Genomic DNA, 44,752 nt, shown 5'->3' on the forward strand with positions numbered 1-44,752 from the left:
CGGGCCTCGGCGTCCTTGCGGTCCTGCTCGGCGCGCTCGGCTGCCAGGCGCGCTGCCTCGGCTTGCTCACGCTCGATCCGGGCGGCTTCGTCGGCGGCAGCACGCTCGGCGGCTTCCCGGCGCAGCGTCTCCAGCTCCGCCGCCTCGGCCTCACGCTTCTGGGCCGCGACGAACATGTTGCGCAGCGCGTCCATGGTGGCGGCCCGGGCGCCCTCGGCCGCATCCCGGTCGTCGCCGAAGTCGTCGGGCAGGACGATGCCCTTGATCTGCGCCGCCTTGGCGATGATGTCGGCCGATGCCTCCAGCCCGGTCATGCCGTGGTTGGCCAGCTGCGTCAGGAGCCGCTTGTTCCGCTCCTGGCGGACGGCCTCGGCCTCCTCCCATGCCACCAGCGGGGCGCGGGCCTCATCGCGCAGCGCGTCGAGACGATCACGGATGTTCTTGCGAGATGCGTCGACCAGGTTGATCTGCCTGCGGGCATCCTCGTTCAGCGCCTTGCCGGCATCGTCCAGCATCGTCTTCGAGCGGCTCACCTTGTAGGCCAGCGACTTGATCGCCTCGCGGCCCTTGTTGGTGCTGGTGTCGGGGACGTGGGCGCGGACCTCCGCCTCGATGCGGGCGATCAGTGGGTCGATCCCGGTACCGTCCTTGAACAGCGCAGCGAGATCCGTTCCGGCAGGGAGCATCAGCCCCGTGCCGGGGGTGTTGTTCATGTCATTCATGGTAGGGTTTTCCTTACTCGGCGGCGAGTTTCAGGGCGGGGTTGTCTTCGAGACGGCGAACCGTCGGCCAATCCAGATCGCGGGCGATGCAGACGTCCTGCAACTCGCGTTCGAAGGCGTCGGTGACATCGGTGATGCCAGCGGGCAGGCCGTCGGCGGTGGTGATCTGCCAGACACCGACCGGCTCACCCGCATCGGTCGCGCAGGTGAACTGGTCGTACGCCTCGTCGCGGTTCGGGGTGATGTCCGGGCTCCCGATCCCGAGCGGGCCATAGTCGCGGGCCACCAGGTAGAGGACCGGGGGCAGGGGGGTGCGGTTCATTTCTTCACCTCGCCACGCTCTTTCAGCAGCTGCTGCAGCACGAGGTTCTGGGTCATCAGCTTGCCCAGCAGCTCGTTGGCGCACTTGTCCTTGCCGAGGAGGGTCATGCTGGACCGCCTTTCCGAGTGGCGATCATGGCATCGGCAAAGTCGTATGCCTGCCGAGCGGCCTCCTTTTCTGTAAGGTTGCTGTGATGGCCAGCGGCAACCCATTGCCCCGCGAACCAGTCGCGCAGGGTCATGCCCATGTCGCCAGGTTCCGCTCGATAGCTGTCATCGGCCAGCGAAGGGTTCGGAAAAGCCGATCCGCCATTGTCTCTTGCTCGGTCGGTCACTGTCCCATCTCCGCGATGCAGGCCGCGACCTCGCCGCCGTAGTACTGGGCGCATAGGGCAGGGCGATCGGCGGACGCGGCGAAGGCATCACTGGTCAGGAGCCAGATCATCCCGAAGATCGCCATGCAGACGGCCCAGATAGCAAAGGCGCTGGCCACGCCGCAGAAGAAGCAGCCGTCTCGATCATCCTCTTGGTAATTCGTCTGGTGCATGGGGGTTCTCCATCTCGGCGGACGGCTCGTGTGTCGCGTCCTGTGAAGATGAAGTTAAAGGGGACAAATATCCCTGTCAACGTTAAAGGGGATAAATATCCCGTAAATGTTGTGCCGCTGATTCGGGGGCGCTATCCTGCCTCTGTCAGCGCCAGGCCGTGGCGCATGAATAAGCCCGCCGAAGCGGGTGGGGGAAGGCAAGTGCAGGATCAGATATACGAGCCAGGGTGGCCAGGGAGAGAAGCAGAGCTCGCGGAGGCGCAATTGCGCTATCAGCGATCACTTCAGGCGTATCGAGTGAGCCTGGCTGCAGTTGCGTTCAGCCTCTTTTCTTTGGCCTTTGCATTATACGCAGATGGGTGGTTCGAGTGGCTTTTGTAGGACAAACAGTAGCCAGCCTTGGCCAGTGCGAGATCACTAGGACTGCAGAACCAGAAGTCCCGATCACAAGGGCCATGATCAATGGTGCCGCCGAGGCCGCTGATTTACATATCGACTTCATACGCACCTATGGCATGCCTGAAGAGGCGCTCGTCGATATTATACAAGCTGCGCTCGAAGCTGCTCCACGATGTCTCGATGAAGGTCCCGAGCAGCCTCATATGCAACTTCGGTGATAGCACACACTCGTGCCGTCTATTCTACCGTAACAGCATAGGCTGCCGGTACCTTTGCATGCTTGACGGGCTTGTTGCTGCTTGGCGGGACCCATTTTCCACGAACCTTGCGGCAGTACACGTTCCCAGATGCGTCCCGATAGAACACACCGTGAGCTAGGTAATCCCGAAAATCCGAAATCCGGGCTAGATCATGTATGAAGTTTTCAGCTGTCAGAGCATCAATTGTGCATCCCCGCTGCTCCGCCAGGTCCTCGATCATCGTCCAACGGTCTGACAATCGAGGCGCCCGTATCGCGGTGCGCCCCATGGCACTGTCAACGCCAGCGAGAGCATAGATGATGTGCCGCAGCGCCTCTTCTAGATGGCTATGCAGAACAATCATCTGACCAATGATAGCATAGATCTCTACCGGCAAATTACTGTTAGGCCGAATGTTGGCCCACTGCACATCATCAGGCATGACTAACCCCACATCTTGATAAGCAGACGCTTTCGCACAACATATTGCGCCGTTATGCTCGTTATGCGGTCCCTGACCTGCGAAATGCTAAACCTAGCGGGTAGACAGAACGGTGCGTGCTGCTCTATGTTCTCGTTATGTTCTTCTTGGTGGGTGATGACGGTAGAAGCTGAATTGAGTGTGAAAGAGGTGCTCCTAGAGTTGCAGGCAATCATCAAGATGCCCCACGGCTCCGACCGGCACGCCCGTTTGCAGCGTCTCGGAGGAGCTGGCGCTCTTCCGGTGATAGAGAGTTGTATGTCTCGACAACAGCAGCTCGGTCTTCTGCCATCTGATCATCTAGAAATTCGTTGAGGGTCATCCCAAAGAAGGAAGCAATCTTAAGGGCATCCTCAGCATTTGTGCTTTGAGACTTACCCTGGCGAACCTTCTTCAGCTGCTCGTAAGACACGCCGGTTTCATCGGCGACAGCCCTCAGGGAAGGCTTTCCCGCCCCTCCAGCACGCTCAAGCAAGGCGTCTCTGAACGTTTTCATCATCCCTAAGGGATAATCGTCACTCCAAGGTCGCGATAGGCGATAATTGTCCCTTGACATCATGGGGACAAATATCCCCTTATAAGCGCATGAGCACCAGTCAACTTATCAGCGAAGTCGAGGCGCACGCAGAGCGTTGCGGGCTGTCTCCGGCAACTATTATCAGCCGGGCCGTTTCGAACGGACGCCTCTACGGGCGCCTGAAGAATGGCAATGGTTGCACCTTGGATACCGCAGAGCGCATCCGGGCCTACATGGCCCGGAATCCGCCTGCGCGTCCCTCGGAGAGCGCGGCCTAACCCCTGCTGCGCCTCCGCACTCCCCACCATCCGCAACCCGCCCGACCAAGGCGCAGGTGAAACCGATGCCACGTCACACACTCCACTCAGAACCCCACCGGCTCCACCCATCATCTGATGCCACGGGCCCGACGGTCAAAAAAGGAAACGCGGTTTCCGGAGGAATTCATGTCTGAACGAGGGATAATCCGCGCCTTCATGGCCAACCTGATCGAGAAGGCCGGGGGCTTCGATGCCGCTGCCGCCATGATCGGCGCCCGCCTCGGGCACGACATCTCCAAGGGTTCGATCTCCAAGCGTCAGTCCGGCCAGCTGGATTGGCCGCTGATCGAGATCATGGCTTTGGAGGACGCCGTGGGCGAGCAGCCCGTGCGCCGCTGGCTCATGCAGTCGCTGCCCGAGGTGCAGGACGCAGCCTGCCTGATGCAGTCCGCCGGCGAGCTTGCGGCCGAAGGCGGCGAGGCCGTCATGGCCCTTACGCAGCTGGCCATGGGCAAGGGCTGCCGCGCCACCGCGCGCAAGCAGATCGCCGACGTCATCGACAGCGCCAAGCGCACCGCCGCGGTTCTCGTGCGCGAGGACCGGTGATGTCGGTTCCAGAGGCGCTTGGATCTGTAAAGGTTGAGGAGGGGATGGCAGTCATCCGTATCCCACTGTCCGAGGTGCATGGGCTCCGCGTTGCCCTGCAGCCCTGCCCTTGCGTGGGTCCGAAGTCGATTGCGACCGCTGATGTGCGACAGCGCCTGGCTGTGGCGCTTGGCCGGATCAGGGCATGAAGGTGGTCATCACCATCCCGGGCAAGCCATTTGCCAAGAAGCGGGCGAGGGGGTTCTACAACGCCCGCCTCGGCCGTGCCGTCACAGTCAACGACCCGGCCAATGCCCGGTTCGAGGACGTGGTGCGCCAGCATGGAATGGCGGCCTTTCCCCAGCCCCTGACAGGGCCGGTGCGCCTGACAATCACCGCGATCTTCGAGCCTGCGTCCAGCTGGTCGAAGAAGCGCCGCGCCGCGGCCATGGGCAACTGGCACGTCCAGAAGCCGGACGGGGACAACCTGCTGAAAGCGGTGAAGGACGGCCTGAACCGCGTCGCATGGACGGACGACTGTCAAGTGGCCGACGCCCGGGCCGTGAAGATGTGGGGCGAAGCCGCAGCGACCGTGGTCGAGATCGAATCCTTGCCGCTGACGGACAGCCAGCTGCGCGCCCTGATCGTGGGTGGGGGTGCCGAATGAGCCGCCCGGGCCCCACCAAGGAACAAACCCTTGCCGCCCTGGCGCGCGTGAGCCGCGGCGAGGTCTGGAACCATACCCCCCAGCCTGACCACTGGCGCAGCGTGGGCGACCTCGACGCCGAGCAGGTCTGGAAGAAATGTGAGGCAGCAGAATGAACGTCGTCACCGCCATCCGGCCGGACACCGGGCACCACTCTCTCGAAGCGGAACAGCAGCTCCTCGGGGCTCTGCTGATGAATGACCGCCTGACGCCGATCGTCATGAGGGCAGGGGGCGCGGAGCTGTTCTACCATCCGCTGCACGCCGAGATCTACGATCTGATCGAGACCCGCGCGAACCGAGGTGATCTGGTCAGCCCGCTGACCCTTAAGGCTGACCTGCAGGGCTCGCGCGACCTCGAGGAAGTAGGTGGCCCGGCATACCTGACGCGGATGCTCTCGAACGCCCTTTCCGGCCGCCGGGATGTGGTACAGGGCATCGCCGAGATGCTGGCAGAGCATGCCCGCAAGCGCGCCCTGACTGCAGCCATATCGGAAGCCCAGGTTGGACTGCTGCGCGGCGACACGCCGGCGCGCGATATAGCCCTGCAGCTAGAGCGGCAGATCGTGGCTGCAGAGTTCGCAAGCCAGGCAGATCGGCCCACCTCCATGCTGGCGGCGGTGACCGAGGCAATCGCTCAGTCTGTAGAAGCCTATCAGGGCAACAACGATGACCTCGTGCGCTTCGGCATCCCCGCGCTCGATGACATCATCCCGGGCCTTTATCCTGGCGAGCTGACCCTCCTCGGCGGGCGCCCGGCCATGGGCAAGTCCGCGGTGGCGCTGACGATGGCGCTGAACGCCGCACGGGCGGGGCATGGGGTCGCCATCGCCTCGCTGGAGATGACCCCTGCTGCCATGGCGCAGCGGGCGCTGTCGGAGGCTACGGCGCGCGACGGACGGGCGGTGCCCTATGTGAACATGCGCAGCGGCGACATGACCGAGGACGAAATGCGGGCCGTGGTCGAGCTCGGCCGATCAGTCGGCAATCTGCCCATCACCTTCCTGTCGCGGTCCTATTCGAACGTCGACGCCTTGGTCGGCGGCGTCCGCCAGATCGCCCGCGCCACCCCCAACCTGCGGCTGCTGATCGTGGACTATGCTCAGCTGCTTAAGGCCCAGGGCAAGGACCGCTACCAGCAGGTCACGAACATCAGCCTCGCACTCAAAGGCATGGCCATGTCGCTCAACATCCCGGTGCTGGCCCTGTCGCAGCTGTCCCGCTCGATCGAGAGCCGGGAGGACAAGCGCCCGGTCCTGTCCGACCTGCGCGAGAGCGGCCAGCTGGAGCAGGACGCCGACAGCGTGCTGTTCTGCTACCGGCCGGAATACTACCTCGCGCAGGAGGAGCCGGACCAGGACGACCAAGACGAGTATGCCGACTGGCTCCTCGATATGGAGGCCGCCCGCGGCAAGCTGGAAATAGGCGTCGCCAAGCAGCGCATGGGACAGACCGGCACTGCCCGTTGTCGTTGCGCCCTCTCCACCAACACCGTTTGGTCGGAGTAGGATCATGAGCATCAAGGTCATGTCATGGGTTTGGGATAACGGGCCGAAGGACCCCACCGAGCGTCTGACACTGCTGGCCCTCGCTGATTGGGCCGACGACGCAGGCAGCTGCTATCCGAGCATGGTTGGTATTGCGGAAAAGACGGGCGTCACCGAGCGCGGGGCGAGAGGCATCGTCCGCCGTCTGGAAGCATCGGGATGGATCACGATCAAGACCGGCGGCGGCCGAGGCGGCAAGAATGTTTACCGGATTATGATGCTGAAACCCGGAACATCAAACCCGGAACCAGAAACCGGGAATGAGACGAAAACCCGGAACGTCACGACACAAAACCCGGAACGTGACTGCACTAAACCCGGAACCGCCGTTCCGCCGAACCGTCAGGAACCGTCAGGGAACCGTCAACGACTGCGCGCGAGCGATGCCAACGTCGTCGATCAGGGGCAGGACAGCAGAAGGGAGGAGGTCCTCACCCTCATGGGATGCAGCGCCGCGGGCGTGACCCCTGAGGGCCGATGGACCGGCACGACCAACGACCTGCAGGAACTGCCGAAATGGGATGCTCTTGGCCTGAGCAGATCAGAGCAGGATGCGAAAATCCGGGAGATGCTCGCTAAGCAACGCAGCAAGTCTCCGGGCTTCATGCCGAACCGCTGGTCCTGGTTCACCGCAGGCATGAGCGATCTTGCCAATGCCAAGTCTGCGCGACCGGCAGCAGGCACGCCTAGTGCACCAGCCGAAACCCCAGAGCAGCGTCGTGCCAGGCGCCGCAAAATGATCGGAGGCTGACCTATGGCCACCCACCACCCCAACCCCACCAAGAGGAACCCGACAGTGAGCATCCATTTCTCAAGCATGACCGTCACCGAGATCACCGACCGCGCCCACAAGCTGATGCAGGAGGGGACCGCCCTCGCTCTGCTGGCAAACGCGCTGACCGAGTTTGAGGAGGCCACGGGCCGCAAGCTGTTCGTCAGTGAGGCCGACCAGGGAACGCAGTATGTGGGATCGCCGGCGCCGGTCGAGATCCGCTTGCAGCCTGACCACGGCCTGACGCTTCCAGAAGTTGTAGCCAAGGTCGATACTCCCGCCGAGACCGCACCGGTGCAGGAGCCGATAAAGAACGCAGCGCCAGCGATTGCTAAGCCTGTACCCCCGAAACCGACCCGCGCTCAAAACCCGATCAAGAAGCCCGCGGCACGGCCCTTCGCAGCTCCAGCCGCCGCCAAGCCGCAGACTGCCGATCGCCCCTGGGGTGCACTGAGCCTGCCCGAGCGGGCCATCGTGAAGCACCTGGAAAAGATGGCCCCGGCATTCACGCCGGCGGAGGACCTGACCATCGCGGAACTGCTGATCAGCGGCAACAAGATCGAGGCCGTCGCGCTGCAGCTGGAGGTCCAAGCCTCGATGGCGCTGGCTCGCTGGAAGGCGTTCCTGTGCGGCGAAGTGCTGGGCGAGAACGGCAAGCCCTCGATGGACGGCCAGCAGCGGCTTCTGGCGGCGCTGCGGTACCGGAAGGACCATGCCAATGCGTGAGGGATTTTCGGACGCTATAAAACGGGGGGCGGCGGCATGAGCGACGTAACTGGACCTATCTCCACGCTGCCTGGCAGCTTTCACAGCCTGCCTACTGGTGCAGTGTGTGACCTCCACCCCGACCGCCCGGCGGTCGCCCGCATTCAGGGTGAGACGGATTCGTTTGGGTCGGAAATGATCGACTGCTGTGCGGAGTGCATTCGCCAGCTGCGCGAAGAAGCGAAGCTGGCACGCGTTGGCCGCTGCGATTGGTGCTGCACCGATGCCGATGATCTTAGGGATCGTAGGGATTATGACGAGGGCATGCGCGGGCCAGTCTATCGGGTCTGCGGCGGCTGCGCTGGTCGCTCTGACGAACGTCTGGCAGCTGAACTTGATCAGTCGGGGTGGGCATGAGCCTGCACGACCCGATCAAGACCGGATCCCGCATCACCCGCGCCATGTCGATCACCGACGCTCTGGCGTGGGCTTTCCTCACCGAGAAGGCTGTGCTCGACTTCGACCAATACGGCGCCCACGAGTTCGACCGGCCGGGCGTCGACACGCTCTGGATCATGGCCGAGCGGCACAAGGTCGGTGTCACCGTCGACGGGGGAGGGACCAGCGATCCGCACCGGGACGCCCAAGTCATCGCTGCCGCAGTCGAGGCGCTGCCGGATCACGTCGGCGGCCGACGCATGGCCACGCAGATCGCCGAGCTGGCCCGCGCCCGCAGCGCGCCGGACTGGGGGCAGGGGGATCGCATCAGCATCACGCCCTGCGGTTGGGACTGGAGCGACGAGGAGGGGTGCTTCGTGGCCGGTGTGTCGCGCAATGGCAGCACCTGGGTGTGGCGCGACCGGCACCGGAACCGGCATGAGCGCAAGGGCGACGTCTGCGCCATCAGCTACTCCGGCACTGCCAGCATGGTCGCGGCCAAGCGACGGAACTACCTGGCATGGTGTGGGGCGTTGCTGGACCTCTGGGCCGTCCTGAGCAGGCCGGGGATGCTGGACACGGTCGAAATCACGGGAGCGCTGCCAGCGCTGGCGCCATGGCATGGTTCGTGATCTGTGCGAGCTCGCGGCAGTGTTCGCCGTACTGGTCATAATGCTGTCGTGGGCGGGGTTGTGAGCGATGGTGTCCAATAGCTCGGCGGATAAGCGGCGTTCTGCCTTCAGTGCGAAACCAATGGAACAGATCGGTTCACCTATTATTGTCTGCATACCGTGCAGGTACCATAGGAGTGGCAAGTTATGCCCCAGATGACGCTGACCAGAATGCCGTCAGGCGAACCCGTGGTGCTGACCTTCACAGAAGCAACCGAATTTAACATCGACAATGGCGCTGAAGGTGCGACGATCTTGGCGCTCTATCAGAACGGCTCCCAGCATATCGTCCATGTACGAGAGACTCGGCAGGAAATCCTCGATGCGCGCAGGGCAGCACTGGAAGACTAAACAGCAGCGATCAGGTACACTTGCATAACATTCATTCTGACTTACTTCGTTTGATCATAGCGCCGTTTCGCATCTGAGAGCTGAGCTAAGGCCGCTATCAGCTCACGCCGCAGTGAAAGCAACTGGAGTTGATTCTGCGCAATCGCCTTTTCGCACATCTCCACCTTCGCATGCGCTTCTGACAGCGCTGAAGCGAGCCTCTTACGGCGGGCATGGTCTAGGTTCACTGTCAAGTTGGCCAAACTTGGCAGCCTGAACTGGCATGTTCATACCATCCCTCCTGGCTAAACCGCAAACACTCCTGCCGCGTTCGTATTTGCGCGGCTACCGCGGATCATGACGCTGCCAAAATTCGCGGCGAACCTTGACGACGTGTCCCTGCTATGTTCTCCCGATAGAACTCTGAAAAGAACAGGACGAGTAAATGACGAGCAACCTATCGCTGGCGAACATCGATTCTAAAATCAGGTTTGCTCGAAAAATATCAGAAATTGACAGTTTTCGGCCCTATGGATCGAATGAAGACATAGTAAGCAACTATGCTTATCTTGGGCATTTCCTTGTTCTCTGTAATCAGCTTGGCGCAGTGAACTATGCTTTATTCAGACGATGCTTTCATGCTGATAAGCTGGAAGCTGAAAGAGAGTATTTCTCCAGCTTTTCTGAAGCAGAGCAGAGGCAAAAAGCAAGAAGCGCAATCCTGCTAAAAATTAGCGAGAACCCTGAATTGACGTCGGGAATTACTGAGGAAGTTAATTCCGTGTACGATTCAATAGATGATTTCTTTGTGGGCTTGGCTGCCAAAAAGTTTAAAAACGCAGAGCACATTCGGAGTATACAGTTCTGCGAAAGCGTATTTGGAATGCCTTGCTCTGAAAACTATGAGAAAAACATTGCGGAACTGCCGATAAAAACGGCTTCAATGTATGTCCTTCTGCAGCGGATTTCGAACATCCATGACACGATCTCCTCCCATTATGGTTGGGAAGAAAAGGTCGAGAGCGGCTTCACTTAGTGTAAGGCCTTGGGGGCTTCTCTAGCGCCCCCTTGAGGCAAACGCATCAGCGCCGTCGGATTATTCGACCCAACACGCGGACCGGTGCACTCACGCGCCATGACGTGCTTGACAGAAACTCCTGGCGCTGCGCGGCTATCTGGCCGCGCAATGCCTCAATCTCGTTCCTGGACTGCTCCTGCTGCAGGCGCGCGGCCTCGGTTGCCGCGTTGCGCTCCTGTTCCAGCTGCTCGGCACGTTTCGACATTGCCAAAGTGTCGCGACGGATCGCAGCCAAGGTGGCGTCACGGTCGATCAGGCGGTCGGTGAGCATGTCCAACTCTTGCAGCTGTCGGGCCTGCTGGGCCTCGGCCTCCGCTTGGGCTTTGCGAACAGCATCGCGGTCACGTAAGGCCTCGTCGCGAGCCTGGCTGGCAGCGTCGCGATCTTGCAAGGCTTTATCTCGGGTTTGGCTGGCGGCGTCGCGTTCGCGTAAAGCCTCATCGCGTGCCTTGGTGATCTGAGTAAGGTTTTCGTCCAGCATGGCCTTATCCTTGCTTGCTTGGGTCAAGCGCGCCTCGAGCGCAGCCTTTTCCGTTTTAAGCGCCTCTTCCCGCGCACGCGTTGGCGCCAGCTGTGCAGAGCGGCTTCTCAGAGCTTCCATTGCCCCTGCAAACAGCTCCTCGGCCTGATCGAAGGCTGTAGTGATACCATCTAGCCGAGGGTAATCCTCAACCTGCTCACCTTGAGCGACCCACCGCTCCAGGATCTCCAACGTCTGGCGGACTAGCTCTGGCACACGAGCATCCTCCAGTGCAGCCCGTGCACCGCTATCATGATGGCGAAGAGTACGGTTAACTCGTCCTGCCCCAGCTTCGACCGGCCGTGGCCAAGGAAAACCGAAAGCCGTCTCAGCAGCTTCGGCGACTGCAGCGGGATCGTGCAGTAGCGTTTCGTAGGAGGTGAAGTGCCGCGTGTGCCCGCGGCTATGACGCTCAGCCTGTAATACCTGCGATGCCCAAGCCAGCAGCGACAAACCGGGATCAATTCCATCGCGTCGTTGCAGTGATGCTGCGATCTCAGAGGGACTGCGATGGGTGTGTAGATAGACGCTATGGTAACCTACTGCTTGGAGAACTTGCTGCCAGAATGGCAGCAGCATGCTGATGCGAGGGTCTTTTAGATAGATCAGCGAGCTGTCACCATATTCGGCCTTGATCACGTTGCATGCCTTGTCATGGAACTCGGCGAGGCGAGGCGAAAGGTGAACGTCGGAGCGCAGCGGGCGCCAATCATCCCACCGTGAGCCTAAGGCAGTAAGGATCGAATCATTCAGTCTAAAGACCGGCAGTGACTCGAAATAGCCTGCGGCATTCGCGTCCGTCCCCGGCATCGGCGTCGCCGGCCCGCGGCAGCCCAGCCCGTCCAGCATCCCTGCAAGCGAGGAGGTCCCCGAACGGTGCATTCCTAGGACGATGACCGCCACCCGTCCGGGGCGGTCCATGATCGGTGCGTCGTTCATCATCTTACCTGCCGGATGAGAGTCTGCGGGTTCTGAGCCTGCAAGACCTGTAGCTGCTGCTGTTTCTCCAGCATACGCTGACGTATGATTGCATGATGAATGGGACGTGCAACAGCAAGAGCACCTGCGCGGGTAGCAATCGCCTGCTCTAATTGCCCCACTTGATCAGCTCCTGTCCAAACGCTGGATGGATTAAGGCGATACACCCCCATCACCTTGTCGATAAATCCGATCTTTCCAATTCTGTCGAGATAGAAGGCTAAGGCAATCTCGCTTAAGCGCGGATGATAAATTGATGATGGTAGGCCCAGCAGCATGCTACGCTGGAACATCATAGATGAGAAATTAACGATAAGGTTAAGATGCTGGTTTAGCGTGAAATGTTCGCCGGTCAGTAGTGACGGCAGGTCGTCCTGACGTTTGAGTACACGGCGACTGTTTTTGGCCATGTCAAACAGCTCGATTCGAGAAAAAACCGCACCCGCATCGGGCTGGTTGGCTAGGAAATCAGCCTGGCGCGCGTTCTTCTCCGGGTCGGTCCAATAGTCATCACCTTCTAGGATGGCGATGTAGTTACCCGCTGCCTCTTTGAAGCAATGTTGATAGTTGGCCGAAACGCCTAGGTTGCCGCCAGTGCTGATGTTGCGAATAAGTGTTGGATATCGCGCAGCATAGCGCGCCATGATCCGCGCCGTCCCGTCCGAGGATCCATCATCAGCCAACAGGATCTCATGAGTGAAGTCGCCGCGCTGTTCTAGCGCGCTCTCGATGGCCTCAACGATAAATTCCTGATGATTGTAGCTAAGAATTGCTGTGGACACTGTAGGGCGCGGTGAGTGCTTGCTATGTACTGCGACCTTAGCCCGCAGAAAGGATTCACGGACCGAAATGCGGTCAGTACTTTGTCCCATTTCGTCGTCGCTGTAGTCCAAAAATACGCGTGGTAAGAATACCGGATCCTGATGTGCGGTTAGTCGGATTATCAAATCCCAGTCCACCAGACGACGTAGATCTGGATCAAAACCACCAAACCGCTGGATCAGCGATTTCCGATGTGCAAAGACGCCAAGGTCAATGTAATTGCCTCTAAGTATATCACTTCGGACGAAGCTATTTCCTACTACAAGACCAGTGCTGCGATTGATGATCTGACCAAAGAAGCAATCCTTCGCAGGGTGCTCGACAATTGCATTTGCGATTACAGTTAAAAAGTTGGGCCGCAGCTGATTGTCGCTGTCTAAATAGGTGATCCAGTCGTGACGCGCATGGGCAATACCAACGTTGCGCGCCCCGCATACGCCAGTTGCCTCTGCCAAACGTACATATCGGATCGTGCCGTCCTCTATCTGATTGCCAAAATCGCGATCGATAATTTCGGCCGTGTCATCATCCGACCCGTCATCAACAATGATTAGCTCAAAGTTTCGATGGGTCTGGCGCAGTGCCGAGCCAATGGCCTCCGAGATGCACCAGCCACGGTTACGCGTCGGCATAATCATTGAAAAGCCGATGCGTCCAGTATCCTGGAACCGAGCAATAGTGAAATCGGCTAGAGCGGTCTTATGAACTTTAGGGGCGTTCTGGAACAGCCACTCTAGTGTGAGATCTGAACCTTCTGCATTACTTTCAGAATGGCGCAGCGCTTTGGCCTTAATTAAAGGCAGCCCCAACTGCATCGCAGTGATCGGATGTTCGGCAATGTTACGATAGGTTGGGTCGAGGGGATGTACGCCCTCTAACCGATTTTCGACCATCGCACCCCAACTGTATCCTGCCCCGGCCAGTATCTTCGTCAGCCCAATCTCGTATTTTTTTATAACCTCGTGAACATTAGGCTGCTTTGTGATGCTGCCTATAAACTCGCGGAAAGTTGGCGACTGGAAGACATGCCAACTAAGCACCACGAAGTAGCTTTGCAGATGCGGATGGATTTCTTGGCTGTCCGTAGCACCCCAAAAATCCAGATGTCGCCCATCCATGTGTGTGAACATGGGTGCGAAACTACCTACTGGTCCGAAGCAGCTATCGTTGCATAGGATCAAGTCGTCTGCATCATCCAACCAGCCTGCATCACGGGCCCAAGCCTCGCCGCGTTTGTAGGAGCCGAAGTCGTATTCGCCATGTCTTCCGGTGATCACATGGTCGGCCAGTCCCAACAGACAGGCGCGCTGATCGGGGGCGAGGTCGTTATCGCAGACCACTACGATACGCTCGACCAGTGGACGTAGGCCTTCAAGATACGGCTGTACCTGAGGGGGCAGCACCCCGTCTGCGCTGTAGCTTGCGAAAACCGCGACCCGACGGCGCATTGTCACTTTGCTACTGCGTTGGCGACGGCGGCGTGCAGCCTCCAGATCGGTTAGGGTATCTGTAATAGGAATGCGCTCGCGTGACAGACTAGCCGGAAAGCCGGGTACAGGCTGTGGCAGGGACGCGCTGTCGCGCTGATCGGTAAGCAGCACGATACCTCCGTCGATAGCAACCAACATACCGAACATACGTTCAAGTACATGGGCGGGCGTTCCGTCATCGGCATAGGAGCCAGGCTGCCAGTCGATCTGCAGCGCTTTGAGCCGCAGCAGAATGCTAGTGCGGATCCAGAAGCAAGTGCCTGCGACAAAGCCCCAGTCTTGGCTTCGAAAGTCAAATCCCTGCAGCAACGATCCCGCCAGTTCATCAATTCCGCCAGCATTCCGCCATAGATAAGCTGGGCCATAGAGGAACAGCTGCCGCGCGCCTGCCAACATTACCTGCGGATCGTCGCGAAAGCCCGCGATTATCATGTCCACTTGCCGGCGCGATCCAAGCACGCCACCTAGCAGCGTGCGCCGCCAGGCCTCTGGCATTTTGAGGCCTTTCTTGGAATGGATCTTACAAACAAAGTCGTAGTGGTCCAAGTCTACTTGGTCCATCAACTGCATCAGCGCGCCGACATCTTGGCCCACATTACGCACCGCGACCAGATGCGCTCCGACAAAGCAATCGGCGATACGCTTACGATCCTCGAACGGGAGACTATCAGCAAAAGTCACGAACCGGTCAGCCCCTGCCGGAAAATTCTCGCAGGCCGCGGATAGATCTTCCATCGTGTCCAGATGCCAAACATGGACAATCAACGCGAACGCACCGGAAGCGCTGTCGGTGGGTGTAGGCAAAGTCAGGTCTGGAGTATCTTCAGGCACCGGTCAGGGCTCCTCTAGGCGGCGGTCAAAAAAGGGCGACCGCGTGTCGTCCATTGTGCAGAGCGGTAAGAAAGCCCAATCTGGCCTTACTGAACGTCATGCATACTGCCCCATATCACCGCCGTACATGATACCACCAGTAGTTGCGAAAGGATCGAGGTTAACTATGCTTGCCCAGTGTCCTTCGTGAGCAAAAAAGTGAGAGGATGCGCAGCAATCAGCGCAATCACGTCGTAAGCGCAAGGTGGCTCCGATAAACGACATTGCCTTAAATTTACAAAGGCATTCACGTTTGTGTACTGGCATGCGCAAAGTAGATGTTGCCCGCGTAGCTCAGACTTGCTAAGACACACGGGCAGAAGTACGCGCCGAGGGTAAAGCCCTGCGGCGCTTTTTCATTTTCCATACCTAAGCCAATCATCCCATCCGCCTTGATCCTCCCGGGCGGGGAGGGCGTGGTCCCGGCCCCTCGCCATGCGGCCCCCCTCCGAAACCAACGAGGCCAGCATGACCGTCTGCAAGAAATGCCAGGGCAAGGGCGCGGTGAAGGCTGCGTCCTATCCGTCCCGACGCGACCTGCCGTGCTTCTGGTTCGCCGAGGGCGCGCAAACCTGTCCTAGCTGCGACGGTACGGGCGAGACGGAGGATGGAGGCCGGGATGGACGCACCTAAGCGGCCCATGCCTCCCGTGGAGCAGGTCGAAGGTTTCGAGGCATGGTTCGGCCCTGCGCCCGACCTGGCCGAGTGGGCCTCGGCTTCGTTCATCGACGACGCCGCGCCGCTGCGGAACTCGGATCACGAGCATCTGCGCTCGGCCTCGATCGGCTTCCTTTGGACCAACGTGTCCAACGCCAAGAAGGGCCAAATGGTGATCGGCACTGCCGAGCCGGGCGCACCGCATGGCGCAATGGGAAAATGGGGCCGCGCCAAGGCCAGATTGCAGGTGACGGACTGGTTCGGGATGGTCCCGGACTTCATCATCACCATCGACGCCACCTGGTGGGTGCAGGCATCCGACGCCGAGGCCTGCGCGCTGATCGAGCACGAGCTCTACCATTGTGCCCAGGACCGCGACGAGTACGGCGCGCCGAAGTTCAACCGGCAGACCGGGCGGCCTGTCTTCGCAATGCGCGGACACGACGTCGAGGAGTTCATCGGCGTGGTGCGTCGGTATGGCGCGGACGCCGCGGGGATTCGGGAACTGATCGAAGCCGCAGAGGCCGGGCCGGAAATTGCGGCGGCCGGCATCGCACAGTGCTGCGGGACATGCCTGCGGACTAATTAGGCGTTATCTCCACAGTGTAGTGCCCTAACTTCGGAGATGAGCCAGAAATTAATAGCGTTTTTCCCCGTAATTTGAAATTTTGAAAATTAATCAGAAACTCAGTGTGGATACGCTCGGAAGTTATACCGCTGGTTTCTGAAAGGACGACCGGGGTATCGCCGGTCCTTCGGCTTATTCGAACGTCCGTTGTCTCGTGAGCGACTTCAGAGCTGCTCTTAAAGTCGACTAAAGCGCGGAATATCCAGCGGCCGTCTGGCGCCTGCTCAATCCCATTACTGGCTATAAAATCAGTTAATGCCTGCCAATTACTTAACATTTGCTGAATTCTCCAACTTAGGCTTTTGCATCATGGCACAAGGAAAGCTGACTGAGGAGGTCAAAACCTTCATTGTACAAGCTGTGGCGTGTTTCGACAGTCCTTCCACCGTGGTCGCATCTGTCAAACAAGAGTTCGGCGAGACGATCACACGCCAGACCGTAGAAAGCTATGATCCAACGAAGCGGGCGGGACGGCGGTTGGCAGAGAAACGGCGGCAGATCTTCGAAGAGACGCGGGCGGCATTTTTAGAAGACACTGCCAAGATTGGCATCAGCCACCGCGCCGTGCGCCTCCGGGGGCTGCAGCGCATGGCCGAGAAGGCCGAAACGCAGGGTAACATGGTCCTGGCGTCTTCGCTGCTGGAGCAGGCCGCCAAAGAGATGGGCGGGGCATTCACCAATCGGCGCGAGGTGACCGGCAAGGACGGCAAGGACCTTGCCCCGCCTGTCACCATCGATGCGGGGAAGCTGAGTACGGGGGCCTTGCGGGAGTTGCTGGGGGCGTTTGATGACGACACGCCTTCACCTGACACCGGCTGACCGGATCGCGATCGAGCGCGAACTGTGCCGCCGGTCACTGGCGGACTTCGCCAAACGCGCCTGGCACGTTCTGGAGCCTGCCACCCCGCTCAAATGGGGTTGGGCACTGGACACCATCTGCGCGCATCTGGAGGCCGTCACCCGCGGCGAGATCACCCGGCTGCTGATGAACGTGCCGCCGGGCACCATGAAGTCGCTGCTGACCGGGGTGATCTGGCCCGCGTGGGAATGGGGGCCTGCAGGGCTGCCGCAGCATCGCTTCCTCGGCACCAGTCACCTGCAGAACCTCGCGGTGCGCGACAACCTCAAGTGCCGCCGCCTGATCGAGAGCCAGTGGTTCCAGAACCGCTGGTCCGTCGCCATGACGGCGGACGAGAACCGCAAAACCAAGTTCGAGAACACCGCAACCGGCTTCCGCGAGGCGATGGCCTTCACCAGCATGACGGGCGCGCGCGGCGACCGGGTGATCCTGGACGATCCGCTGAGCGCACATGCCGCGAACAGCGAGGCCGAGCTTCTGGACGCCGAACTGGCGTTCCTCGAAACCCTGCCGACCCGGATCAACAACGACCGATCCGCCATCGTGGTCATCATGCAGCGCCTGCACGAGCGCGACACCTCGGGGCTGATCCTGTCGAAGGGCCTACCTTATACGCACCTCTGCCTGCCGATGCGCTTCGAGGCCGAACGGCGGTGTCGGACCTCGATCGGGTTCACCGATCCGCGCACGACCGAGGGCGAGCTGCTGTTCCCGGACCGGTTTCCGGAGCCGCAGGTCGCGGAACTGGAACGGACCTTAGGCAGCTATGCCACGGCTGGACAGCTGCAGCAGCGGCCCGTCCCGCGGGGCGGGGGTCTGTTCAAGAGGAGCTGGTTCACGCCCGTCAAGGCACTGCCAGTGGGCTGCCGGTTCGTACGGGGATGGGACCTGGCGGCAACCGAGGACAAGGAAGCGGCGGCCACCGCTGGCGTGCTGATCGCACGGGCGCCGGACGGACGGTTCATCATCGTGGATTCGACACGAGAACAGCTGGGGCCCATGGGCGTAGAGCGGCTGATGAAGGCGACGGCCGAGCAGGATCGGGCCGCGTATGGGGCCGTCCGCGGCTCCTACCCGCAGGACCCCGGACAGGCGGGCAAGGCGCAGGCGCAGCACATCATGCGCCACGTCCTGACCGGCTTCGACTATCACTTCAGCCCCGAGAGCGGGGACAAGGAGACGCGCGCCCTGCCTCTCGCCGCACAGGCCGAGGCAGGCAACGTGTTCCTGCTGGAGGGGCCCTGGAATGATGCCTTCCTCGATGAGGTCGCGGTGTTCCCGATGGGCAAGTGGAAAGACCAGGTCGACGCGGCCAGCCGCGCCTTCACCGAACTGACGACGGCACCGAAGCCGACCGAGACCAGAACGACGACGATGGTAGGGATGTACTGAGCGATGACAGGCACCGTCAGCACCAAGCACCCGGACTATCTCGACCGGGTCGATGAATGGGCCCTCATGCGCGACTGCGCGCGCGGGGAGACTGCGGTGAAGGCCGCGGGCGAGCGGTACCTGCCGATGCCCTCCGGCTTCCGCGTCCAGGAAGACGGTGGCGCCAAGATGTTCGAGGCCTACCAGACGCGGGCCCAGTTCTCGGAGATCCTGGCCCCGACGATCCGCGGCATGATCGGCGTCATCCACCGCACCGAGGCGCAGATCGACATGCCACCTGCCATGCAGGGGCTGTGGGAGCGCGCCACTGCCGATGGCCTGCCGTTGGAGGCCCTGCACCGCCGGATCACGGGCGAGCTGCTGCTGACCGGGCGGTACGGGCTGCTGGCCGATGCCGCGTCGGAAGGCTCGGACCTGCCCTGGTTGGCGGGCTATACCACCGAGGCACTGATCAATTGGTCGCCGTCCCGCGACTTCTTCGTGCTGGACGAGAGTGGCCTGTCCCGAGATGGCTTCTCGTGGAAACAGCACAAGGCATACCGGGTGCTGCGGATCGATGAAGGCCGCTACTCGGTGGAGAAGTACGACGGTGAGGAGCAGAATGGCGGGCCTGTGCAGCCGACCGCGCGCGGCGGGGCGGCCCTGACGGCCATTCCGCTGGTGGTCATGGGCCCGCAGGATCTGTCCGTATCCCCTCAGGAGCCGCCTCTGATCGGTGTCGCCCGCGCCGCGCTGGCCATGTACCGGCTGGACGCGGACTATCGGCACCAGCTGTACATGACAGGCCAGGAGACGCTGGTCATCATCAACGGCGACGCGCCTGCGGCCGTCGGTGCCGGGGTCGTCATCAGCCTCACGGCGAGCCGAGAAGATCACGCACCCGATGCCAAGTATGTCGGGCCATCCGGCACGGGCATCGAAGCGCATCGCACTGCGATCCTTGACGAGCGCGAGAACGCCGCCTCGGCTGGCGCGCGCCTCTTCGACAGCGAGAAGCGGTCAGCGGAGAGCGGCGACGCGCTGCGCATCCGCTACGCGGCGCAGACCGCCACGCTGACCTCTGTCGCCCTGACCAGCGCCCAGGGGCTGGAGAAGGGTCTGCGGCACATCGCGGTGATGATCGGCGCGGACCCCAACCGGGTCGTGGTCAAGCCGAACCTGTCCTTCGTGGACGCGGGCATGACGCCCGAGCAGGCCGAGGCACTCGTCCGGATCTGGCAGGCTGGCGCGATCAGCTACCAGACCCTTTATGAGAATTTACAGCGCGGAGAGTTGGCCAGCGCGGAGCGGAGTTTCGAAGATGAGATGACGCGCATGGATCCTCCTGACCTGTCAGCGTGATGGTTTTGGGCTTCGCCTCCAACAGGCATCGAACGTCGTTTACGCTGGAGGAACATGCTGTCTGATTTTGTCCTCGACAGACGGTTCGTCGACACCACACCGGAATCCCGCGGCTTGGTCTGACACCACCCTGGCACGCTCATTCGCGCTTCCGCCTTCATTTGCGGACACGTAGCCGACGATGCAACCCACGCTGTCTGGTTGAGCAACTTTCGACACGACGAGGATCTGGGTGGTCCATTCGCCGTCGCCATCGGAGAGCGAGAACCGTTGGATAGCTGCAACTGGCACAACTTCGCCGTTCAACGTACCCATCCGCCATTCGACAGTCGGGTGCGCATAGTTGAATGCGCCGAAGGTGGGCATGCTTGAGTGCTCGGAAGATCCGTATGTGACCGACTGACGACCATCGCTGTCGCGGATCATGTAAGTATAGCCTGCAACGCCGGGGCAGCGAATATCGACCCAGAAACCCTCATTATCTGGAGAGCTCGCTACTATCTCGCAGTCACGGTCGACATGGTTCCGGGTGTATTCGCTGGTGAGTTCCGCCGCAGCCGCAGGCATGGCTGCGAAGGCAGCAGCAACGATCAAAAGTCTCATGGGGTCACTCCATTTGCGAGCAGCCTGCATCGCAGATGCAACTTAGACAACACTTGTATTTAGCTCGCCCGGTTTACCGCGGCGGGCTTTTTCATGCCGGCAGTGACCGGCACAACCAATGGAGACGGCCAGTGGCCCTGAAAGCAATCATCGACAGCCTCGACAGTGTCGAGGAGCAGTACCGTGACCTCTACGAGGAGAAGGACGGAAAGTACGTCCTCGCCGTTGAGGGAATCGAAGCCCACCCCGGAGCCGCCGCTCTGAAGTCGGCGCTGGACCGGGTGCGCGGCGAAAAGCGCACGCTCAGCGAAAAGCTGACGGCGGTGGAGGGGCGGCTCGACGGCCTCCCCGACGACTTTGATGTCGACGAGTACGAGCGCTTGAAGGGCACGGCCGAGGGCAAGGAGCCGCCGAAGATCGACGAGCGGCTGGACCGGCAGAAGGCCGAGTTGGAGAAGAAGCACAAGGCCGAGCTGGAGAAGCGCGACGCCCGGATCAGCAAGCTGGACAGCACCCTTCGCAAGTCCCTCGTCGATGACGGCCTGACCAAGGCCCTGATCGATTCCGGCGTGTCGAAGGAGTTCCTGTCGGCGGCCAAGGCGCTGCTGAAGGAGCGCGGTGCAGTCAAGCTGATCGAGGAGGATGATGAATTCCAGGTCCTCGCAGACGACGGCATCGATGATCGCATGCCGCTGACCAAATTCGTTGCCAACTGGGTTGGCGACGAGGGCAAGCACTTCGTCGCCAAGGCCACCGGCGGCGATGCCAAGGGCGGAGAGGCGAAGCGGTTCACCGAGAACCCCTTCGACCCCAAGAACCCGAACCGAACGAGACAGCAGGAGCTGATCGTCCAGAACGACACCAGGGCCCGCCAAATGGCCGAGGCCGTGGGCGTGACGCCCTACTGGTAAAACCCCGCGCCAGTGGCGCTGATCTCGAGGCCTGCGCCCAGTGGGGCAGCCTACCCGACCCCACTCTTTGCAACCCGAAATAGGAGCCTCACATGGCTACGACCCGCCTGAGCGACGTCATCTATGGCCCGCTCTTCCTCCCCACCACCATCCAGCGCATCGCCCAGCTGTCGCGCATCCGCAACTCGCCCATCGTCTCGACCGATGCCGAGCTGCAGCGCTTCGCCAACGGTCCCGGCGACCTGGTGCAGATGCCGTTCTGGAACGATCTGACCGGCAACTCGAACGTCTCGACGGACGATCCGGCCCAGAACGCCATCCCGAACAAGCTGACCCAGGGCCAAGACATGGCCCGCAAGATCCGCCGCAACAACGGCTGGCAGTCGGCCAACCTGGTCGCCTCGATGCTGGCGGAGGATCCGCTGGACGCCGTGGCGCAGCTGATCGCCGAGTATTGGGTGCGCGAGGAGCAGCGCATCATGGGCCTGCAGATGCGCGGCGTGTTCGCCTCGCCCGGCATGGCCGGCAACGTGCTGGACGTGGCCTCCGAGGACGGCGCCGTCACCCCGGTCCGCTTCGATGCCGAGATTGCGTCGAACGCCTATGCGCTGCTGGGTGAATACGGCACCACCCTCTCGGCCGCCCTGATGCATTCGCGAGTGTTTTTCAACCTGCGCGCCGCCCGGGCGATCGAGCGGTTCAAGGACCCGGCCACCGGCCTGGAGTTCGACACCTGGGACGGCAAGATCGTCTACGTCTCGGACCAGTGCCCCCGCGAGCCCGGCGACACCAGCGGCTTCAAGTACACCACCTACCTCTTTGGCAACGGTGCCATCGGCTACGCCGAAGCCACCGGCGAGGGTGGTCCGAAGAAGCCCGTCGAGATCGAGAGCAACGCCTCGGCCGGCAACGGTGAAGGCGTCGAGACGGTCTGGTACCGCCGGCACTGGGTCATGCACCCCCGCGGCGTGTCGTTCAGTGGCACCCCGGCCTCGGCATCGGGCGTCAACGACACCGAGCTGGGCGGCGGCGCGAACTGGACGCGGGTCTACGATCCGAAGCTGGTCCGCATGGTCGCCGTCGTGACCAACGGTTGAGGGCAGGGGCCTCGGCCCCTGCGTCTTCCCCTTTCAGAGACACGGAGAAGCATCATGGACACCCATGACAACGACCCGCTGCTTGCCGAGGCCATCGCGCGCCGCAACGAGAGCCGGGCGATGATCCTGCAGTCGCGCGCCCAAGCCGGCGGCACGGCAATGGACCGAATGGCCGACGCGTTCAGCAAGATGGCCGATCAGGCGACCGCCGAGGCCCGCAAGTCGGCCGAGGCCGCGGACAAGGTCGAGCCGGTGCGCCCCGACCCCGAGGGCACCGCCCGCCTGCTGGCGGACAGCGAGGGCAACTTCGCGCCCAACGCCGAGGTCGCGGCCACCGGCGGCACCGGCATCAAGGCCAGCAACACCAATGTCGAGACCGGCAAGCCCGCGACCAGCGCGGACGAGGCAGGCGAGGCCATCACCGAGGGCGCGCAGGCCATCATCGGCGACCAGCTGGTTGGCGACGACCTCGACACCCTGTCCGACGAGGATCTTCGCGCGCGCTACCAGGACGTGCTGGGCGAGAAGCCCCACCACGCCGCGGGCCGCGCGACGATGATCGCGCGCATCGCCGACAAGCAGGGCTGATCTTCGGTGCGGGGCTGGCCGGTCTAGCCCCCATCCAAAGCACAGCGGAGGCAGGCACATGCTCAGCTACACCGTCCCGGCCGTCACCCAAGCCGAGGCCACCGACTACACCAGCGCGGCAGGCGTCACCCCGCAGCCGGGCGCGACCGACCTGATCCGTGGCCAGCGCTACATCGCCGCGCGCTTCAACAGCCGGTGGCTGTCTGAGTGGGAGGACGACGTGGTCCCGGAGGCGGTCAAGCACGCCATCATCGAGGCGGCGGTCATCGAGACCCGCACGCCCGGTGTCCTGTCGCCCGTCTCGACCCCGGCCACCGACAAGGTGCTGGTCGGCGCGGGCAAGCTGACCTGGGAGCGTGTCAGGGGTGCGTCCGGGCCCGATGCCTACATGCCCCGCTCGGCGATCATCGACGGGCTTCTGGCAGGGCTGGTGCGGTCCGCCATGGGTGGTGTGTCGTTTCTCATGAGGGCCTGACCGGCTCGGTTTTTCTCACAGTTCGGGGGGCACATGGCTGATATCGTTCAATTGCAGCAGCCGCAGCCGATGACATGGGTCTGCGAGTGCGGCTGCTCGACCTTCACCCTGCTGTCGGATGGAACAGCGCAATGCGCGGGCTGCGATGCAGACCATGAGGCGCTCGGCTCCGGTTGGCTGGACAGATCGAAGGATCGCCGCACTCTCTATGAGGAGGCCGACACGTTCACGGATGTCCAAGGCAATGGGTCCACCATCTTTGCCCGCCGCCGCATCGCGCGGATCGCTGCAGATGAGGACGCTGCTATGATCGTTGTCGCGAAAGAGGATGGCAGGATTTCGGCATGGTCAATTGCTGAGACCGAGGACCAGGTCGCGTGGGCGCACAAAAAGCTGACCCAAGCTGCAGATCTTATCGGTCGAAAGGATGTGTCCAATGGCTGAGGACTGGCAGGCCATTGCAGCCGAGGTGGCGGAGGTGCTCGGCGATGTCGGACACACCGCTACCCTCCTGCGACCGACCTTCACGGGCCCCGATCATGACCGGCAGCCCGGGCCCGATCTACCGATCCCGGTCAGGCTGCTGGGCGACACGCTGGCACTGGGTCTGGTGAACGGAACTGCCATCCAGGCCGGCGACCGGCGCGAGATGATGGCGGCCGAGGGCACCACGCCCACGCCCGCCGACCGCCTGCGCATCGGCACAACCAGCTATGCCATCATCCGTGCCGAGCCGTTCGCACCTGGTGGGGAGGCAGTGTACTTCGACCTGATCCTGAGGGCCTGACATGGTACGACTGCCCAAGCCCATTCAGGCGGCGCTCGATCGACTGGAGCCCGCGATCCGGAATGCCTTCATCGAGGCCATCGAGCAGGTCACCAGCGCCATCCGTCTCCAGCAGCTGGAGGACATGATCGCCGCGGGCGACATCCTCGGAGCGATCCAAGCATTGCGGCTGGAGCAGGGCTTCTTTGGGCCGCTCTATGAAGCACAGCGCCTGACGCTTCTGGAAGGCGGCGCGCTGATCATGGCCGAGGTGCCGCTGCGCAATCCCTATGACGGCAGCAAGTTCGTGTTCAGCTTCAACGGACGCCATGACCGGGCGGAGCGATGGATCAGGGAGCAGTCGTCTCAGCTCATCACCAAGGTGATCGAGGAGCAGAAGGAGCAGGCCCGCATCGTCATCCACGAGGCAGCCGAAGCGGGGCAGCACCCGCGCGACACCGCCCGTGCCATCGTGGGGCGCGTCAACCGGGCCACCGGAAAGCGCGAGGGTGGTTTCATCGGTCTCGACGGTCGCCGCCGAGGCGTATACGACAAGGTCCTGGGCGGGATGACGACGCCGGAGGGTGTCCGCGACCTGGTCACTGTTCCGCGCGACGGCAAGCCGCCCTTCGTGACGCTGGAGAGCGTCAACGAGGCCACCAAGCAGCGCATCCTGCGCGCCTACCGCGCCGGGGAGGCTGTGAGCGACGCGGACATCGCCATCAGCCGCAAACAGCTCAAGAACAAGCTCCTCAAGGACCGCGGGGACACCATCGGGCGAACCGAGGCGCTGAACGGCCTGCGCGCCGGCCGGCATGAGGGCTTCGAGCAGCTGGTCGAGAGCGGCACCGTCCGACAGGATCAGGTGCGCATCCGCTGGCAAGCGACCCTGGACGGGCGGGTGCGGGACAGTCACCGCCACCTGCACGACCAAACGATCAGGATCGGCGAGTTCTTCAGTCCTGCCCCGGGCGTCTTCATGCAGTATCCCGGCGACCTGCAGCACAGCCCCGGCAACCCGAAAGGGCTGGCAGCGAACGTTATCCAGTGCCGCTGCCTTGCTGTGTACCGGATCAAGTCGGACCTATTAAAAGACTAGATGGATGATTTGATTTCTTCTTAAAGTTGCGAACATCAGCAGCCAGAGGAAGGTCGTCATGGAAGTACGCACTACCCGCCGGGGCATGGACGTGAACACCGCCAAGCTCGATGCTCAGATCGTTCGCAATATTCGAGAGCGCTTGGCGGCTGGTGAGTGCGGGAAGGCGATCGCTTCCGAGTTCGAGATTTCACAGCAACAGGTCTCCGCCATCAAGAACCGACGAAGTTGGGCTTGGGTCAAATGACGCTGGCCGCCTCAGGGCGGCCTTTTTTTATTGGGGTACCACATGGCAGACCGATCCTTCGCCGCCTCGATTGCGGCCTTTGCCGACAAGACCAGGGCCCAGATGCAGGCGGTCCTGTCCGAGAGCATCCAGGACGTCATGGACATCGCGCAGACCCCGGTTGCCAATGGGGGCCGAATGCCGGTCGATGACGGCCACCTGATCAACAGCGTGGTGACTGAGCTCAACGGCTCGCAGATCGGACAGGCCAGCGATGTGGCCGATACGAGCGGGGCCAGTTCATCGGCCAACATCGCCCTGCTGGTCACCCAGATGCAGCCCGGCGACATCGCCATCATCGGATGGACCGCGGCGCACGCCATGCGCCAGCACGAGGGCTTCGTGGGCGAGGACAGCCTCGGCCGCACCTTCAACCAGGAAGGCAAGCACTGGGTCGACGCCGCCGCCGCCCAGTGGGAGCAGATCGTTGCCCGCAACGTCGAGAGGCTGAAATGAGCGTCGAAGCGATCGAGGCCGCGCTGCGGGAGCGCCTGGCAGGGTTCACCGCCTTGCCCAAGGCATGGCCCAATGAGGACTTCGACCCCAAAGCGCCGGGCAACATGCCCTATGTTTCCTGCGATCTGGTGAAGGCTGCGACCACCGACCAGACGCTGGCCGCCACGGCACCGGAGATGGTCGGCCGCCTGATCGTGACAGTGGTGGTCGCCAAGGGCTCCACGTCCCGCCCGGCCAACCGTCATGCCGATACCATCGCGGCGCTGTTCCCCGCGGGCGCGCGCTTCGCGGCAGGCAGCCAGATGATCACCATCACCCAGCCCCCGCACACGCGCGAGGGCATCAGCGACGGGGCTTATTGGCGCGTCCCTGTCGTGATTCCGTTTCTCGCCGCCTGACAGCCCGTCACGGGCCGCCTGCGGCACAACTGTCCAGCTTCACCAACAGCCCTGACAAGGGCCCAACCAGCGAAAGGGGCCGCTCATGGCCACTATTGTCAAAACGTCCATGGGCGGCCCCGGTCAGCGGCCCGTGACGGAGGTCACCCTGACCGCAACGAACGTGCTGACCTACGAGCCCGGCACCGGCCAGGTGCTGATCCTGCGCAACCCCACGGCAGGTGCGGTGTCTCCCGTCATCGACGGAGCGGACGGGACCACCGTCAGCTACCCCGGCGCGCCGAACATCTCCGTCGCGGCGGGCTTTGCGGTCGGTGCGATCCCGGCCGGCGGCGTCGTGGCCGTCCCGCTTGATACCATCTCGGCCTACCTGCAGGGCGCCATCAACGTGACCGGCACCGGCCTCGTTGCCGTACTCCTGGGGAACTGATCATGGCGAGCATCACCAACAACACCCGTGAGGCGGTGATCCTGCCGACCGGACACACCGTGGCCCGGCTGGGCCGCCTTGAGACCACGAACGCGGTCCTGCGCAGTGCCGACAATCTCCGCACCATCACCACCATGGTCGCGGCCAGGATGATCGACATCGAGTACGACCCCGACCCGATCGAGGAAGCCGCCGAGGCCACCGCGTCGGTGATCGATGCGCCGGACCGCAAGCCGTCTCCGCAGATCCCGCTCTCCCCCACCGAACGGGCCGCCGCGCCTGCTGAAACCAAGAAGGACGCCTGATCATGGCACTCATCACCTATATCGGCGCTCTGATCGCCGTATCCGCGGGCGTTCCCGCAACCGTCGACGCAGCAGGCTTCGTCGGCAGGAACTTCACCACGGTCGGCAAGATCACCGAGTGGGGCGAGACGGGCGACCAGTCCGAGGACGTGACCGAGACCACCCTGGCCGGGCGGACCTATCACGCCAACGGCGCCCTGGACGGCGGATCGATCCCCTTCACCTTCCTGATCGACGGCCCCGATGCCGGGCAGACGATCCTGAAAACCGCCAACAACACCAACGACGAGGTCTCGGTCCGGATCACCGATCCCGATGGCCAGATCATCTACTACCACGGCAAGGTCGCCAACCTGCGCGACCGCGCCCGCAATGCGTCGACCATCAAGGGTCTGAGCGGCGAGTTCCGCGTCAACTCCGGGACGGTCCGCGTCGGCTGATCCGGTCGGCCTCGGCTGATCGGTAAGGGCTGGCGATTTTCGGGTGTGTGGATCGCCAGCCCACCACCATCCAACACACCCCATGCAAAGGACGCACCATGGATATTCTGAAGCAATACGACGCGCGCGGCGCGGCCGAGACCGCACGTCCGCTGGAGCTGCGCGATCAAGCTACGGGCGAAGTCATCGAGAACAGCGGCAAGCCCTGCATCGTCATGGTCAAGGGCGCATCCAGCCGCGCCGTGCAGGCCGAGCTGCGCCGCGACGAGATGGAACGGGCAAAGAAGGCCAAGGTCGCCGCCAAGACCGGCACGCAGGTTGACACGAACACTGCACAGGACATGCACGAGGCGACCGTGAAGGCCGCGCTGCGCCTGATCGTGGGCTTCGGCAACATGCAGACCACCGGCGAGGACGGCAAGGCACGCGACCTGACCGTCGAGGATGCGCCGGCGCTGCTTGACCTGAACTTCATCAGCATGGCGCACCTGATGCGCGAGAAGGACGCCGAGCACTGGACCAAGCCGAGCTTTGCCCAGCAAGTCCTGGACTTCGCCCAGGATGACGCGGATTTTTTGGCGGCGTCCACGAAGCGCTAGTCCTCTACGCCAGACAGCTGGCATTCCTGCACGGGACGCCGAAGAGCTGGAAGGAGACCAGGCTGCAGTACGCCCGCAAGAAGGGCCGTGACGTCGACATGCCCCCCGTCGCCGCGGGGGCATACCTGATCGATGCCATGTTCCGGCTCGGCCCGGTCCGAGCGGACGTCAACGGCACCCGAGGCGTGGACTGGACCGAGCTGGACGCCTTCGCGCGCTTGACACGGGCGATCAGCGAACCGTGGGAGGCGGAGGCACTGCACGCGATGTGCGATGCCTATGCTTTGGAGGCCGACGAGGGCGCGGATACGCTACGAGAGCCACCATTTCCTGGGTCTTGGTGGGTCTGAACTCGCACTGCCGTGCCTGATGCAACTAACATTACCATACTGCCAGAAGCTGATAGTTCGACGTAGTCTAAGTCCACACCTACGACTGCATTTGCACCAACCAAATAAGCTTCGCGCCTTAGTTCCGATAAAGCCGTCTTGCGTGCGTCGCGCATTGTGTTTTGAACAGCTCTGGACCTACCGCCGAAAATGTCGCGAGCACTGGCAAACAGATCTTTAAATATGTTCATGCCAAAAGCACACTCAGCCGTCACGATGTCGATCCGCTCAATGATGATAAGGTCTGACGCTACTTCTGTAGTTAAAATGACCGCATCTATCTTCTCTTGATCACTGCTTGCAGTTTCATACTGAAGAATCTCTGCAGCGCGATCGGCTCCGTGCTCCTGTGTGAGCAGGTGCAAGCGCATGAATCGCTGGTTGCATGATTTACACCGCCATTGATTTGCTGGAAGAAACCGACCTCTCGTCCGCAGTCTGCGCATTCCCTCATCGTCAATCCTCCACTTGCCCTGCGCCATCCTGCGGGGCTTTTGCACATGGGCCAAGGATAAACAAATGACCGCAGGTCCGACGCTCCAACTCATCGTCGACACCACCCGCATGGCGCCTGGCGAAAAGGCTCTCGACAGCCTTGCTCGCAAAGGTGAGCAGACCGAGCAGAAGATCATTGCCAGCATGTCCGATATCGAGCGAGCAATGGCGAAGTCTGGGGTCGCGACGGGTCGTCTTGGCGCGGGCATGGGCCAGCTCGACAAGGCCATGATCCAAGCAACGGGCGACCTCCGCCCCCTGACCAGGGAGCTTGATCAGACGGGGCGCGCCGCGGAGAAGGCGGGCGGCGCATTCGCGGGCATGGCCGGGAAGATCCGCCTGATGCTGGGAGGCCTCGGCGCGGCCTTGGGCGTCCACCAGCTGGTCAATTACGCGGATACCTGGTCCGACATCTCTGCGCGTGTCGGCCTAGCTGTGGGTGACATGGACAACGCGGCCCCGACGATGTCCCGTCTGTCCGACATGGCGCGGCAGACCTATTCGTCGCTGAACCTGACGGCCGAGGGCTTCATCGCCAACAGCGTCAGCCTGCGCGAGCTGGGCCTGAACACTCAGCAGCAGCTGGATTATACCGAAGCGCTCAACAATGCCCTGGTCGTGTCCGGTGCTCGCGGTGAGCGCGCCGAAAGCGTGAACCGTGCGCTGGCCGCATCGATGGCGATGGGCAAGATGCAGGGCGACCAGCTGAACACCGTGCTGACGTCCGGCGGTCGCGTCGCACAGGTCCTGGCCGCTGAACTGGGCACGACCACGAACGGCCTGCGGCAGATGGCAACCGACGGCAAGATCACCTCCGACGTGATCTACAATGCCCTCGTCGGGTCGATGGGCGCGCTTCGTGATGAGGCCGCATCCATGCCTGCCACGATGGGCGACGCCTTCACTCTGATGGGCAACTCCATCCTGACGCTCGTCGGGTCGTTCGATCAGGTGACGGGGGCAAGTGCCGCCATGGCCACGGGCATCATCAAGGTGTCGGACGGCATAAAGTATCTTGCCGCGAACTCGAACATTGTCATCGGCGCGCTTTCCGGAATCACCGCAGCACTCGTCGCGTCGTTCATTCCTGCGGCATATGGGGCTGTCACAGCACTCGCTGCACAGACAGGCGCGTTCATCCTGCTGAATGGTGGGATCTGGGGCTCCGTGGCCGCTCTGATCGCTATGCGCGGCGCGCTGATCGCCTCGGGCATCGGGGCCATAGCCGTGATCGTCGGTCTTGGCGTGAAGGCGGTTCTGGACCTCTCAGACGAGCTTGGCGGCCTCAATGGTGTCTGGAAGCTCATGGGGATGGTAGCCACGGACGTGTGGCAGCGCATCAGCGCTGGCGGATCCTGGCTCGTCGGTAGCTTGCAGGGGTTCTTCGGGACCATTCGCGCCAATTGGAACGTCATGCTTTCGGGCATGCTGACCGATTGGGGACAGGCCATGACCAAGATCGCACAGGATCTGTCGTCGCGGAATGTCGCGAAGCTCCCTTGGGCGACCGACCTCATCGAAGGTATGAACGAAGCCGGTTTTGCAATCCAGGCGACTGCTGGGCAGATGGCAATCGATGCCTCCAGCGCCTTGGATACCATCGCGGAAGGAGCCGTTTCTACCGCGGCCGCCTTCGACCGGATGATGACGCCCACGCCCATCGCGAACATGAAGCTCGCGATCCAGGGCCTCATCCCAACTGTCAAAGAGGCTGAGGCAACTGTCGAAGACGCAGTCATTCCGACCCTCAACCTCGGAGGTGCAGCCACCGGAGCTGGCAAAGCCGCATCGGGTGCGGCCAAGGGCGTGAACGAACTGTCCCAAGCCGCTGATCGTTGGCGCCAGAAGTTGCAGGGCGCCCTCGGCCCCATGGCCAGCTACAACCGCGACATGACCGAGCTGGCGTCCCTGCATAAGGCGGGTGCGCTGAACGCGGCCGACTATGCCAAGGCGCAGGCGTTGGTCACGGGTGAGCTGGCTGACGGACTGCCCATGGTCGGTGACGTCTCCAAGGCGTTCGGCGACTTCATCGCGGGCGGCCTGCGCGATGCCAAGGGCGCGTTCGACAGCATCCTAGGCAGCTTCAAGAACATGCTCTCCCAGATGATCGCCATGGCTGCCAGGAACCGCATCATGCTGTCCATGGGCTTCAGCGGGGGTGCTATCGGTGCAGCCGGAAGTGCCATGGCAGGCATGCCGGGCGCGGCCGGGGCGCCCGTGGGCGGTCTGACCGGCGTCGGTGGCGTTCTGGGCGGCATCGCGTCGCTCGGCACGGCGGCCATGTCCGCCTTCACGGGTGGCCTGCAGGCGGCCATGGGCGGCATCAGGTCGATCACCCAGTACACGAGCTTGATGATGGGTGGCGCGACGACGAGCCTTGCCGGTCTCGCCTCGGCAGCCGGGGCCATTGCCGTTCCCCTGCTGGCGGTCGCCGCGGTGTTCTCTTTCTTCAGGAAAAAAACAAAAGAGTTGGACGCCGGTCTGCGCATCACCGTCGACGGCCTGAACACCGCGGTCGACACTTTCCGCAAGACCGAGACGCGCCGGTTCTGGGGCCTGTCGAAGAAGACCCGCACCAGCTACGACCGCGCCGATCAGGAGACCCAGGACGCGCTTTCCAGCATCGTGGGCAGCATCCAGACCGGTGTCATGGATGCCGCCGCGGCGCTCGGCTTCGGTGCAGAGACCTTCGCGGGTTTCGCCCACCAGATGACCATCAGCACCAAGGGCATGAGCAAGGAGGATGCGCAGCGCGCCGTCGAGCAGGCCCTTGCGGGTCTCGGCGATGGGTTCGCCGGCATGATCCCCGGCCTCAATGCCCTCCGCAAAGATGGCGAGAGCACCACGGAGGCGCTGAACCGCCTGTCCACGTCGCTGACCGGGGTCAACGGCATCATGGACACCCTGGGGCACCGCTTCCACGCCGTGGGCCTTGCCGGTGCCGATGCGGCGTCGAAGATCGCCGAGGCGTTCGGCGGCCTGGATGCGATGGTGAGTGCCACGCAGCAGTACTACCAGGCGTTCTACACCGATGCCGAACGACTGGCCGTCACCACCCGCCAGACCTCGGCCGCGCTGGCGGAGCTCGGCATCGCCATGCCGCAGACCCGCCAGGAGTATCGCCGCATGATCGCGTCCCTGGACCTGACCACCGAGGCGGGCCGCGAGGCCTATGCCGCGCTGATCGGCCTGTCGGGCGCCTTCGACCTGATCCTGCCGCAGATTTCGGGCTTCACCCGGGAGATGACGGCATTGCAGGATCGGGTCGTCGCCTCGATCGGCACCGTCATCGGCGGGCTGTCCGAAGCGATCCGCCTGAACACGTCCGCCGCGGCCGACTGGCGCAAGGCGGGCGACGGCATCCGCGACTACCTGGACAAGCTCCGGGGCACGGCCTCGGCACTGTTCAGCCCTCAGCAGGCGCGCGCCTACAACCAGGCGCTCTATCAGCGTACCTTGAGGCAGGCGAACAGCGGCGATGTGGAGGCGGCGGGCCGTCTGCCAGGCGTGGCCGACAGCTACCTGTCCAGCGTCAACGACATGGCACGGTCCAGGACCGAGTCCGCGCTGGCACAGGCCCGCGTGGCCGTGGCGCTGAGCAAGGTCGCGGTCAGGACCGACACCACCGCGACTGCACTGGAACGGGTCGCGGCGCTGCAGCAGCGGCAGGTCGACATCCTGACCGGCGTGCAGAACCACCTGGCGGCAGGCAACACCCTGACGCAGGCGGGGATCACGCGCCTACTGGGTCAGCTGGGCAGCCTGGACGATCGCATCGCGCTGCGGGCCGGCGATGCCCGCACCATCGTCGCGGGCGTCAGCGGGGCCTTGGGCAATGCCAACGTCACGGCATCGCTCACGGGCGCGGACGGACTCCGCACCAGCATGGGCACGCTGCGCACGTCGCTGGTGGATCTGCGTCAGGCCATCGCGGCCGAGACGGCGCGGAGCGAACGGCAGCGGAAGGTCGCGGCCCTGAACACCTATGTCGGTGGCCTCACGGCCAATGCCGCGGGCAACCACTTCGTGGACGATGCCGATCTCACGGCGATGTCGCGGGCCGCGGGGATCAACACGGCCGGGCTCAACACCAGCCAGGTCCGAAATCGGCTGGCGGCCTTCGACGGCGGCGACCTGCTGCGGGGGACGGTCTACGATCCCACGGGCAACCTGGAGCGCAACTACCTGGAGAAGGAGCGCCTGAAGCAGGAGGTCAGCGGCATCTACGGCACCATCCGGCAGATGATGACCCAGTATGGGGTGACCACGGCCAACCCGTTCGTGCTGAACGACAAGGGCGTGCGGTCCAACCCGCACACCGGGCACTTCTTCATCAACGGGCGGCACATCACCGACCACAACCACCCGTTCTGGAACACCCTCTGGGGTTCGGGCGGGCTGTGGGCGCGGTTCACGTCCGCCGAGACGGCGCTGCGCAACACGCCGGGCTTCGCGACGGGCGGCACCCACCTCGGGGGCCTCCGCATCGTGGGCGAGAACGGTCCGGAACTGGAAGCCACCGGTCCGAGCCGCATCTTCAGCCACCGCCAGAGCCGCGCCATGCTGGATAACAGCGAGGTGGTGCGGGAGCTACGCGCGGTCCGCGCCGAGCTCGCGGAGATGAAGGCGCACGCCCGTGGCACGGCCGAGAGCACGAAGGACACGTTCAAGACGCTGCGGGAGATCAATTCCGTCGGCGTCGGGATCGACCCTGACCGGAACAAGGTAATCACGTGAAGATCATCGAGCCGTACGACGTCACCCCCGCAATGATGCTGACCAGCAATGTCCCGGAGACCGACCATGCCGCGTGGGCCGCCGGGACGAGCTACGGGAACGGCGCGCGGGTGATCCGGCAGAACGCCATCTGGGAAAGCCTCCAGGCGGCCAATGTCGGGCATGATCCTCTCACGGACGTGGTGTCGGAGTGGTGGTTCCGGATCGGGGCCACCAACCGCTGGCGCGCCTTCGACAACCGGCTTGGCGGGGTCACCCGCCAGCCCGGCAACATCACCTACACGATCCGCCCGCCGCGGACCCTCAACAGCATCGCGTTCTTCGGGCTCGATGCGCAGAGCGTCCGGATCAGGGTCACCACCCCGGGCGCCGTGCTGATCTACGACCAGACCTTCCAGCTCGCCTCGCGCGACCAGGTGGGGACGTTCTGGGAGTACATCTACACGCCCTTCACGGTGCGCTCGGACCTGATCCTGACAGGTCTGTCGCTGCCGTCCGGGTCCTCGATCGAGATCACCGTGGCCTCGACCGGCTCGGCCGAGGTCGGCGAGATCATGATCGGCAACCAGATCGACATCGGCATCACGCTGATGGGATCGAGCTTGGGCATCGTGGACTATTCCCGGAAGGACCGGGACGAGTTCGGGGGCGTGTTCATCGTCCCCCGGCCTGTCAGCGAGACCGTCCGGTTCCGCTTTTCGGTGCCCTCCGGCGGGGAGGCCCGCGTGCAGCAGATCATCAGGCGGATCACGTCCAAGATCTGCGTCTTCTACGCCATCGAGGGCGAGGACCGGTTCGGGATGACCATCGCGGGCATCCTGCGCGACTACGACCTGACGATCGGCGCGGGCAAGTCCTTCGGGACCATCGACGCAGAAAGCCTCGTTTAACAGCTTTATCCATCATCTCAGGAGCGCCCGTCACCCGGGTGATTTCGCATGGCAATTACCCCACCGCCCACGCCGCCGAACACCGGCAACCCTGCGCAGCTGGAAGAGCGGGCTGACGCGTTCTTCGGCTGGTTTCCGACATTTGTCGCGGACTACAACGGCCACCTGCCCCTGCTGCGCGGGAAGACCTATGCCACCCGCGGCGGCACGGCGAACACGATCACGCTGAACGCCGGGGGCGTGGCACTTACGACGGGCATGCAGGTCCGGTGGCGGGCCGCGGCGGCGAACACCGGCCCGGTCACGATCAACGTCGACGGGCAGGGCGCGATCGAGGCGCGGACCATCACCAACGTCGCACTGCCCGCCGGCTACATCCGCACCGATGCCGACACGGTCGCGACCTATGACGGGACGCGATGGATCGTGGACCGCCAGATCGAGAGCGGGATCAACGCCAACGGGGCATTCCAGCGCACTGCGGACGGCACGCTGCTGTGCTGGGGCTTCGTGACAAGCAGCTCAACCGCCGAAACTGCGGCGACCTTCCCGGCGGCCTTCGTGGCGTCAAACGCTGCCAGCGAGATCATGGTGTCATTGGGGGTCAACTCCAGCAGCGAGACCTTTGCGATCACCGCGCGTTTCACCGGCATGACCACCACCGGCATGAGCGTGTCCGCGTTCCGCGCCCTGACCGAGGCTCGCATCTCCGTGCGCGTCACCTTCATCGCAGTCGGCCGCTGGTACTGAGGATCACCCCCATGAAGATCACGTTCACCCCGCAACTGCGGGCAGATGCCCTGTCTCTGTCCCTCGATGGCGACATGCTGACCGTCAACGGTGCCGCTTACGACTTCGGCCCGCTGGCCGAGGGCGGCACGCTGCCCCGCGAGGCTGTCGGCTGCCCGTTCCTAGCCTCGGACGTCACCCGTGAGGGCGGTCATATCACCCTGACGCTGATCCTGCCCCACGGCAGCGACGCGCCGGAGGAGGCCCGGTTTCCCCAGCCCATCACCGTCACCCAGACCGGGCCGATCCCGCTGCCCGTGACCTATGCCGAGGAGGCGCCCGAATGATCGACTGGAGCCAGGTCGTCACCGCCGAGCAGCAGCAGGGGACGGATCGCCAGGCGCTGCGCGATCTGATCGCGTTCCGCCGCCATGAGGCGATGTGCGCCGGGATCAGCATCGCGGGGATGTCGGTCGCAACCGACGACGTCAGCCAGACCCGTTTCGCCGGGGCCGCCGTCAGCGCCATGCTGGATCCCGGCTATGCCGTCCGATGGAAGACCGGCGACGGATCGTTCCGGCTGCTGTCCGGTGCCGAGATCATCGCGATTGCCTCCGCCGTCCGGGCGCATGTGCAGGCGTGCTACGACCGCGAGGCCGACCTGCTGGCAGCACTGGACGCGGGCGAAGCCGTCGATCCGGACACAGGCTGGCCCGGCTAGAGCAGCCCGCCCGACCATCGCGACTACCACCCTGCGAGGGGCACAATCACCGAGAGGGGCCATGGCCAACATCATCAAGACCTTCGTCGGGGGGGCCGGTGCGCGGCCCGTCACGGAAATCGTCCTGACCGCCACCAACGACCTGACCTATGAGCAGGGAGCGGGTCACGTGCTGATCCTGCGCAACCCGACCGCGGCATCGATCGACTGCGTGCTGCGCGGCGCTGACAGCACGACCGTCAATTTCCCCGGCGCACCGTTCATCTCCGTCGCCGGCGGCTACTCCACCCCCGTCCCGGCCGGTGCCGTCCGCGCCATACCGCTCGATACCGTGGCCGCCTATCTCAAGGGCCCTGTGGCCGTCACCGGTGTTGGCTTGGTCGCGGTGCTGATGCGCGCGGTGAACGGGCGTGGCGCCAGGTCCATTTTCAACGATCCCCCGGCGGCCGTGCCGGGCGAGGTCGTGGTACCGACTGCGCCAGCAGCCTTCGCGACCGGCGATTGGTCGGTGGCGACCGGCCCGGCCCCTAACCGGGTGGTGATCACCGTCAACAACCTGCCGAACGACGGTGGGTCCCCCATCACCGCTCTGCAGTACAGCAACGGCGGCACCTGGACGAACCTGAGCGGCACGGGTGTTGGCCAGTACGTACTCGACATGCCTGCGGCGGGTACCGAATACCCGATCCGGATCCGAACCCGGAACGCCATCGGGATCAGCGGGCCCGGCGTGACCAAGACAGCAACCAGCGGGGCGGCTGACACCTCAGCACAGCGCGTTATTCTGGTAACTGACTACGCCGGCGATTGCGATGACGCTCCCGCCGTACTGATGGCTTGTGACGCTCACGAGCGAGGCGACATCAGCCTGCTAGGTATCGTCGCCTCATCGACGGTGGCGACATCAGCCCCTGGCGTCTATGGGCAGCTGGCTGCGTACAACATGACCAGCATCCCGGTCTATGCGTACCAAGGCGCCATCGGAACGTACAACAACCGGATCAGCGCCCCCGTTCGGGATCGGTTCGGTATGGCGGGACAGACCCGCACAGCATTCCCGGATGACGTGACTGGACTGCGCACCATGCTGGCGGCAGCGCCGAACGCTTCGGTGAAGATCATCGACGTGGGCGCACCCATTTCCACCTCGCGACTGCTGGACAGCCCTGCAGATGCCATCTCGCCCATGACGGGGCGTGAACTGGTCGCGGCCAAGGTCGTCGGCCTGTGGATGATGGCGGGCGAGTTCACCAGCACCCGCGTCGAGTACAACGCGGATCGCGATGTGGCATCGACCCAAAACGTCTATCAGACGTGGCCAACGCCTATCTATGCTCACGGCGCTGAAGTCGGCGGAACGGTTCTTACTGCGCCGATGGCAGATGCAGACCCGTTGATCGACCCGGTTAAGGTGGCATTCGACGCCTTTGATGCCGCCTCGCCCTCATCTCTGCAGATGTATCTTGGCCGCAGGGCGCGGTGGTCGTGGGACCCTATCTGCGTCCATCATGCAATCTACGGCAACCAGAACCTGTACAATCTGGCGGGCGCGAACGGAACTATCACGGTTTCTGGAACCGGGGTCACTAGCTGGTCGGCTACGCCAGCGGGAAACAAGTCGTATGTTGGCAAGGTGGCATCAGACGCGACCATCGCCGCGGCAATACAGTCGATCATCGACAACACCACCGTCATGCAGAACCTTGACGCCAGCGTTCCGGCGCAAGTGGCTCAGCCTTCGGTCAATGGTACCACGTCCACCCGCGCAATCTCATGGACAGCCCCCGCCAATGGCGGCAGCCCGATCCTTTCCTACACCATTCGCCGCAATGGCGTGACTGCCGGGACTGTGGCGGGGAACATCCTGTCTTTCACCATCGAGAACATCCCGGATGGCACTCATACAGTCACGGTTTCGGCAACGAACCAGCGGGGCGAGGGCCAGCAGTCTACGGCGCGGGAGTTCACCGTTGAACCGGCTGGAGCAGTGACGCCGACTAATGTCGCGTGGCCGCTTCAAGAGGGGTCTGGCGTTGCTATCAGCAGGACCGGAACCCAAGCCGACATAGTTGGCCCTGTGTGGGAAGCCTCGCCGGCGCGGATTACATTCAACGGAACGTCTCACTACGCATTCTCCCCGCCGCCTGCCGTGGCAGACCGGGGGACCGATTACGTCCTTTCGGCTCTGGTCAGGCTTACAAACGTGACGGGAACGCGGTGCATCCTATCGAGAAACGGGAACGTTTCGGCCACAACTCGCGTGTTCCAGTTCCGGTCGAATGGTGGTGCGCTGGAGTTTGTCTCGTCAACCGACGCGGGCGCATCCGTGGTCGTTTCGGCGCCCGCAGGAACGGTTCCCATCAATACCTGGGTGCTGGTTTCGGCCTATGTCACCCTTACGGGCGTAGAGATGCGGGTGAATGGCGATGACGTAGCGACCGGCGCATTTCCGGCTGAAAACCGATCCTCGGTAATTGATAACGTCCGCTACGAATGGGGCTGCCGCGTCAATTCCTCGAACGGAAGTCGCACAGACTTCATGGCCGGATCAATGGCGGCAGTTGCCATCGTCAACTCAGCAACTGCTCAGACGCTGCCGGCTGTTGAAGCCGAACTTCGCGCCATTGCCACGGCCAAGGGCATCACCCTCCCATAAGTTCAGAAAGGACATTTCATGCCCACCGCTAAAATCGCGGCGCGCCTCGGCACGATCAGTGGCGAGAGCGCCCGCCCTTTCATCAACGCCTTCAAGCAGGCCTGGCAGTGGCAAGGCGGCCAGTCGTGGAGCGCCCTTGTCTCGGCAGGGCACGTCACGGTAGGCGGCCAGCTTCGGTCGATCCCTTCCGGCTCAAACGGCTACAGCACGCGCGTGTTCCACAACATGCCTGCGCAGGCGGGCGGCTCTGGCCGCTGGCGGCTGCGGTGGGAAGGCTCAGCTGAATGGACCGTGAACGGCGGCCGAAACGTCACCCGCGCGCCGAACGAGATCCAGTTCGACTTCACTGCAAACGGTTCGTCCTGGATCGATCTTTCGGTCCGCAGCATCGACCCGGCCGGCGGGTTGGTACGCAACATCTCTCTGGTTCATCAGGATGACTGGGCAGACGCCGCCCGGGGCCGCATCTTCCGGCGACAGTACCTGACCGAGGTCGCGCCTTATCATGCCCTGCGGTTCGATGAATGGCTGGGCATCCTTACAGCCGAGCATCAGGGCGGCCTGAGCATCACGTCGTGGGAAAGCCGCCCGCTGCCCACAGACGAGATGTTCTACCGCTTCGTGCCCTACGAGTGGATGGCGGCGCTCTGCCGTGAGGTCGATGCCGACATGTGGCTGTGCCTGCCGACCGCGGCGACCGACGATCACATGCACCAGTGCGCAGCCCTGATCCGCGACCTGATGCCCGCGCCGCGGCAGGTCTATGTCGAGTACAGCACCAAGACCTGGGACTTCTCCGGCACCCCACAGGCGCACTACTGCGCCGCCCGGGGCCGCGAGGCCTTCGGCACCAGCACCGGGTCCGAGTTCCGGAACTGGTACGGCATGTGGTCGGTACAGATGGCGCAGATCTGGCGGCGTGTCTGGGGCGGGGACGAGCGGCTGCACACCGTCGTCCAGCACCAGGCGGACTGGGTCGGCGGCGAGGCCGACATCCTGCTGGCGCCGCTGTGGCGGGACCGCAGCGGGACGCGAGGTCTTCCGGTCTACGTCGCGCCGCACTCGGTGATCGACATGCTGACCGTGCACGCGCAGATCGACGGCGGCATGGCCTATGGCGGCCGGGCCTCGCAGCTGGAGGGCTGGCGTACCTCCCTGTCACAGGGCGCGGCCTTCGACCGGATCCGTGACCAGCTGCTGACAGGCAACGCATGGGGCGCAGACCGCACGGTGCGTAGCATGGTGCCCAAGTGGCGGCACTACCGCACCGAGGCGTCGAAGTACGGCATGGAGCTGGGCGCCTACGAGGTCGGCAACCACATGAACGGTGTCGGCGGCAGCACCGCCTTGCGTGCCTTCATCCACGCCTTCTCAGTCAGCCCGCAGATGGGCGAGGTCTATGCCGCGACCTTCGCCGCTCTCGATGCCGCAGGCTTCGACGGGCCGCTGGCCATGTCGGTCGAATGCCGGATGCCCGACCAGAACATTATGCACGGCCTGCAGCGCTGGTTGGGCGACCGCAACCCGGCCTGGGCCGCGGTGCGGGCGCTGATCGAGGATGCGCCCGTCACGGTGCCTGAGCCGACGCCTGTGCCGGATAGGGAACCCATCCCCACGCCCGCGCCTGTTCCAGAGCCAATCCCCACTCCGGTCCCCGTGCCGATTGATCCAACCCCCGAGGAACCCGATATGAGTGCCCGCCAAAAGCTGACTGAACTCTTGAGCGTCCTTCAATCCACCACCGCAGACCTGCAAACCTATCTTGCCGCCGATCCTGTTGGGACGCCGCCCGATGTCGTTCCGCCGGTGGTCCTTCCGGTCTCGCCGCCCGTCGCCGCACCGGCAGGGCCGATCTGGGACCAGTACAAGCAACCGGTTCTCAGCATTCCGGCGGAGATAACCGTGCCTGCCGGTTCGGCTGACATCTACATTCCCGTGTCCGTTGATCAGTGCGACCGCAATTCTTTCATGGCGTACGTTGATCGTCTGGTGAACCTCACGGGCGGCAGCATCAACGTCGGGTCTGCGGACTCGCAACGCGCGAAGTTTGCCGGCATGGACGTGGTGTATCACTGGTCCCCCGGTGACGATGTCCTGCACTGGATCAAGATCACGCCTCGCGACCGCCACGCCGACGGTCAGGCGTTCCAGGTCAGCATCCGGGTCAAGGGCCTCGGGGATAAGCAGAAGGGCCGTACCGTCAAGGTTCGCTTCTCTGCGGCAGTTCCCACGCAGGTCATCACGCAGCCGTTCCACCGCCCTCTGCGCCGCCTGGACCTTTCCCGCGCGACACGCAAGAACACGTTCGACCCTGCCACGCTGACGCACAACCCGACAGGCGATGGCGGCGACTGGATGTCTGCCCTGAGCCACGGGCGGTCGCAGGACGGCAACCAGGAGACGGGGCTCTATGCCGATGCTTCGATCGCAGGGGCAGACAATCCCATCAGCTACGATGCTGCCGAGAAGGCGATCCGGCTGCATTCTGTTGGATATGCGAGCCGGGTAGAATGGGACAAGCGCAACTGGAGCTATCAAGCTGCTGTGCTTCAAGGCCTGCATCGGGATGATGTCTGCGGGGTCGAGGGGGTCTGGCGCATCGAGGCCAAGATCCCCGTGCGCCGCTACAGCTGGCCAGCGTTCTGGCTCGTCAATCGTTCCAAGGCCTCTGCCGGGTTCTACTACAGCCAGTGGCCCGGCGAGATCGACATCCTGGAGAAGTTCAACCATGCATGGGGCGCGGCTGATACACCCTACACCAGCTCGTTCGCGCAGCATTTCGGTCCGATCAACGAATGGCAGAACAAGAAGGGCGCTTTTGGAAACGACTTCGAGGTCGACCAGTACGGCTCGCCTCGCACACCGCTGGACGAGGTCTACACATCCTGGGCGGTTCATGTGGCATACGATCCGGTGGATACCACTAAGTCAGAGGTCACGTTCTTCGTGAACGACCGCGAGGTGGGCTGCCAGATCCTGCACGCACGACACCAGGATCTGGCCCGCAAGATCGAGTTCTACCCGATCTTCAATGTCGCCGTGAAAACGCCGTCAGGTTACACTCCGGAGCGGTACAATACCGACGACGGGCGCGGCCGAACCGGTGACATGCTGGTGCGGGATGTGGCTTACTACTCGACGGGCGCACAGTTCACCTGATCTGATCTCCATCGTTCCGACCAACTAGCCCGCCACAGCGCGGGCTTTTTCATGCCCGGTCGCCGGGCGTGAACCCCACCCCATTTTACGGAGGCCGTGATGGCTGTTGACACCACCCGCCGTCGCACGGCCGGGCCGATACCATGAATGAGCTGATGACCCTCGTCCGGGAGGTGGGCGGCGGCCTCGCCGGTGTCGTGATCGTCGTCCAGGGCTGGGCCAACTGGATCCAGTACAAGCGCAACGGCGAGTTGCAGGACAAGATGCTGGAGATGGCGCAGGCGATGGTGAAGGAAAGCCGCGACCTGATCACCGACACGAACAAGACCACCGCGGCAAACACCGAAATCATGGGCCGGGCTGTCCGGCTCTTGGAGGATCGCCGGAGCGAAACCCGGCTTCTGGAGGATCGGCGATGATGGGGCGGCTCATTCGACAGCTGACCGGCCACGGGCGCAGGGCCGAAGAGGCCGACACGATCATGCGCGAGCACATGAATGAATCGGCCCCGGAGAAGCGGGCCATCAAGGCGCGGGTGCGGGCAATCGAACGCCTCGTGGAGCAGCTGGAGAAGGACACGCAGACATGGCACTGACAATCGGGCTGATCGCCGTCATCAACGCGCTCGGCTATTTCGCCGTGATCTGGGCATTCCGCGCCAGCTTCCGCGAGCTGAGGTCCGCGACCTGGTGGTTCGCCACAGGCTTCATGATCCTCGCCGGTGCCATCATCCTGCGCGGAGCCTATTGGGACGTGTTCATGCCTCTTCTGAGGCTATGGGCGCCAGATGCGGCAGCTTGGCTTTCCGATCACGTTGGGCGCTATGCCAACATCGTCTTCGGCCTGATGAAGATGGCGTCGTTCTTCTGCGCGCTGAAGTGTCGGCAGATGCTCATCCCACAAGAGGAAAGGCATCACTGGCCGATCTGGAAGGCCTGGTTGCACCCGACCAAGATCCGGCTGCTGCCGTGGCGGTGATTGGAGCAACAAACTCTAATTGTGTGTTTGCAACATGAGGCTAGCTCTGCCTCATGTTTTTAGAAGCGCCGTCATTTCGTTACCGATTATCGAGCATAGCCCATCTAAGTCAGGTGGAATATGCCCTGCCTTTTTATCGTGATACTCGATAAAATTGAAAGCAGCCCTTCGGAAGCGTTTTTCAACCGAGCTTCGAAATGGTAAATAATGCTCTTTAAAGTGGTGTTCGTCATCCACATTCTGAACATATATTACAGACGCTTGAAACCGCATGCTTGAATGGTCATAATCAATAAGGTTTGTTTGGCAAGGTGTATTCAGTCGCTTTCTTTGGAACGCCTCAACCGCTGATCTGACTTCGAACCGAAGTGCGTCAGTCTGTGGGTTGATTGCAATGGCCTGATCTATGCACCCTAGAAGGGTCGCGCCAATCGCGGCAAATCCGCCTCCCGAACTACCAAAACCCACAATTTTTGCTTGTGAGCTTATTTTTCTTATCTGATCAACAACTGGTTGTAGCGTCTGAGGAAGGCTGTTTTCACCACTGTTTCCTAGGTACCAACCAAGGACAATTCTATCTTTTCCCACCGTAAGAGGATCTACTACACAGAATACAGGATGCTTGAAACGTTTTGCCCATGACCAGCGCTGAAATGGAGCTTTTTCTGCTTCAAGCTTCGCGTTTGTTAATGCTCCATTGAAAAATATAATTACTTTAGACCAATCAGTGGCATTGTGAAAATATACTCCGCCGCAAGCGCCCTCTGATGATTGAGTTAGTTCCTCTAACGATTTATATTCTGTAAAGTTATGGGGTTTTCTTGACGTAATACTACGCACCCAGACTGGGCCATCGCCATAATCAAAACCTAGCCTAATTTTTTCATGATGCGGGATTGTTATTGAAAATCCATGATTGTCGTCTTCAACTTCAACATCGAGCCGTTCTTTCAGATGTCTCGACACATCTGCTCGGGGTTGGCGCACTTCCAGCCTGTGAAGTTCCGAACCAGTATCAATCACAAAAGTAGGTTTTGTAGTGGTAGCGTCAAAAGCCCAACCAGAGATTTTCAAATGGTCGCAATCAACAACTTGACCCGCCTTGGGATTATCAATGAAATATTTGAGCCCATCGATAGTATCCAACTCAACACACTTATATTCCATTGATATTACCAACTCCTATACTAACAATTTTCGTTCGGATGAACGGCTTCCGCCGTTTGTACCTCTCTTCTGCGAGGGGAAACATCGCACCTAAACGTCGTCATGCTCGGCATCACCCGCAGGTTGTTTGATGTCCAGAGGCTAAGGGTGAACTGGTTAGAGGTTAAGAAAGAAAATGTCCCGCTGGCAGGCGGGGCGAGAACAGAAGCATAGGTAAATACACTACTGTCTACGGACCCCCAGCGACACCCGTTCCAGTACGTTCCGTCCTAAGTTTTCCTGAGAGACTAGCGGCGGTCCCAGATCGGGCAAGACAGGAACCGCCTGACCGAACGACAACGAATGAGCACGTATCGGCTACGTGCACATTAATCGCCTGCAAATGAAAGCCAAGCCTGCCTGCTCTGACCGGTGGGCTTTTTTATGCCCATTGACGTTGCCCCCTGCGCCTAATCCAGTTTGAGGTAGACTCTGGCCCAACCAAGAGGACCAGAGATGAAGCGC

Annotated in this window: 49 protein-coding genes; 38 read left to right on the forward strand and 11 right to left on the reverse strand. The window is 62.5% G+C overall.

Annotated features, from left to right (window positions below):
• The 4 genes from FHD68_RS03460 to FHD68_RS03475 all read right to left on the reverse strand — a co-directional run.
• Positions 1 to 722 (reverse strand): hypothetical protein (locus tag FHD68_RS03460; protein WP_208863734.1); only part of this gene is annotated, 722 nt, incomplete at its 3' end.
• Between the two features lie 13 nt (positions 723 to 735).
• Positions 736 to 1,044, reverse strand: coding sequence for a hypothetical protein (locus FHD68_RS03465; protein ID WP_139085170.1), 309 nt, complete (start codon positions 1,042 to 1,044; stop codon positions 736 to 738).
• A 103-nt stretch (positions 1,045 to 1,147) separates the two neighbouring features.
• The gene (locus FHD68_RS19320) at positions 1,148 to 1,291 is read right to left on the reverse strand and encodes a hypothetical protein (protein ID WP_208863735.1); all 144 of its coding nucleotides are present in this window, start codon (positions 1,289 to 1,291) and stop codon (positions 1,148 to 1,150) included.
• Positions 1,292 to 1,374: 83 nt separating this feature from the next.
• Positions 1,375 to 1,590 (reverse strand): hypothetical protein, encoded by a 216-nt coding sequence (locus FHD68_RS03475; protein ID WP_139085176.1) that lies wholly within the window; start codon positions 1,588 to 1,590, stop codon positions 1,375 to 1,377.
• A 455-nt stretch (positions 1,591 to 2,045) separates the two neighbouring features.
• Between FHD68_RS03475 and FHD68_RS18890 the strand changes: the two genes are divergently transcribed.
• Entirely contained in the window at positions 2,046 to 2,207 is a 162-nt protein-coding gene (locus tag FHD68_RS18890) for a hypothetical protein (RefSeq protein WP_167550355.1), read from the forward strand.
• Between the two features lie 19 nt (positions 2,208 to 2,226).
• On the opposite strand, the gene FHD68_RS03480 is transcribed toward FHD68_RS18890, so the two are convergent.
• Together FHD68_RS03480 and FHD68_RS03485 are read right to left on the reverse strand one after the other, a co-directional pair.
• The gene (locus tag FHD68_RS03480; RefSeq protein WP_139085179.1) at positions 2,227 to 2,670 is read right to left on the reverse strand and encodes a hypothetical protein; all 444 of its coding nucleotides are present in this window, start codon (positions 2,668 to 2,670) and stop codon (positions 2,227 to 2,229) included.
• A 214-nt stretch (positions 2,671 to 2,884) separates the two neighbouring features.
• Positions 2,885 to 3,205, reverse strand: coding sequence for a helix-turn-helix domain-containing protein (locus FHD68_RS03485; protein ID WP_139085181.1), 321 nt, complete (start codon positions 3,203 to 3,205; stop codon positions 2,885 to 2,887).
• A 497-nt stretch (positions 3,206 to 3,702) separates the two neighbouring features.
• On the opposite strand from FHD68_RS03485, the gene FHD68_RS03495 reads away from it, so the two are divergent.
• The 9 genes from FHD68_RS03495 (at position 3,703) to FHD68_RS03530 (ending at position 10,275) form a co-directional block, all read left to right on the forward strand.
• A complete protein-coding gene (locus FHD68_RS03495; RefSeq protein ID WP_139085184.1) occupies positions 3,703 to 4,092 on the forward strand; it encodes a hypothetical protein in 390 nt (129 codons plus the stop codon).
• A gap of 184 nt (positions 4,093 to 4,276) precedes the next feature.
• Positions 4,277 to 4,738, forward strand: coding sequence for a RusA family crossover junction endodeoxyribonuclease (locus tag FHD68_RS03500; RefSeq protein WP_139085186.1), 462 nt, complete (start codon positions 4,277 to 4,279; stop codon positions 4,736 to 4,738).
• Entirely contained in the window at positions 4,735 to 4,893 is a 159-nt protein-coding gene (locus tag FHD68_RS18895; RefSeq protein ID WP_167550357.1) for a hypothetical protein, read from the forward strand. Before FHD68_RS03500 ends, FHD68_RS18895 begins: the two co-directional genes overlap by 4 nt.
• A complete protein-coding gene (locus tag FHD68_RS03505) occupies positions 4,890 to 6,284 on the forward strand; it encodes a replicative DNA helicase (protein WP_139085188.1) in 1,395 nt (464 codons plus the stop codon). Before FHD68_RS18895 ends, FHD68_RS03505 begins: the two co-directional genes overlap by 4 nt.
• Positions 6,285 to 6,288: 4 nt before the next feature.
• On the forward strand, positions 6,289 to 7,074 hold the full coding sequence (locus FHD68_RS03510; RefSeq protein ID WP_139085191.1) for a helix-turn-helix domain-containing protein: 786 nt from the start codon (positions 6,289 to 6,291) through the stop codon (positions 7,072 to 7,074).
• Between the two features lie 45 nt (positions 7,075 to 7,119).
• Complete coding sequence (locus FHD68_RS03515; protein ID WP_167550358.1) at positions 7,120 to 7,821, forward strand: hypothetical protein; 702 nt, start codon at positions 7,120 to 7,122, stop codon at positions 7,819 to 7,821.
• A gap of 392 nt (positions 7,822 to 8,213) precedes the next feature.
• Positions 8,214 to 8,870, forward strand: coding sequence for a hypothetical protein (locus tag FHD68_RS03520; protein WP_139085196.1), 657 nt, complete (start codon positions 8,214 to 8,216; stop codon positions 8,868 to 8,870).
• A 195-nt stretch (positions 8,871 to 9,065) separates the two neighbouring features.
• Positions 9,066 to 9,260: a hypothetical protein gene (locus FHD68_RS03525; protein ID WP_139085199.1), complete on the forward strand. Its 195-nt coding sequence runs from the start codon at positions 9,066 to 9,068 to the stop codon at positions 9,258 to 9,260.
• Between the two features lie 424 nt (positions 9,261 to 9,684).
• Positions 9,685 to 10,275 (forward strand): hypothetical protein, encoded by a 591-nt coding sequence (locus FHD68_RS03530; RefSeq protein ID WP_139085202.1) that lies wholly within the window; start codon positions 9,685 to 9,687, stop codon positions 10,273 to 10,275.
• A 46-nt stretch (positions 10,276 to 10,321) separates the two neighbouring features.
• Here FHD68_RS03530 and FHD68_RS03535 read toward each other — a convergent pair whose 3' ends face one another.
• Together FHD68_RS03535 and FHD68_RS03540 are read right to left on the reverse strand one after the other, a co-directional pair.
• On the reverse strand, positions 10,322 to 11,776 hold the full coding sequence (locus FHD68_RS03535) for a hypothetical protein (RefSeq protein WP_139085205.1): 1,455 nt from the start codon (positions 11,774 to 11,776) through the stop codon (positions 10,322 to 10,324).
• Entirely contained in the window at positions 11,776 to 14,958 is a 3,183-nt protein-coding gene (locus FHD68_RS03540; protein ID WP_244297751.1) for a glycosyltransferase, read from the reverse strand. Before FHD68_RS03540 ends, FHD68_RS03535 begins: the two co-directional genes overlap by 1 nt.
• Before the next feature lie 688 nt (positions 14,959 to 15,646).
• Here FHD68_RS03540 and FHD68_RS03545 point away from each other — a divergent pair.
• From FHD68_RS03545 to FHD68_RS03560, 4 genes are all read left to right on the forward strand, one after another.
• Positions 15,647 to 16,243: a putative metallopeptidase gene (locus FHD68_RS03545; protein WP_208863736.1), complete on the forward strand. Its 597-nt coding sequence runs from the start codon at positions 15,647 to 15,649 to the stop codon at positions 16,241 to 16,243.
• A 348-nt stretch (positions 16,244 to 16,591) separates the two neighbouring features.
• Positions 16,592 to 17,101 carry a DUF2280 domain-containing protein gene (locus FHD68_RS03550; RefSeq protein WP_139085211.1) on the forward strand — a complete coding sequence of 170 codons (510 nt, stop codon included), beginning with the start codon at positions 16,592 to 16,594 and terminating at the stop codon, positions 17,099 to 17,101.
• Entirely contained in the window at positions 17,070 to 18,533 is a 1,464-nt protein-coding gene (gene terL / locus FHD68_RS03555) for a phage terminase large subunit (RefSeq protein ID WP_139085214.1), read from the forward strand. Before FHD68_RS03550 ends, terL begins: the two co-directional genes overlap by 32 nt.
• Positions 18,534 to 18,536: 3 nt before the next feature.
• Entirely contained in the window at positions 18,537 to 19,874 is a 1,338-nt protein-coding gene (locus tag FHD68_RS03560) for a DUF4055 domain-containing protein (RefSeq protein ID WP_139085216.1), read from the forward strand.
• Between the two features lie 39 nt (positions 19,875 to 19,913).
• Here the strand turns inward: FHD68_RS03560 and FHD68_RS03565 are convergent, their stop codons facing one another.
• Positions 19,914 to 20,477 (reverse strand): hypothetical protein, encoded by a 564-nt coding sequence (locus FHD68_RS03565; RefSeq protein ID WP_139085218.1) that lies wholly within the window; start codon positions 20,475 to 20,477, stop codon positions 19,914 to 19,916.
• A gap of 131 nt (positions 20,478 to 20,608) precedes the next feature.
• On the opposite strand from FHD68_RS03565, the gene FHD68_RS03570 reads away from it, so the two are divergent.
• From FHD68_RS03570 to FHD68_RS03630, 14 genes are all read left to right on the forward strand, one after another.
• Positions 20,609 to 21,388, forward strand: a complete 780-nt coding sequence (locus FHD68_RS03570) for a hypothetical protein (protein WP_139085221.1) — start codon at positions 20,609 to 20,611, stop codon at positions 21,386 to 21,388.
• Positions 21,389 to 21,480: 92 nt separating this feature from the next.
• Positions 21,481 to 22,485: a hypothetical protein gene (locus FHD68_RS03575; RefSeq protein ID WP_139085224.1), complete on the forward strand. Its 1,005-nt coding sequence runs from the start codon at positions 21,481 to 21,483 to the stop codon at positions 22,483 to 22,485.
• A gap of 54 nt (positions 22,486 to 22,539) precedes the next feature.
• A complete protein-coding gene (locus FHD68_RS03580; RefSeq protein ID WP_139085227.1) occupies positions 22,540 to 23,073 on the forward strand; it encodes a hypothetical protein in 534 nt (177 codons plus the stop codon).
• 58 nt (positions 23,074 to 23,131) lie between these two features.
• Positions 23,132 to 23,548 (forward strand): hypothetical protein, encoded by a 417-nt coding sequence (locus FHD68_RS03585; RefSeq protein WP_139085230.1) that lies wholly within the window; start codon positions 23,132 to 23,134, stop codon positions 23,546 to 23,548.
• Positions 23,549 to 23,581: 33 nt separating this feature from the next.
• Positions 23,582 to 23,992 (forward strand): hypothetical protein, encoded by a 411-nt coding sequence (locus tag FHD68_RS03590; protein WP_139085231.1) that lies wholly within the window; start codon positions 23,582 to 23,584, stop codon positions 23,990 to 23,992.
• Positions 23,985 to 24,335 carry a hypothetical protein gene (locus FHD68_RS03595; protein ID WP_139085234.1) on the forward strand — a complete coding sequence of 117 codons (351 nt, stop codon included), beginning with the start codon at positions 23,985 to 23,987 and terminating at the stop codon, positions 24,333 to 24,335. Before FHD68_RS03590 ends, FHD68_RS03595 begins: the two co-directional genes overlap by 8 nt.
• 1 nt (position 24,336) lies before the next feature.
• On the forward strand, positions 24,337 to 25,413 hold the full coding sequence (locus tag FHD68_RS03600; RefSeq protein WP_139085237.1) for a phage minor head protein: 1,077 nt from the start codon (positions 24,337 to 24,339) through the stop codon (positions 25,411 to 25,413).
• Between the two features lie 58 nt (positions 25,414 to 25,471).
• Entirely contained in the window at positions 25,472 to 25,660 is a 189-nt protein-coding gene (locus tag FHD68_RS03605; RefSeq protein ID WP_139085240.1) for a hypothetical protein, read from the forward strand.
• A gap of 102 nt (positions 25,661 to 25,762) precedes the next feature.
• Complete coding sequence (locus FHD68_RS18900; protein WP_208863737.1) at positions 25,763 to 26,155, forward strand: hypothetical protein; 393 nt, start codon at positions 25,763 to 25,765, stop codon at positions 26,153 to 26,155.
• On the forward strand, positions 26,152 to 26,553 hold the full coding sequence (locus FHD68_RS03610; RefSeq protein WP_167550360.1) for a phage tail terminator-like protein: 402 nt from the start codon (positions 26,152 to 26,154) through the stop codon (positions 26,551 to 26,553). The genes FHD68_RS18900 and FHD68_RS03610 overlap by 4 nt, the downstream gene beginning before the upstream one ends.
• 85 nt (positions 26,554 to 26,638) lie before the next feature.
• Entirely contained in the window at positions 26,639 to 26,983 is a 345-nt protein-coding gene (locus tag FHD68_RS03615; protein WP_139085247.1) for a hypothetical protein, read from the forward strand.
• 2 nt (positions 26,984 to 26,985) lie between these two features.
• Complete coding sequence (locus FHD68_RS03620) at positions 26,986 to 27,288, forward strand: hypothetical protein (RefSeq protein WP_139085250.1); 303 nt, start codon at positions 26,986 to 26,988, stop codon at positions 27,286 to 27,288.
• 2 nt (positions 27,289 to 27,290) lie between these two features.
• The gene (locus FHD68_RS03625; protein WP_139085253.1) at positions 27,291 to 27,728 is read left to right on the forward strand and encodes a hypothetical protein; all 438 of its coding nucleotides are present in this window, start codon (positions 27,291 to 27,293) and stop codon (positions 27,726 to 27,728) included.
• Positions 27,729 to 27,826: 98 nt separating this feature from the next.
• Positions 27,827 to 28,327, forward strand: a complete 501-nt coding sequence (locus FHD68_RS03630) for a hypothetical protein (protein WP_139085255.1) — start codon at positions 27,827 to 27,829, stop codon at positions 28,325 to 28,327.
• Positions 28,328 to 28,604: 277 nt separating this feature from the next.
• Here the strand turns inward: FHD68_RS03630 and FHD68_RS03635 are convergent, their stop codons facing one another.
• Positions 28,605 to 29,087, reverse strand: coding sequence for a YbjQ family protein (locus FHD68_RS03635; RefSeq protein WP_139085258.1), 483 nt, complete (start codon positions 29,085 to 29,087; stop codon positions 28,605 to 28,607).
• A 148-nt stretch (positions 29,088 to 29,235) separates the two neighbouring features.
• Between FHD68_RS03635 and FHD68_RS03640 the strand changes: the two genes are divergently transcribed.
• The 10 genes from FHD68_RS03640 to FHD68_RS03680 all read left to right on the forward strand — a co-directional run bounded on the left by FHD68_RS03640 (position 29,236) and on the right by FHD68_RS03680 (position 43,081).
• Entirely contained in the window at positions 29,236 to 33,948 is a 4,713-nt protein-coding gene (locus tag FHD68_RS03640; protein ID WP_139085261.1) for a tape measure protein, read from the forward strand.
• Positions 33,945 to 34,838, forward strand: coding sequence for a hypothetical protein (locus FHD68_RS03645; RefSeq protein ID WP_139085264.1), 894 nt, complete (start codon positions 33,945 to 33,947; stop codon positions 34,836 to 34,838). The genes FHD68_RS03640 and FHD68_RS03645 overlap by 4 nt, the downstream gene beginning before the upstream one ends.
• Before the next feature lie 48 nt (positions 34,839 to 34,886).
• Positions 34,887 to 35,588: a gp53-like domain-containing protein gene (locus FHD68_RS03650; protein WP_139085267.1), complete on the forward strand. Its 702-nt coding sequence runs from the start codon at positions 34,887 to 34,889 to the stop codon at positions 35,586 to 35,588.
• An 11-nt stretch (positions 35,589 to 35,599) separates the two neighbouring features.
• A complete protein-coding gene (locus tag FHD68_RS03655; protein WP_139085270.1) occupies positions 35,600 to 35,914 on the forward strand; it encodes a hypothetical protein in 315 nt (104 codons plus the stop codon).
• On the forward strand, positions 35,911 to 36,288 hold the full coding sequence (locus FHD68_RS03660; protein ID WP_139085273.1) for a DUF4376 domain-containing protein: 378 nt from the start codon (positions 35,911 to 35,913) through the stop codon (positions 36,286 to 36,288). The genes FHD68_RS03655 and FHD68_RS03660 overlap by 4 nt, the downstream gene beginning before the upstream one ends.
• A 61-nt stretch (positions 36,289 to 36,349) precedes the next feature.
• Positions 36,350 to 38,944: a fibronectin type III domain-containing protein gene (locus tag FHD68_RS03665; RefSeq protein ID WP_139085274.1), complete on the forward strand. Its 2,595-nt coding sequence runs from the start codon at positions 36,350 to 36,352 to the stop codon at positions 38,942 to 38,944.
• Positions 38,945 to 38,962: 18 nt separating this feature from the next.
• Positions 38,963 to 42,103: a LamG domain-containing protein gene (locus FHD68_RS03670; RefSeq protein WP_139085276.1), complete on the forward strand. Its 3,141-nt coding sequence runs from the start codon at positions 38,963 to 38,965 to the stop codon at positions 42,101 to 42,103.
• 143 nt (positions 42,104 to 42,246) lie between these two features.
• On the forward strand, positions 42,247 to 42,522 hold the full coding sequence (locus FHD68_RS03675) for a hypothetical protein (RefSeq protein WP_139085278.1): 276 nt from the start codon (positions 42,247 to 42,249) through the stop codon (positions 42,520 to 42,522).
• On the forward strand, positions 42,522 to 42,698 hold the full coding sequence (locus FHD68_RS18905; RefSeq protein ID WP_167550361.1) for a hypothetical protein: 177 nt from the start codon (positions 42,522 to 42,524) through the stop codon (positions 42,696 to 42,698). Before FHD68_RS03675 ends, FHD68_RS18905 begins: the two co-directional genes overlap by 1 nt.
• Positions 42,689 to 43,081 (forward strand): hypothetical protein, encoded by a 393-nt coding sequence (locus tag FHD68_RS03680; RefSeq protein WP_139085280.1) that lies wholly within the window; start codon positions 42,689 to 42,691, stop codon positions 43,079 to 43,081. Before FHD68_RS18905 ends, FHD68_RS03680 begins: the two co-directional genes overlap by 10 nt.
• A 51-nt stretch (positions 43,082 to 43,132) precedes the next feature.
• On the opposite strand, the gene FHD68_RS03685 is transcribed toward FHD68_RS03680, so the two are convergent.
• Positions 43,133 to 44,248, reverse strand: coding sequence for a hypothetical protein (locus tag FHD68_RS03685; RefSeq protein WP_208863738.1), 1,116 nt, complete (start codon positions 44,246 to 44,248; stop codon positions 43,133 to 43,135).
• Between the last annotated feature and the right edge of the window lie 504 nt (positions 44,249 to 44,752).

Origin of the sequence: Paracoccus marcusii, assembly GCF_006151785.1 — a bacterium.
Taxonomy (GTDB): Bacteria; Pseudomonadota; Alphaproteobacteria; order Rhodobacterales; family Rhodobacteraceae; genus Paracoccus; species Paracoccus marcusii.

Excerpts from the sequence above, each read along its gene's own strand:
- FHD68_RS03560 (WP_139085216.1), top strand. The coding sequence starts at position 18,537 with ATGACAGGCACCGTCAGCACCAAGCACCCGGACTATCTCGACCGGGTC.
- FHD68_RS19320 (WP_208863735.1), bottom strand. The coding sequence starts at position 1,291 with ATGGGCATGACCCTGCGCGACTGGTTCGCGGGGCAATGGGTTGCCGCT.
- FHD68_RS03675 (WP_139085278.1), top strand. The coding sequence starts at position 42,247 with ATGAATGAGCTGATGACCCTCGTCCGGGAGGTGGGCGGCGGCCTCGCC.
- FHD68_RS03685 (WP_208863738.1), bottom strand. The coding sequence starts at position 44,248 with ATGGAATATAAGTGTGTTGAGTTGGATACTATCGATGGGCTCAAATAT.
- FHD68_RS03580 (WP_139085227.1), top strand. The coding sequence starts at position 22,540 with ATGGACACCCATGACAACGACCCGCTGCTTGCCGAGGCCATCGCGCGC.
- FHD68_RS03480 (WP_139085179.1), bottom strand. The coding sequence starts at position 2,670 with ATGCCTGATGATGTGCAGTGGGCCAACATTCGGCCTAACAGTAATTTG.
- FHD68_RS03680 (WP_139085280.1), top strand. The coding sequence starts at position 42,689 with ATGGCACTGACAATCGGGCTGATCGCCGTCATCAACGCGCTCGGCTAT.
- FHD68_RS03640 (WP_139085261.1), top strand. The coding sequence starts at position 29,236 with ATGACCGCAGGTCCGACGCTCCAACTCATCGTCGACACCACCCGCATG.
- FHD68_RS03510 (WP_139085191.1), top strand. The coding sequence starts at position 6,289 with ATGAGCATCAAGGTCATGTCATGGGTTTGGGATAACGGGCCGAAGGAC.
- FHD68_RS03475 (WP_139085176.1), bottom strand. The coding sequence starts at position 1,590 with ATGCACCAGACGAATTACCAAGAGGATGATCGAGACGGCTGCTTCTTC.
- FHD68_RS03520 (WP_139085196.1), top strand. The coding sequence starts at position 8,214 with ATGAGCCTGCACGACCCGATCAAGACCGGATCCCGCATCACCCGCGCC.
- FHD68_RS03485 (WP_139085181.1), bottom strand. The coding sequence starts at position 3,205 with ATGAAAACGTTCAGAGACGCCTTGCTTGAGCGTGCTGGAGGGGCGGGA.
- FHD68_RS03615 (WP_139085247.1), top strand. The coding sequence starts at position 26,639 with ATGGCCACTATTGTCAAAACGTCCATGGGCGGCCCCGGTCAGCGGCCC.
- FHD68_RS03500 (WP_139085186.1), top strand. The coding sequence starts at position 4,277 with ATGAAGGTGGTCATCACCATCCCGGGCAAGCCATTTGCCAAGAAGCGG.
- FHD68_RS03635 (WP_139085258.1), bottom strand. The coding sequence starts at position 29,087 with ATGCGCTTGCACCTGCTCACACAGGAGCACGGAGCCGATCGCGCTGCA.
- FHD68_RS18895 (WP_167550357.1), top strand. The coding sequence starts at position 4,735 with ATGAGCCGCCCGGGCCCCACCAAGGAACAAACCCTTGCCGCCCTGGCG.
- FHD68_RS03630 (WP_139085255.1), top strand. The coding sequence starts at position 27,827 with ATGGATATTCTGAAGCAATACGACGCGCGCGGCGCGGCCGAGACCGCA.
- FHD68_RS03465 (WP_139085170.1), bottom strand. The coding sequence starts at position 1,044 with ATGAACCGCACCCCCCTGCCCCCGGTCCTCTACCTGGTGGCCCGCGAC.
- FHD68_RS03525 (WP_139085199.1), top strand. The coding sequence starts at position 9,066 with ATGACGCTGACCAGAATGCCGTCAGGCGAACCCGTGGTGCTGACCTTC.
- FHD68_RS03495 (WP_139085184.1), top strand. The coding sequence starts at position 3,703 with ATGGCCAACCTGATCGAGAAGGCCGGGGGCTTCGATGCCGCTGCCGCC.
- FHD68_RS03530 (WP_139085202.1), top strand. The coding sequence starts at position 9,685 with ATGACGAGCAACCTATCGCTGGCGAACATCGATTCTAAAATCAGGTTT.
- FHD68_RS03535 (WP_139085205.1), bottom strand. The coding sequence starts at position 11,776 with ATGAACGACGCACCGATCATGGACCGCCCCGGACGGGTGGCGGTCATC.
- terL (WP_139085214.1), top strand. The coding sequence starts at position 17,070 with ATGACGACACGCCTTCACCTGACACCGGCTGACCGGATCGCGATCGAG.
- FHD68_RS03565 (WP_139085218.1), bottom strand. The coding sequence starts at position 20,477 with ATGAGACTTTTGATCGTTGCTGCTGCCTTCGCAGCCATGCCTGCGGCT.
- FHD68_RS03595 (WP_139085234.1), top strand. The coding sequence starts at position 23,985 with ATGGCTGAGGACTGGCAGGCCATTGCAGCCGAGGTGGCGGAGGTGCTC.
- FHD68_RS03660 (WP_139085273.1), top strand. The coding sequence starts at position 35,911 with ATGATCGACTGGAGCCAGGTCGTCACCGCCGAGCAGCAGCAGGGGACG.
- FHD68_RS18905 (WP_167550361.1), top strand. The coding sequence starts at position 42,522 with ATGGGGCGGCTCATTCGACAGCTGACCGGCCACGGGCGCAGGGCCGAA.
- FHD68_RS03610 (WP_167550360.1), top strand. The coding sequence starts at position 26,152 with ATGAGCGTCGAAGCGATCGAGGCCGCGCTGCGGGAGCGCCTGGCAGGG.
- FHD68_RS03665 (WP_139085274.1), top strand. The coding sequence starts at position 36,350 with ATGGCCAACATCATCAAGACCTTCGTCGGGGGGGCCGGTGCGCGGCCC.
- FHD68_RS03575 (WP_139085224.1), top strand. The coding sequence starts at position 21,481 with ATGGCTACGACCCGCCTGAGCGACGTCATCTATGGCCCGCTCTTCCTC.
- FHD68_RS03590 (WP_139085231.1), top strand. The coding sequence starts at position 23,582 with ATGGCTGATATCGTTCAATTGCAGCAGCCGCAGCCGATGACATGGGTC.
- FHD68_RS18900 (WP_208863737.1), top strand. The coding sequence starts at position 25,763 with ATGCAGGCGGTCCTGTCCGAGAGCATCCAGGACGTCATGGACATCGCG.
- FHD68_RS03605 (WP_139085240.1), top strand. The coding sequence starts at position 25,472 with ATGGAAGTACGCACTACCCGCCGGGGCATGGACGTGAACACCGCCAAG.
- FHD68_RS18890 (WP_167550355.1), top strand. The coding sequence starts at position 2,046 with ATGATCAATGGTGCCGCCGAGGCCGCTGATTTACATATCGACTTCATA.
- FHD68_RS03550 (WP_139085211.1), top strand. The coding sequence starts at position 16,592 with ATGGCACAAGGAAAGCTGACTGAGGAGGTCAAAACCTTCATTGTACAA.
- FHD68_RS03505 (WP_139085188.1), top strand. The coding sequence starts at position 4,890 with ATGAACGTCGTCACCGCCATCCGGCCGGACACCGGGCACCACTCTCTC.
- FHD68_RS03625 (WP_139085253.1), top strand. The coding sequence starts at position 27,291 with ATGGCACTCATCACCTATATCGGCGCTCTGATCGCCGTATCCGCGGGC.
- FHD68_RS03650 (WP_139085267.1), top strand. The coding sequence starts at position 34,887 with ATGGCAATTACCCCACCGCCCACGCCGCCGAACACCGGCAACCCTGCG.
- FHD68_RS03585 (WP_139085230.1), top strand. The coding sequence starts at position 23,132 with ATGCTCAGCTACACCGTCCCGGCCGTCACCCAAGCCGAGGCCACCGAC.
- FHD68_RS03620 (WP_139085250.1), top strand. The coding sequence starts at position 26,986 with ATGGCGAGCATCACCAACAACACCCGTGAGGCGGTGATCCTGCCGACC.
- FHD68_RS03655 (WP_139085270.1), top strand. The coding sequence starts at position 35,600 with ATGAAGATCACGTTCACCCCGCAACTGCGGGCAGATGCCCTGTCTCTG.
- FHD68_RS03670 (WP_139085276.1), top strand. The coding sequence starts at position 38,963 with ATGCCCACCGCTAAAATCGCGGCGCGCCTCGGCACGATCAGTGGCGAG.
- FHD68_RS03600 (WP_139085237.1), top strand. The coding sequence starts at position 24,337 with ATGGTACGACTGCCCAAGCCCATTCAGGCGGCGCTCGATCGACTGGAG.